This is a genomic window from Streptomyces tyrfis (assembly GCF_037034285.1).
In the GTDB taxonomy this organism is placed as follows: domain Bacteria; phylum Actinomycetota; class Actinomycetes; order Streptomycetales; family Streptomycetaceae; genus Streptomyces.
On record NZ_JBAGJZ010000001.1, the window covers coordinates 401,850 to 453,281 of the forward strand.

A 51,432-nucleotide genomic window follows, 5' to 3' on the forward strand; every position below is an offset into this window, starting at 1 on the left:
TCGATGTCGCGCCGCCAGTCGCGCTGGAGTTCGCAGGCCACGCCGAACCAGTTCATGAGCTGGGCTCCCGCGTGCGCCATGCGGATCAGGGCCGCGTCGCGCACCTGCCCGGTGAAGGTCCCGGAGGCGTCGGTCACCACGAAGACCTCGTATCCGGCTTCGAGCGCGGAGAGGACAGGGAACGTCACGCAGACGTCCGTGACGACACCGGAGACGATCAGCTGGCGGCGGCCGGTGCGTTCGACGGCCCGGACGAAGTCCTCGTTGTCCCAGGCGTTGATGTTCCCCGGCCGGGGGATGTACGCGGCGTCGGGAAGGGTCTCGCGCAGTTCCGCGACCATCGGGCCGTTGGGCCCGTCCTCGAAACTGGTGGTCAGCACCGAGGGCAGGCCGAAGTACTTGGCGCAGTCCGCGAGCGCGAGGACGTTGTTCTTGAACTGGTCCGGCCCGAAGTCCTGGACCAGTGAGATCAGTCCGGACTGGTGGTCGACGAAGAGGGCGGCGGCGTCGTCGACGGAGAGCCGTCTGTAGGTGAAGCCGTTCTGTGCCGGCACGGAACTCAACTCCCTGGAGTGGGTGGCCGTGACGCACGACCGCACAGCGCGGCACGGCCGCTCACGGTTCGAGGAGCCCGGTCCGGACCGGATCGGATCGGCCCCGGGCGTGGGCGGTCTCGCTCGACGACCAGTAGAGAATGCCGGTCGCTCCCCTGCAACCGGAGGACCGACGCCCTCGGCCTCCGCCCGCGCCCGCCGGGACCGCCCCGCGGCCCGTCCGTCCGGACGGACGGGCCGCGGACCGCCCCTGCTCCGGCTACTGCTCGCGAGCCGTGGCGGTGTTGCTCATGTCCGGGTAGCGGTCGCCCGCCACCTGTCCGGCGATCGGCTCCAGCAGCGCCAGTTCCTGGTCCGTCAGCGTGATCCGGGTGGCCGCCACGTTCTCCAGCAGACGGCTGCTCTTCCGGGTGCCGGGGATCGGGACGACGGTCAGGCCGTGCACCTGGGCCCGCTGCTGCACCCAGGCGAGGGCGATCTGCGCGGGCGTGGCCCCGTGCACCTCGGCGATCTCGCGCACGGGCGCCAGCAGCGCGGCGTTCGCCTTGGCGTTGTTGCCGGTGAACCGCGGCTGGTACCGGCGGAAGTCGCCGTCCGGCAGGTCCTTGGCCGCGTCCGTGAACGCCCCGGTGAGGAAGCCGCGGCCGAGCGGCGAGTACGGCACGAGGGCGACCCCCAGCTCGACGGCGGCGGGCACGGCGCTGCGCTCCACGTCCCGGCTGAAGAGCGACCACTCCGACTGGAGTGCGGCGATCGGATGCACGGCGTGCGCCTCGCGCAGCTCGGGCCCGGTCACCTCGCTCAGCCCGAGGTGCTTGACCTTGCCCTGCCGGACCAGCTCGGCCATCGCTCCGACGGACTCGGCCAGTGGGACGAGGGGATCGCGGCGGTGCATGTAGTAGAGGTCGATGACGTCGGTGCCGAGCCGGCGCAGACTGTCCTCGACGGCCTGCCGGATGTACGCGGGGTCGTTGCGCACGCCCCGGTAGTGCGGGTCGTCGGCCCGCCGCTCGATGGCGAACTTCGTGGCGAGGACGATCTCGTCCCGGTGCGCCGCGACGAAGGGGGCCAGGAACTTCTCGTTGGCGCCGCTCCCGTAGACGTCGGCGGTGTCGAACAGGGTCACGCCCGCCGTCAGCGCCGTCTCCAGGGTCTCCCGGGCGGCGGCCTCGTCGGTGTCCCCGTAGAACTCGCTCATCCCCATGCAGCCGAGGCCCTGCACGCCGACCCGCGGGCCGCCGTCGCCGAGCTCCACCGTGGCGATCTTGTCGTCAGTCATCAGGCACAGGGCCTTTCCGGCGCCCGTCGGGCACCCGCGTAGAAGTCGATCTTGTGGTCGAGGACGGCGAGCGTGTCCTGGAGCTCCGCGATCCGCGCCTTCACGTCGCGACGGGTCGCCTCCAGCAGCTTCTGCCGTTCCTCGAAGGTGTGCTCGCCCTCGCGCAGCAGCTCCGCGTACCGGACCATGTCGGCGACCGGCATCCCGGTCAGCCGCAGCTTGCCGACGAACGCCAGCCAGTCCAGGTCGCGGTTGCTGAACCGGCGCTGGCCCGTGTGCGAGCGGTCGACGTGCGTCATCAGCCCGATCCGCTCGTACCAGCGCAGGGTGTGGGCGGTGAGCCCGGTGAACGCGGCGACCTCGCTGATCGTGTAGCGGTCCTGCCCGTCGGGGCGGGGGTGCGCCCTGGGGGCGGCCGCGCAGACGTCCGTCCTCGTGGATGTGGTCTCGATCACCGTCATGCCCTCCACGCTAAAACCTTGGAGTGCACTCGAAGCAAGCGCGGACGCGTTCGGGTTGCGGCGCGGGTGCGGGCCTGCTCCGTGCCGCCGTGTTCCGGTACGCGCGCTCCGCTTGCGACGCCTGGTCCGGCACCGGGGGCCACGGCCGCGCGAGGCTCCGAACACCCGCCCGTTACGCTCGTAGGCATGCAGAGCCTGGCGATGATCGACAACTGGCCCGTCCCCACCGCGGCGGCCGCCGTCGTACGAGCGGACGGCACCGTCGTCGGTACGCACGGCCCGACCGCGCACCGCTTCCCGCTCGCCTCGGTCACCAAGCCGATCGCGGCGTACGCGGCGCTCGTGGCGTACGAGGAGGGCGCGGTCGAGCTGGACGAGCCGGCCGGGCCCGAGGGGTCGACCGTACGGCACCTGCTCGCGCACACCAGCGGGCTCGCGTTCGACGAGCACCGGACGATGGCCGCCCCCGGCACCCGGCGGCTCTACTCCAACGCGGGCTTCGAGGTGCTGGGCGACCACATCGCCAAGGCTGCCGACATCCCGTTCCCCCAGTACGTGCGCGAGGCGGTGCTGGAGCCGCTGGAAATGACGTCGACGACGGTGGACGGCTCGCCCGCCAAGGACGGCGTGTCGACCGTCGACGACCTCATACGGTTCGCGGCGGAGCTCCAGGCGCCCCGGCTGCTCGACCCGCGTACGGTTCTGGACGCCCAGACCGTGCAGCACCCCGGCCTGAAGGGCGTACTGCCGGGCTACGGCCACCAGAACCCCAACGACTGGGGCCTCGGCTTCGAAATCCGGGACCACAAGTCGCCTCACTGGACGGGCGGTTCGTCCTCGCCCGCGACCTTCGGCCACTTCGGCCAGTCCGGCACCTTCCTGTGGGTCGACCCGGTCGCGGGCGCGGCCTGCGTCGCCCTCACCGACCGGGCCTTCGGCCCGTGGGCGGTGGAGGTGTGGCCGGCGTTCACGGACGCGGTGCTCGCGGAGCTGCGTACGGAACGCTGAGGGACGCGGCCGCCGGGCCCCAGCCCAAAGTCTCAGCCTGAGTCTCCGATTTTCGACGACGGTGTGGGGACAGGAATTTCAACGGACCAGAAATCGGAGCGAACGTTGGGCGTGGGGACCTGCCCCAGGGGATACTCGGGGCCATTGGGCTTGGCCTCGGGATCGGAAACTTCGGACTTCTGCACGCATGGAGTGGCCACCTCGAAGGCGGCCTGTCCCTGATACCCGAAGACCAGGCTGATCCCGAAACCATCTGGGGACCGAGCGAAAATGGCTGGACGATCTTTGCTCTTCCTCACCGTTGTGATCTCGTAACCGCTTTTCTGCCAAAAGCGCTCGATCACCCCCAGGAAGTTTCCACGCCGCCGTTCGGAGATGATCGTCATGACCTTCCGACGACGGGAAACATCGCAGCTTCCGGTAGTCGTGACGTGATGAGCCCATTGAATCTCTGGCACAACAGCCTTGATTGTCGCATCCAGCATCGCATCCGCACGCTCAGCCGCTTCCTGCATGTCCATGGTCGCCGCGCTCCCTCCATTCGCCCGACCGCCTTCCAGGATTCCACACCCAGCGAGCAGCACACTTGCCAGCGCTACCGAAAGCACCACCCGAACAGTGCGCCTCATGTGCTTCACCTGTACCCGTCCCTGATCACGTCTTCGGGCCTTCCTGCGACGATCGTCGCAATGTTCTCGGCCGACACCATGTCCTTCTCCGGCGTGAAGTACTGGGAGTGGGCATCAAATCCACCCATCTCAAGGATGGGCCTGGGCCCGGGGTCGACTTTGAACCGCTGTGCCCCGAAAGCCTCACTGGCCGGGTCCTTGCCGAAATAGATGTCATCATTCCCCCGGTCGAAGGCATCGCCATATACGAGGACCCCCAGGGGGCCGGCGAAAAATGCCTCTTCCTTCGTCGGCAGGTGGGTAACCGGGTCGTTCTCCGCAGAGCCAACGAACACATGCTTCTTGCCGACACCGAGATCTTGTGCATTGTCGACACCCACTCCGGGACTACCGAGCAAGATGATGTCGTCCGCTCCCGGGATACCACCGGCCTGCTTGGCAGCGGTTCCTACCGTGAGAGATCCATAGGAGTGACCGATAGCTGTCAAGTGAGGGTCGCTGTGCTCGTTGGTGGCTTCCAGTCCGGCCATGAAGTGGTTGTAGGAAGGAGCGCCCTTCTTCGCATCGCCAGTGCCCATGACATCGACGCTCTGTGGGGCGTCGTAGCCGAGCCAGACGATCGACGCACTGGATGGATCGATATTCTGGGCACCGAGAGCCGTGTCCTGAGCACGTTTCATCGTGCCCTCAACGAAATCCTTGTTCAGTTTCGTACCCAAGCCAGGAACGTACGCTGATACGTTCCGTGACATATCAGGGTTTCCGTAGGCGATGATCGCGCGGCCGTTGCCTTCGTCACCGATACCCAGCAGGAACATCGGGGGATGGCCAGGTCTTTTCAGCTTCTCATCGATCAGTTGTAGTGCATCCAGTTTGGAGTGCGCCTCGTCGCCGTCCTGCCGTGCCAGCGAATCGATCAGCACCGGCAGATAGTTACGGTTGGCTTCATCTCGCGCTATTACCGGAACACCATCAAGGCCGCCGACCAGGTCCGGGGCGATCTCCAAGTACTCCTGTCGCTGTTCTTCACTGAGACCGTCCCACCAGACCTTGTTCTCCGCCGGAGACTTACTCTGCGGAATGCCCGAATCCAAGTACCTGTCCGCAGCCGTGCGCACCGCATCCATGTCATGCATAACGTCCTGCAACACGGCCTCCGTGACATCAAGGCCCTTGGCTGCCTTGAGCCTGTCGAGTGTTCGCGCATACCTGACGTCAATCTCGACGGCAGCACGAACAGCCCGCGCGATCTGGTCCGCGATGACCTGCGCCTTCTCGGCATTTGGATTGAGAGGCTGGAATGGTGAGGGCGCATTTCCACCCCACCCAGGCGGCTCGACCGGAAGGCGCGCACTGCCCTGCACCTTGCCACCGGAGGCTTCCCGCTGATCCCCGGTGAGCGTCTCGGTGACGACTGCCGGGTAGCTGATGGAGCCGTCCTCAAGGACGGAGAACTTCAGCGCGGCGGCATCCTCCAAGGCCTGCCTCAACTGCCTTTGAGGCTCCGCCAGTTCGGATGCCAGACCATTCAAGGTTGTGCGAACGAGGCCACACTCCGTGTGCAGGTAGTGAAAGTTACGACTCAGCCGCTTCAGACGTCCGAGCGCCGCCTCCGCCGATTCGCTCTCCTGCGTCTCGCGCAGCCTCGCCGACATTGCGCGGTCGACCTGAGTGCGACTGGCGTCCGACCTCCCGGAAACCTCATTCCACCTGTCTCCCACGTCTTCGAGCTGAGAAAGCTTCAGGTCACGCAACTGCTGCCAGGTAAGTCCAGCGGTGGTCATCGGTGCTCACCGTCCGTTCGGGCAGCCTTGAAGGCGATACCCACCTCGGCATCGGTCTCACCCATTTCCTTGGCAACCTTCAGCAAGGCGCCTTCGAGGTGGTCGCACTCGTCCCTCACGGCCACAAGACGCTCTTCCCAGGTCTTTCGAACGGATTTGAGAGAGGAAAGAGAAGCAAGTCCGGCTGCGCCCGACAAGGCGCCCTCGTGTCCAGAGCCGAGGCTGCCGCGACTCTCCTCCGTACTCGTTCGCAGTGCACCAGCGGCACCCGAAGCACTCGTCCACGGACCACCACCGTGCTTCAGAGTCCCAGCTGGGCCACTGGAAGCACCCGGAGTCGTGTCTGGCGTCTGCGAGGCCAACGAGGCAAGAGTCACCCGAGCTTCGCGCCCCTCCGATGTTCTCGATACTGGAGACTCTGCCGGGTCGACCAACTCCGGTCGGATGGACGGAGAGGACACGGGTTCCACCTCACTTGTCTTCTTCGAGCACATCTCTATGCCAACGCGCACCGTGACGTTAGCCCAACTGACCAGTCGCCAGTCACGCTCAAAGTGGATAGACACCGGAATCAACGTTCACCCCGTGCGAAGTAAGCACAGATTGCGCCAATGTTCGGCACCTGAGCGTGTCAGATACGCCTCCGGCTCCCAGGCGATCCCGACCAGACCTCCCGATCCGAAGAGGTCTGCGCCGCTTCCCCTATCACCCGATAGAAATAGAGCAGCCCCGATGGCTCAGCGGGGCCGCTGTCATCAGGACGATCACGGCCGCCACCGAGGGCTATTACGTCATTCACGGACGCAGTGCTCGCGGAGCTGCGTACGGAACGCTGAGGGACGCGGCCGCCGGGCCGTCCCCTGCCCCTGCCCCTGCCCCTCCTTCTTCGCGGGCAGGCACTCGAACCACACCGTCTTCCCCGCGCCGTCGCGGCGCGGTTCCGCGCCCCAGCGGTCCGTGACGGCGTCGACGAGGATCAGCCCGCGCCCGCCCTCGTCGAGCGTGTCGCGGGCCGTCACGCGCGGCAGTTCGGCATACCCGTCCGCGACTTCGACGCGTACGCCCCCGTCCGGGAGCCGGAAGATGAACGTCTGGCAGAGCCGGCCGGGCACGTGCCGTACGACATTGGCGATCAGCTCGGTGAGCGCCAACTCCGCGGCGTCGGCCACATCGAGGAGCCCCCAGCCGGTGAGGTACAGGTGCAGGACGCGGCGCAGATGGCGGGCGGAGTGCTCGCTCATCGCGAAGGCTGCGCGGTAGGTCGGCTCCAGCGGTTCCCCGGTTCGGGGGTCAGTTGCGTGATTCACGTCACCAGAGTGCAGTCGTGTGGCTACGGTCGGCTACGTACGGAAACGAACGCCGTGAGGCGTTGAACGCCGGAGGTGCCGCCCGCCGTGGCCAACATCCAGAAACTCGACCCCTGCGCTTCGCCGTTGGACTACTACGGCTCGGAGCTGCGCCGCCTGAGAGAGGCCAACAACCTCAAGCAGGGGCAGTTGGGCGACATCATCTTCTGCACGGGGTCGCTGATCGGCCAGATCGAGACGACGAAGAAGGTGCCCACCCGCGACTTCTCGGAACGGGTGGACGCGGCGCTCGGCACGGACGGGTTGTTCTCCCGGCTGGTAGGACTGGTCCTGCGCAGCCAACTGCCCCCTTGGTTCCAGCCGTACGCCGAGATGGAGTCGTGTGCGACGTACATCTCCACGTACCAGGCGCAGTTGGTCTACGGGCTGTTGCAGACGGGGGACTACGCGCGGGCTGTACTGGCCACCGGCATGCCGGATGACCTCGACAACCAGGTGGCGGCCAGGCTGGAGCGCCAACGCATCCTGGAGCGGAAGCGGCCGCCGCTCGCCTGGGTCGTGCTCGACGAGGCCGTGCTGCACCGGCCGATAGGAGGTCGTGAGGTGATGCGGAAGCAACTCCAGCAGCTGTTGGACCTCACCGACCACCGCTGGATGCGGATTCAGGTGCTGCCCTTCTCTGCGGGTGAACACGCAAGCCTCGCCGGATCTTTCAACCTCCTGCGCTTCGACGATGACCCCGACATCGTCTACACGGAGGACGTCATCTCCGGTCACATGACGGCCAGTCCCGACACCATCAGAGAGGCCACGCTCCGATACGCTCACTTGCAGGCCGCAGCCCTCTCCGCCGAGGATTCGGCGGCCCTGATCGCCCGCGTGATGAAGGAGCGTTATGCAGACCCGGCCTGACCTGGAGAACGCACAGTGGCGTAAGTCCAGCTACAGCGGAAACACCGGCGGCGACTGCGTGGAGGTGGCCGACGGCCTCCCCTGCGCCGTACCCGTCCGCGACAGCAAGAACCCCGAGGGGCCCGCCCTCACCATCGGAGCCGACGCCTGGCAGCGCTTCATCGACGGACTGCGCTGACCACGTCGCAAGCGCGCGGTAGAGGGGCTCGGGAATGACCACTGGTCGCCCGAGCCCCTTCCGTTTCTGGCGCACACCGCGAAGTGGTCCGTCGCGGGCTGGTTCCTGAACGACCATACGGTGCCGGAGGCGTGAAAGGACGGCCACATGGAGAATCGACAACGAGGCCTTCGGCTCGGAGAGTTATGACCGAGGCAACAGTGATCGCTCGCGTGATGGAGGAACGCTATGGGAACCGGTCATGGCCTGAGCGGAGCACGGTGGCGCAAGTCGACGTACAGCGGCACCAACGGCGGCGAATGCGTCGAATGCACCGTCATCGGCGGCGCGGCCTGGCGTAAGTCCAGCTACAGCGGAAACACCGGGGGCGAATGCGTGGAGGTGGCCGACGGCCTCCCCTGCGCCGTACCCGTGCGCGACAGCAAAAACCCCGACGGGCCCGTCCTCACCATCGGAGCCGATGCCTGGCGGCACTTCGTCGACGGGCTCCACTGACCGCGTCGCAAGCGTGCGGCGGAAGGGGGCTCAGGTGACCAGTGGTCGTCCGAGCCCCCTTTCTCACAAGGGCGGTGAGCGATGGAAGCGTTCGCCCTATTCTGGTTCAAGAGCAACCGCAAACTTCCGCATGGAGAGTTACATCCAGGGCAACACTGATCGTTCACGCGTGGAAGGATCGCCATGAGGACCAGTCACAGCCCGACCGAAGCGCAGTGGCGCAAGTCGACGTACAGCGGAAACACCGGCGGTGATTGCGTGGAGTGCACCGTCACCGGTGGTGCTTCTTGGCGGAAGTCCAGCCACAGCGGAAGCACGGGCGGCGAATGCGTGGAGGTGGCCGACGGCCTCCCCTGCGCCGTACCCGTGCGCGACAGCAAGAACCCCGACGGGCCCGTCCTCACCATCGGAGCCGATGCCTGGCGGCACTTCGTCGACGGGCTCCGCTGACCATGCCGCGAGCGCGTGGCGGAGCGGGGTTCGAGTGATCGGGGTCACCCGAGCCCCGTTTGTCGCAGTGTTGCGTGCTGGCGTGGGTGGGAGATGCCAGCGCCCACACCGGTCGGCGTGAATCGTTCCCTCGCGACCGCGGACATCAGGCCGGCTTCCGTGCCACCGCCTCGCGTACGCGCTCAAGCCTCAGCCGGTTCTCCTCCAGCCATCCGGGCGTCACATCGACAGGGATCCGTACGGCGATCTGCGTCGACGGCGAGTCGTGCACGGTCACCTCCACCGGGTCCTCGGGGATCACCGTCAGCCACGCGCTGCGGCCGCCGGGCGGCCACTCGGCCCCCTCCTCGGCTTCAAGAGCATCAAGGCAACGCTCCCATTCATCCAGGTCACCGGCTGAGACATACAGTCGCGCACTGCCATTGACGAAGTCGCTCTCCAACGCGATCTCGGCCGCGTAGTACCGCTCCTCCCCCATCACCACCGGTGCGTCGCACGCGACTCTGACGGTCACGCCCTGCTCGCGATCAGCGAACCGGAAAAGTTCCAGCGTCTGTGCGTCGTCGGTCACGGCCACCTCGTGGACGGGTGAGCGGGCAGGGTGCCCCGATCCTCTCGCACCCCGGTCCACGATGATCGGCGCCCCCCATCCGGCATGATCGCTCGGGAGCCGCGGGCCGCCGGACGCGCCGCTCAGGCCGACGGCCCCGAAGGCCCCGGCGTCTCCGACGGCCCCGGCACCCCCGGCAGTTCCCAGATCAGCACCTCGGCCGGGCCCGCCGTCGCCGTCAGGTCGAGCCCCGTCTCGCCCGTGATCCGCGCCGCGTCGCCGGAGCGCAGCACCGCGCCGCCCCCGGGCGCCTCGCCGCCGGACTCCATGCTCGACGCGCCGCCGATGCGGACCTCCCCGGCCACCACGTGGACGTACGCCCGGGGCGCGTCGGGCAGCGGCGTGCGTTCGCCGCCGGCCGGGCGGCGCACGTGCAGCACGGCGCCCGCGGCCGGGAGGGCGTACGGGGTGGCGTCGGCGAGCTCCGGGACGGTCGTGTACGCGGGCTCGCCGCCCGGTTCCAGCGGGGCCAGCCACATCTGGATGAACGTCAGTGGCCGGGAACCGTCGTTGCGTTCGACGTGGCGGACGCCCGCCGCGGCGCTCAGGTGCTGGAGGCCGCCGGGCCGTACCACCGTGGCGTGCCCCGTCGAGTCGCGGTGGGTCAGCTCGCCCTCGACGACCCAGGTGACGATCTCCGTGTGGCTGTGCGGGTGCTCGTCGAAGCCCGCGCCGGGCGCGAGCCGTTCCTCGTTGCAGGCCGTCACGGGGCCGAAGCGGAGGTTGTCGGGGTCGTAGAAGGAGCCGAACGAGAAGGCGTGCCGGGTCTCGATGCCGGCCGCCTCGTCCCCTCCCCTGAACCGGTCCTCGGACCGCTGCACGGAAATCACCCGCCCACGGTAGCCCGCCGGCCGGGGTCGCGGACCGCCCCGCGGCCCCCGCGCCGCCCCGGGACGCGCCGCCGCGGCAACCCGCCGCCGCCCCGGCCCACCGAGCACATGGCTGGATAAGGCAGTCTTGTCTGCGTGTCCCGACCCGATCCTGAGCAGCCCGCTGCGCACGACGCCCACCTGCACGCCGCGACCATGAAGCGGCTGGAGCAGTCCTCCGGCCGCCTGGCCGCCAACGCGATCGCCCGCATGGACGAGACGCTGCCGTGGTACCGGGCGATGCCCCCGGAGAACCGGTCCTGGATCGGCCTGGTCGCCCAGGCCGGGATCGCCGCGTTCACCGAGTGGTTCCGGCATCCGGAGACCCCGCAGGCGATCTCCACCGATGTGTTCGGCACCGCGCCGCGCGAGCTGACCCGGGCGATCACGCTGCGGCAGACCGTCGAGATGGTGCGTACCACGATCGAGGTCATGGAGGCCGCGATCGAGGAGGTCGCCGCGCCCGGCGACGAGGGGGCGCTGCGCGAGGCGCTGCTCGTGTATGCCCGGGAGATCGCCTTCGCGACCGCCCAGGTGTACGCGCAGGCCGCCGAGGCCCGCGGCGCCTGGGACGCCCGGCTGGAATCGCTCGTGGTGAACGCGGTGCTGTCCGGCGAGGCCGACGAGGGCGCCGTGTCACGGGCCGCCGCGCTGGGCTGGAACTCGCCCGAGCACGTCTGCGTCGTCCTCGGCACGGCCCCGGACGGCGACAGCGAACTGACCGTGGAGGCGATCCGGCGGGCCGCCCGGCACGCCAAGCTCCAGGTCCTGACCGGGGTGCTCGGCAACCGCCTGGTGGTCATCGCGGGCGGCAGCGACAACCCGTTGCACGTCGCCAAGGCGCTGATCGGCCCGTACGCGGCGGGGCCGGTCGTCGCCGGTCCGGTCGTCCCCGATCTGCTGGCGGCCACCCGGTCCGCGCAGGCGGCTGCGGCCGGGCTGAAGGCGTGCCGGGCCTGGCAGGACGCCCCCCGGCCGGTGCTCGCCGACGATCTGCTGCCGGAGCGCGCGATGGCGGGCGACCCCGCCGCGCGCGAGCAGTTGGTGGAGGAGATCTACAGACCGCTGGAGGAGGCGGGCTCCGCTCTGCTGGAGACGCTGAGTGTGTATCTGGAGCAGGCGAGCAGTCTGGAGGGCGCGGCACGGATGCTCTTCGTCCACCCCAACACCGTGCGCTACCGGCTTCGACGTGTGACTGACGTCACCGGGTGGTCGCCCTCGGATGTCCGCTCGGCGTTCACTCTGCGAATCGCCCTGATCCTGGGGCGCCTGGCCGCCGGGGATCCCCAGTCCTAGACTTTTGTCGGACGTCAACAATTCCCCCTACGGTTCTTCGTCCCTGTCCCCACGGGCGGACCGAACCGTTCACAAGAGAGAGTGTGAGGGTGCTCGTACTCGTCGCTCCCGGCCAAGGCGCTCAGACGCCCGGCTTCCTGACCCCCTGGCTCGATCTGCCCGGTGCCGCCGACCGCATCGCGGCCTGGTCCGAGGCCATCGGGCTCGACCTCGCCCACTACGGCACGAAGGCCGACGCGGAGGAGATCCGCGACACCGCGGTGGCGCAGCCGCTGCTGGTCGCCGCCGGTCTGCTGTCCGCCGCCGCGCTCGACGCGTCGCCCGACATCGTCGCGGGCCACAGCGTGGGCGAGATCACCGCGGCCGCCTTCGCCGGGGTCATCGGCGACGAGGCGGCGCTCCGGCTCGTCCGGGCCCGCGGGCTTGCCATGGCGGAGGCCGCCGCGGTCACCGAGACCGGCATGGCGGCGCTGCTCGGCGGCGACCCGGAGGTCACGGTCCCGCACCTGGAGAGGCTCGGGCTGACCCCGGCGAACGTCAACGGCGGCGGCCAGATCGTCGCCGCGGGCACCGTCGAGCAGATCGCCGCGCTGACCGAGGACAAGCCGGAGGGGGTGCGCCGGGTGGTGCCCCTCAAGGTCGCCGGCGCCTTCCACACGCACCACATGGCCCCCGCCGTCGAGCGGCTGCGCGAGGCGTCGCTGGAGCTGAAGATCAGCGACCCCGCCATGGTGTACGTCTCGAACGCCGACGGCAGGTCCGTCGCGACCGGCGAGGAGGTCGTCTCCCGGCTGGTCGGCCAGGTGGCGAACCCGGTCCGCTGGGACCTGTGCATGGAGACGTTCAAGGAGATGGGCGTCACCGCGCTCATCGAGGCGTGCCCCGGCGGCACGCTCACGGGGCTCGCCAAGCGCGCCCTGCCCGGCGTGCAGACCCTCGCGCTCAAGACCCCCGACGACCTCGAAGCGGCCCGCGCGCTCATCATCGAGCACGCGGGCGCCTAAGGAGCCCGAGAGCATGTCGAAGATCAAGCCCGCCCAGGGCTCCCCGTACGCGCGGATCCTGGGCGTCGGCGGCTACCGTCCGACTCGGGTCGTGCCCAACGAGGTCATCCTTGAGAAGATCGACTCGTCCGACGAGTGGATCCGCTCGCGCTCCGGCATCGTCACCCGTCACTGGGCGAACGACGAGGAGACCGTCTCCGCGATGTCCGTGGAGGCGGCCGGCAAGGCCATCGCCGACGCCGGGATCAGTCCCGACCAGATCGGCGCCGTGGTCGTCTCCACCGTCTCGCACTTCGCGCAGACGCCCGCGATCGCCACCGAGATCGCCGACAAGCTGGGCACCGGCAAGGCCGCCGCGTTCGACATCTCGGCGGGCTGCGCCGGCTTCGGCTACGGTCTGACGCTCGCCAAGGGCATGATCGTCGAGGGCTCGGCGGAGTACGTCGTCGTCATCGGCGTGGAGCGGCTGAGCGACCTGACCGACCTGGAGGACCGGGCGACGGCCTTCCTGTTCGGCGACGGCGCGGGCGCCGTGGTCGTCGGCCCGTCCAAGGAGCCCGCGATCGGCCCCACCGTGTGGGGTTCGGAGGGCGACAAGGCCGGTACGATCAAGCAGACCGTGCCGTGGGACGAGTTCCATGCCAAAGACGCGTCCCGGCTGCCGCTGGACTCCGAGGGCAACATCAAGTTCCCGGCCATCACGCAGGAGGGCCAGGCGGTGTTCCGCTGGGCCGTCTTCGAGATGGCGAAGGTCGCCCAGCAGGCGCTGGACGCGGCCGGGATCACCGCGGACGACCTGGACGTCTTCATTCCGCACCAGGCCAACATGCGGATCATCGACTCGATGGTGAAGACTCTCAAGCTGCCGGAGCACGTCACGGTCGCCCGTGACGTGGAGACCACCGGCAACACCTCCGCCGCCTCGATTCCGCTCGCCATGGAGCGGCTTCTGGCGACCGGTCGGGCCAGGAGCGGCGACACCGCGCTCCTCATCGGCTTCGGGGCGGGTCTCGTGTACGCCGCGACGGTGGTTACCCTCCCCTAGACACACCAGGCCATCCGGCCCGGACGTCCCAACCCTGCATACACACATTGAAGGAGCGCCAACATGGCCGCCACCCAGGAAGAGATCGTCAGCGGTCTCGCCGAGATCGTCAACGAGATCGCCGGTATCCCGGTCGAGGACGTCCAGCTGGACAAGTCCTTCACCGATGACCTGGACGTCGACTCGCTGTCCATGGTCGAGGTCGTCGTCGCCGCCGAGGAGCGCTTCGACGTCAAGATCCCCGACGAGGACGTCAAGAACCTCAAGACGGTCGGTGACGCTGCCGACTACATCCTGAAGCACCAGGGCTGACAGCCCGGCACCTGTGTCGCCACCCGGCGGTGGCGCCGCTGATTCACGACCCTCTACACGTGGAGAAGATTTTCCAGTGAGCTCGACCAATCGCACCGTGGTCGTCACCGGTATCGGCGCAACCACTCCGCTGGGTGGCGACTCGGCGTCGACCTGGGAAGGTCTGATGGCCGGTCGTTCCGGCGTCAAGCCTCTTGAGGGCGAACGTTTCGCTGACCTTCCCGTCCGGATCGCGGCCCTCGTGGCCGTGGACCCGGGCGACGTCCTGCCCCGCCCGCTCGCCCGCAAGCTGGACCGCTCGGCGCAGTTCGCGCTGATCGCGGCCCGCGAGGCGTGGGCGGACGCCGGCTTCACCGGCAAGGCCGGTGAGGAGGCCGCGGTCCGGCCCGAGCGCCTGGGCGCGGTCGTCGCCTCCGGCATCGGCGGCGTGACCACCCTGCTCGACCAGTACGACGTGCTCAAGGAGAAGGGCGTACGCCGCGTCTCCCCGCACACCGTCCCCATGCTCATGCCGAACGGCCCGGCGGCCAACGTCGGCCTGGAGGTCAACGCCCAGGCCGGCGTGCACACCCCGGTCTCCGCCTGCGCCTCCGGCGCCGAGGCGATCGGGTACGCCGTCGAGATGATCCGCACCGGCCGTGCCGACGTGGTCCTCGCGGGCGGCACCGAGGCGGCCGTCCACCCGCTGCCGATCGCCGCGTTCGCCAACATGATGGCGATGTCCAAGAACAACGACGAGCCGCAGAAGGCCTCGCGCCCGTACGACACCGGCCGTGACGGCTTCGTGCTCGGCGAGGGTGCCGGCGTGGTCGTCCTGGAGTCTGCGGAGCACGCCGCCGCGCGCGGCGCCAGGGTCTACTGCGAGGTGCTGGGCCAGGGCCTGTCCGCCGACGCCCACCACATCGCGCAGCCCGAGCCGAGCGGTCGCGGGATCGCCGCCGCGCTGCAGAACCTGCTGGACCAGACGGACCTCAAGCCGTCCGAGCTCGTGCACCTGAACGCGCACGCCACGTCGACGCCGCAGGGCGACGTCGCGGAGCTGAAGGCGCTGCGCAAGGTCCTCGGCGACGACCTCGACCACGTGGCGATCTCCGCGACGAAGTCGATGACCGGTCACCTCCTCGGCGGCGCGGGCGGCATCGAGACCGTCGCGACGGTCCTGGCGCTGCACCACCGGATGGCTCCCCCGACCATCAACGTGGAGCACCTCGACGACGAGGTGGAGGCGGACATCGTGCGCGACGAGCCGCGGCCGCTGCCCGAGGGGACCATCGCCGCGATCAACAACTCGTTCGGGTTCGGCGGCCACAACGTGGTCCTGGCGTTCCGCAGCGTCTGACCCGCTTCCGGGCGGACGCCCGTGATCCGCGCCGCGGCCCGCCTTCCCCCTGGGGAGGCGGGCCGCGGCGTTCGCGTGTCCGGCCGGGCGCCGGGACCGCCCCGCCGGCACGAGTGGGGCCCGCCTCCCCCGTCGGGAAGGCGGGCCCCACTCGTCGTACGGGTGTTCCGCGGGGAAGCGCCCCCGGCCGCCGGTCCGGTCAGCCGGCCGTTCCGGCCGGTCGGCCGGTCACACCACCTGGTGCAGCCACCGCACCGGCGCGCCCTCGCCTGCGTGCCGGAAGGACTCCAGTTCGTCGTCCCACGGCTTGCCGAGCAGCTTGGCGATCTCGTCCTGCAGGTCCGTCTCGCCCCGCATGGACCGCGCCAGCGCCGCGCGCAGCCGGTCCTCGGGCACCAGGATGTCGCCGTGCATACCGGTGACCGCGTGGAAGATGCCCAGTTCGGGGGTGGAGCTGTAGCGCTCGCCCTCCGACGTGGGGCTCGGCTCCGCCGTCACCTCGAAGCGCAGCAGATCCCAGCCGCGCAGGGCGGAGGCCAGCTTCGACGCGGTGCCCGGCCGGGCCTGCCAGGAGAACTCGGACCGCCAGGTGCCGGGCGCGGCCGGCTGTCTGATCCAGTCGAGTTGCACCCGCACACCGAGAACGCCGGCCACCGCCCATTCGACATGGGGACAGAGCGCGCGCGGTGCGGAGTGAACGTACAGAACTCCACGTGTCGTCACCGGGACCTCCAGTGTGGGACGAAGTTCGCCTTCCCCAGCGGCCTCACGCCCGTACCGTCTCTTCTCGGCCGGATCCCGAGGTTGTCATCAGTAAACAGCATCGGGGTGAATCTCCTGAAAAGGGACAGTATGTGACGTGATGTGATTTACGGAAAGCCACCCGAGTGGAGCCGGGCGAGGGAAACGCACCGCTGGTTCGACGAGGAAAAGCTACCGCGCGGCGACCCCCCAGGTGTGACGTACGGTCGGTCGGGGCACATCATTCGCCGCCGCCGTCCTGACGGAATTCCCGGCTCCGCCGGACGGTGCCATAAGGAATCGCCGGGGGCACGACCGAGGAGACCGAGGCATGCAGGATCGTCCCGTCCGCCGCCGTTCCAGGAGCGCGGCGGCCGTCCTGGCGGCGGCCGCGGTGCTGGGCTGCGCCACGTTGTCCGGCTGCGAAGCGGACGGGGACGGCGCGGCGAAGGGGGCGGGCGCCGGGCAGCGGAAGGCGGCGGCCGGGCCGGTCTGGGACCGCAGCCCGAAGTCGGTGGCCGCCGTCGGGGATTCCATCACCCGCGGGTTCGACGCCTGCTCCGTGCTGACGGACTGTCCGGAGGTCTCCTGGGCCACCGGCACGGACGGCGCGGTGCGCAGTCTCGCGGTACGGCTGCTCGGCGAGTCCGGGGCCGCCGCGCGCAGTTGGAACCATGCCGAGACGGGGGCCAGGATCGCGCAGCTGCCGGAGCAGATGGCGCTGGCGGCGGATCGGAAGCCGGGTCTGGTGACGGTGATGATCGGCGCCAACGACGCCTGCCGGGACTCGGCCCGGCAGATGACGCCGGTGGCCGATTTCCGCGCCTCCTTCGAGACGGCGATGCGGCGGCTGCGCACCGGGGCGCCCAAGGCGCAGGTGTACGTGTCGAGCGTGCCGGATCTGATGCGGCTCTGGTCGACCGGGCGGGACAACCCGCTGGGCAAGCGGATCTGGCAGCTGGGGATCTGCCGGTCGATGCTGGGCGACCCGGACGACATGGGTCCGGCGGCCGTGGCCCGGCGGGCCTCGGTGCAGGAGCGCGTGGTGGCGTACAACGCGGTGCTGCGGGACGTCTGCGCGAAGGACGCGCGCTGCCGCTACGACGGCGGGGCGGTCTTCGCGTACCCGTTCACCGGCGCGCAGCTCAGCCCCTGGGACTGGTTCCATCCGGGGCGCGACGGGCAGGCCCGGATGGCGGAGATCGCGTACCGCAACGTCACCGCGGCACGGCCCCCGGCGTAGGCCGGGCCGCGCGGGCGGGACGGGCCGCGCGGGCGGGACGGGCCGCGCGGGCGGGACGGGCCGCGCGGGCGGTGTCCCGCGGCTCCCGGCCCGCGGCTCCCGGCCCGCGGCTCCCGGCCCGCGGCTCCCGGCCCGCGGCTCCCGGCGGTCGGTCTAAGGTCTGTGATCATGAACATGGGTTCGAGCACGGTGGTACGTGCGGAGGAGTTCGGCGGCCTCGCGGACGGCGGCGTCGTGCACCGCTGGACGCTGGAGCGGGACGGCGTACGGGTGCGGGTGCTGACGTACGGCGGCATCGTGCAGTCGGTGGCGGCGCCCGGCCGGGACGGGTCCCGGGCGGAGGTGGCGCTGGGCCTGCCGGATCTCGCCGGGTACCTGGCGTTCCCCGGCCCGTACTTCGGCGCGCTGGTCGGGCGGTACGCGAACCGGATCGGCGGGGCGCGTTTCGAACTGGACGGGCGCACGCACCGGCTCACGCGCAACGAGGGGCGCAACCAGGTGCACGGCGGCGCCCGGGGCTTCGACAAGCGCGTGTGGCGGGCGCGGGAGGTCGCCGGGGGTGTGGAGCTGTCCCTGGTCTCCGAGGACGGCGAGGAGGGCTTCCCGGGGCGTCTGGCGGTCTCGGCGGCGTACACCCTGGACGAGGGCGGGGCGCTGCGGATCGCGTACCGGGCGACGACGGACGCCCCGACCGTGCTGAACCTGACGAACCACACGTACTGGAATCTGGCGGGCGTGCGCCCGGACGGGCGCGCGGACGCGGCGGACGGGCCGGGCGCGGGCCCGGCCCCGGGCGCGGGCGGCGACGCGCTGGGGCAGGTGCTGCGGATCGCGGCCGGGCGGATCACGCCGGTGGACGAGGAGTCGCTGCCGACGGGTGCGTTCCTGCCGGTGGACGGGACGCGGTTCGACTTCCGCGAGCCGAGGCCGGTCGGGCCCGGCTACGACCACAACTTCGTGCTGGACGGCTTCGGCGCGGACGGCGGCGGCACGGGAGGCGCGGACGGCGCGGCTCCGGCGGCCGAGCTGTACGACCCGGGTTCGGGGCGGGTCCTGACCGTCGCCACGACGGAACCGGGGCTCCAGCTGTACACGGCGGACCACTTCGACGGGCGGCCGTTCGGCCCGTGCGCCGGGATCGCGCTGGAGACCCAGCACTTCCCGGACTCCCCGAACCGGCCGGGATTCCCGAGCACGGTGCTGCGGCCGGGCGAGGAGTTCGCCTCGACGACGGTGTACGGGTTCGGGGTGCGCTGACCCCGGTGCGCCGGCCCGGGCACGCCGGCCGCCGGGCGCGCGAACCCCGCGCCCGGCGGCCAGGTCCGGGTGGCGGGCGCACCGCGTGCGGATCGAGGAGAGCCCCGGGGCGGGGTCGGGTGCTGTTCCGGGGCTCTCCGGCTGTCGGGGCCGCTCCGCCCGGCCGGTCCGGGGCCGCTACCGGGCGTCCTCCGGGGCCGGGACGGTCACGGTCGCGGTCAGGCGCACGTCGGCCAGGGAGTGGGCCGCCTGCACCTCGTAGTCGCCGGGGACGAGCCGCCAGGCGTACGCCTCCTCGTCCCAGATCTCGTACGCCCGCCGCTCGACCGGGATCACCGCCTCGGCGCTCTCGCCGGGGGCGGCCTCGACGCGCGCGAAGCCGGCCAGGTGGCGGGCCGGGCGTCCGGCCGCGGCGCCGCCCCGGGGGGCGAGGTAGAGCTGGACGGTCTCCGCGCCGGGGCGGGCGCCGGTGTTGCGGAGACGGACGACGGCGCCGTCGGGCCCGGCGGTCAGGCCCTCGTACGCCCAGGTGGTGTAGCCGAGGCCGTGGCCGAACGGGTACGCGGGCGCGGTCCCGGCCTTCTCCCAGGCCCGGTAGCCGACGAAGACGCCCTCGTCGTAGCGGAGTTCGCCGTCGGCGGGGGTGGTGTTCGAGACGGGGGCGTCGGCGAGCGCGGCCGGCCAGGTGGTGGGGAGGCGTCCGCCCGGCTCCCCGGCGCCCAGCAGCACGTCGGCCAGGGCGTGTCCGGCCTCCTGGCCGGGGAACCAGGCCAGGAGCACGGCGGCCACCTCGTCGCGCCACGGCAGCTCCACCGGGGAGCCGGAGTTGACGATCACGACGGTGTTGGGGTTGACCGCGGCGACGGCCGCGACCAGGTCGTCCTGGTGGCCGGGGAGCTTCAGGCAGGTGCGGTCGAAGCCCTCGGACTCGACGCGTTCGGTGGTGCCGACGACGACGATCGCGGCGTCCGCCGCGCGGGCCGACTCGACCGCCTCGGCGATCAGTTCCGCCGGGTCGCGGCGCGGGCCGAGGTGGCAGAGGGAGAACGAGACTCCGGGGATGGCCGCGTCGTCGCCCAGGGTGTCGGGGAGCTGGCGCAGCGAGACCTCGACGGGTTCGCCCGCGGTGAGGGTGATCCGGCCGCGCTCCAGCGGGTTGCCGAAGAACGCCTCGCCGGGGTCGGTGGAGCCGGTGACCCGGTGGACCTCGTCGTACAGGGTCTCGCCCGCGACGGTGAGGCGGAACGCCCCGGTGCCGCGGGTGCCGAAGACGTGTTCGCCGCTGTCGCGCGGGACGAAGACGCCGGTGACCTCGACGCTGTGCAGCGTCTGGCGGGTGACGCCCTCGGGGAGGCCGTCGCCGATCCACTGGACGGCGCCGTCGTGCAGCGGGGCCGTGCCGAGGACGGCCCCGGAGGCGTCGCGGCACACGGCCCGGAGCTCGAACCCCTTCTCGGCGGGCACGAGTTCGTCGTTCGGGTCGGCGCCGACGCGGTAGTCGAGGACGCCCCCGGGGAGGGCGGCGGCGAGGCCGTCCAGCGGGGGGACGACGTGCTGCGGGAAGACCTGGGCGGAGCCGCCGCCGAGGACCCGGGCGTCCCGGGCGAGCGCCCCGCTGAGCGCCACCGTGCGCACGGCCGCCGGGTCCAGGGGCAGCGCGGGGCGGCCGGGGCCCCCGGCGGGCTCGTTGCGGACCAGGACGAAGGAGCGGCGGGCGATCTCGCGGGCCAGCGCTTCGCCGTCGACGGGTGCGGGCAGGCCGGCCGGGGCGACGGCGGGCGGGGCGCCGTCCAGGACGCCGACCCGGGCGGCGAGCCGCAGCACATTGCGGACCGCCCCGTCGACGACGGACTCCTCGACCTCGCCGGCCCGTACGGCGTCGGCCAGCGCCTTGCCGTACACGGTCCTGGGCCCCGGCATGGCGACGTCGAGGCCGCCCTCGGCGTCGGCGACGGTGGAGCGGGCGGCCAGCCAGTCGGAGACGACGAAGCCGTCGAAGCCCCACTCGCCGCGCAGCACCGCGTTCTGGAGGTAGCGGTGCTCGGTCATGGTGGTGCCGTTGACCCGGTTGTAGGCGGACATGATGCCCCACGGACGGGCGTTCCTGACGATCCGCTCGAAGGGGGCGAGGTAGATCTCGCGCAGGGCGCGCGGCGCGACGACGTTGTCGACGGTGAAGCGGTCGGTCTCGGCGTCGTTGGCGACGAAGTGCTTGACGGTGGTGCCGACGCCGCCGTCCTGCACGCCGCGCACATAGCCGGCGCCGATCTCCCCGGTGAGGTACGGGTCCTCGCTGTACGCCTCGAAGTGCCGCCCGCCGAGCGGGGACCGGTGAAGGTTCACGGTCGGGGCGAGGAGGACGTGCACTCCCTTGCGGCGGGCCTCCTGGGCCAGCAGCCGGCCGGCCCGGCGGGCGAGGCCCGGGTCCCAGGCCGCGGCGAGCGCGGTGGGCGAGGGCAGCGCGACGGACGGGTCGTCGGCGCTCCAGGCGACCCCCCGGACCCCGATCGGGCCGTCGGACATCACCAGGGAGCGCAGGCCGATCGCGGGCAGCGCGGGCAGCGACCACATGTCCTGCCCGGCCAGCAGCCGGGCCTTGTCGTCGAGGCCGAGTGCGGCCAGCGCCGCCTCGACCACGACCTCGCGGGCCTCGTCGTCGGAATGGGCGGATGCGGATGCGGGCGCGTCGGCCACTGCCGTGCCTCCTCGTCGGTGTCCCGGGCTGTCCTGGACCTGCGGTCTCCCATGGTGACCCCCGGACCAGTGAAACAGTAGGTTTCGTTACCGTTCCGTGATATCGGGATGGCGTACGGTCCTCGGAGCGGGACGGACGGGCGCGGCAGCGAAAGGGGCCGGGGCGATGGCGCGGGCCAGAGGCACGGAACGGCGGGCGGAGATCCTCCGCGCCGCGTTCGAGGTGATCGCCGAGCGCGGCTACCGCGGCGCCTCGCTGAACGCCGTCGCCGAGCGGGTCGGCCTCAGCCAGCAGGGGCTGCTGCACTACTTCCCGACCAAGGAGGCGCTGCTCCTCGCCGTGCTGGAGGAGCGCGACCAGTGGGACACCGGCGGCGTCCGGGGCGACGGCGCCTGGCGGACCGAGCTGCTGGGCTCGCTCGTGGAGTACAACGCGATGCGGCCCGGCATCGTGCAGACGTTCTCGGCGCTGCTCGGCGAGAGCGTGACGGAGGAGCACCCGGCCCGGGAGTTCTTCACCCGCCGCTACGCGCAGGTCCGGGCGAGCATGGCGGCGACGCTGCGCGCGGAGTACGGCGAGCGGCTGCCGGGCGGCCTCAGCCCCGAGCGCGCGGCGCCGCTGCTGGTGGCGGTGATGGACGGGCTGCAGTACCAGTGGCTGCTGGACCCCCGGGCGGTGGACATGCCCGCCGCGTTCCGCGACTTCCTGGCGCTGCTGGGCGCGCCGGCGCCGACCACCGGGGAGCAGCCGCCACCCTCGACCGAGGCTTGAACTAGGCGTATTCACAAGGAAGTTGCGCCACACCTACGGGTGATTTCCGTTCGGTCTACGCGCGTTCAGGCACCTGCGGCGCCGCGCGCGGACCAGGGTGGGCGCATGACTTCCGAGCCCGCCGGATCCACCTCCGGCCCGCCCTCCCGCCGTTCCGTGATCGCGGGCGCCGCCGCCGGTGCCGCGGCACTCGCCACGACCGCGTCCGGCACCGCGACCGCCGACGCTCCCGCCGCCGACCGCTCCCCCGCGTCCGGGCCCGTGCTCGCGCCCGCGGCCGCCGGTTCGGACTGGGAGACCTGTCTGCACGTCGCCCGCGCCATTCTGGTGCGCGACGAGCACGACCGGTCGCTGGTCCCGTACTACCGGGACGTCCTGCTGTCCAAGGGCCTGCCGCGCGGCCGCAAGGCCCCCAGGAAGGTGCTGGTCGTCGGCGCGGGCCCGGCCGGGCTGACCGCCGCCCGGCTGCTCCGGGACGCCGGGCACGCCGTCACCGTGATCGAGGCGAACGGCAACCGCGTCGGCGGCCGCGTCAAGACGTTCCGCCCGGGCGGTCACGAGCGCGCGAAGGCCCCGTTCGCGGACCCGAAGCAGTACGCCGAGGCCGGCGCGATGCGCATCCCGGACAGCCACCCGCTGGTGACCGGGCTCATCGACGGCCTCGGGCTGAAGCGCCGCCGCTTCCACCTGGTCGACGTCGACGCCCAGGGCCGCCCCGCCAACCACACCTGGATCCAGGTCAACGGCGTCCGGATGCGCAAGGCGGACTACGCGGCCCGGCCGCGCGCGGTCAACCGGTCGTTCGGCGTCCCGGCGCGGTTCGAGGACAAGCCCGCCGCGAGGATCCTGCGGGAGGCGTTCGCGCCCGTGCGCGAGGAGTTCGAGGGCAAGGAGGGCCGCGCGCTCGTCGAGGGCTGGGCGCGGGTCGTCCAGCGCTACGGCCACTGGTCGATGTTCCGTTTCCTGACCGAGGCGGCCAAGCTCGACGAGCGCACCGTCGACCTCGTCGGCACGGTCGAGAACCTCACCTCGCGGCTCCATCTCTCCTTCGTGCACAGCTTCATCGGATCCGCGCTGATCAGCCCGGACACGGCCTTCTTCGAGCTGCCGGGCGGCACCGCCACGCTCGCCGACGCGATGTACGAGAAGGTCAGGGACCTGGTACGGCTGGACCGCCGGGCCACCCGGATCGACCACGGGCCGGACGGCGTCCGGGTCGAGACGGTCTCCGAGGGCCGGGACGGCAGGCCGCTGGTGCGTGAGACGTTCACCGGGGACCGGGCGATCGTCACCGTCCCGTTCTCGGGGCTGCGCCACATCCCGGTCAGCCCCCTGATGTCGTACGGGAAGCGGCGCGCGATCACCGAGATCCACTACGACGCGGCGACCAAGGTGCTGCTCGAATTCAGCCGCCGCTGGTGGGAGTTCGAGGAGAAGGACTGGAAGCGGGAGCTGGAGCGAATCAGGCCCGGTCTGTACGACGCCTACCGGCACGGCAGGGCGCCGGCCGACGGCTCGCTGCTGGGCGCCCACCCGTCGGTGCCGTCCGGCCACCTCCCGCCCAACCAGAGGGTGCACTACGCGGCGTACCGGGCCGCCGGCCGCGACCAGCCCGCGGCGGCGCACGTCATCGGCGGCGGCTCGGTCACCGACAACCCCAACCGTTTCGTCTTCCAGCCGTCCCATCCGGTCGAGGGCAGCGCGGGCGGTGTGGTCCTCGCCTCGTACAGCTGGGCCGACGACGCGCTGAAGTGGGACTCGCTGGACGACGACGAGCGCTACCCGCACGCCCTGGCCGGGGTCCAGGAGGTGTACGGGCAGCGCGTCGAGGTCTTCTACACGGGCGTCGGCGCCACCCAGTCCTGGATGCGCGACCCGTACGCGTACGGGGAGGCGTCGGTGCTGCTCCCGGGCCAGCACACCGAGCTGCTCGCCCATGTGCGGTCGGCCGAGGGGCCGCTGTACTTCGCGGGCTGCCACACCTCGGTCAAGCCCGCCTGGATCGAGGGGGCGTTGGAGTCGGCGGTCCGGGCCGCGCTGGAGGTGCACGCCGGCTGAGCCGGGCGGCCACGGGAGCGGGGGCGCGGGGCGGGCCCGGGGCCCCGGGCGGGCCCGGGGCCCCGGGCGGGCACGGGCCCCGGGCGGGAGCGGGCCCCGGGCGGGTGTGGGCGCGGGGCCGGGTCAGCCCCGGCCGGGGGCGTACGGTGCGGGGGCCGTCCCCGCGGCGTCGGCGCCCACGCCCCCGTCCGCGTCCCTCTTCCCGGCCGCGCCGCCGTCGTCGCCGCCGGGCGCCGCCAGGTCCCGCACCAGCAGGGTGGCCCCGGCGACGGCGCCGGGCATCAGGAACACCGCGACGAACGGGACGAGGAAGGCCAGCCCCAGCGGCACGCCGAAGCCGAGGACCAGCAGGCGGCGGCCGCGCAGCAGGGCGAGCCGGTCCTTCAGCGCCATGCCGCGCCGCTGGAGGGCGACGGCGGTGAGCTCCTCGGCGAGGAAGTAGCCGGTGACGCAGAAGCCGATCGCCGGGACGACGGTCTGCCCGACCACCGGCAGGAACCCGAGGGCGAACAGCAGCAGCGAGTACAGCCCCACCCGGACCAGGACCCGGACGCTGTCGACGGCCGAGATCCACAGCTCCCGCCACAGCGGAAGGCCCGACTCGGGGACGTCGCCGCCCTCCGCCCGGTCGACCTCCTCGGACAGCGACTCGTAGAAGGGCTGGCCGATCAGCAGGGTCACGGCGGTGAACGTGATCACGGCGAGGAAGAGCCCGAGGGCGAAGACCAGCACGGTCAGGGTGGTGCGGAGCAGCCCGGACCAGGGCGAGGACCAGCCGTCGGCGAACGGGGTCGCCCATGCCGCCAGGTCGTCGGCGCCGTAGCCGAGGCCGACGAGCGCCGCCGCGTACAGGATCAGGGTGATGAGGCCGGGCAGCAGCCCGAAGCCGAACCAGCGGCCGTGCCGGCCGACCCAACGCTGCCCCGCCACCAGGTAACGGAGGCCCGCCCCGAGATCACGCATGGCGTCAGCGTACTGGCGACGGGGCGGGCCCCGGACACGGCCCGGCGGCGGGCCGGCGGGCCGGCTCCGGGAACGAACCGGGGGCCGCATCCCCGCGCGCGGATGCGGCCCCCGGTTCGTTCCGTACGGCGGGTGGGCGGGGTCAGGCGACCGACAGCTCCACCTTGATGTTGCCGCGCGTGGCGTTCGAGTACGGGCACACCTGGTGGGCCTTCTCGACGAGCGAACGCGCCGTCGCCTCGTCCACGTTCGGGATGGAGGCGCTGATCGCGACCTCCAGCCCGAAGCCGCCCTCGGGGGTCTTGCCGATGGAGACCGCCGCGGTCACCGTGGAGCCGGAGACGTCGGCCTTCTCCTGCCGCGCCACGACGCCGAGCGCGCCCTGGAAGCAGGCGCTGTACCCGGCGGCGAAGAGCTGCTCCGGGTTGGTGCCCGCGCCGCTTCCGCCCATGGACTTCGGCGGGTTGACGACGACGTCGAGGTTGCCGTCGTCGGACGAGACCCGGCCGTCCCGGCCGTTCTCGGCGGTGGCGACGGCGGTGTAGAGCACATTGACGTCCGAAATGGTCATGCTGAGGATTCCTCCTGCTGTACGCCGCGACTCGCGCCCGTGATCGCGGCGGCCTGGACCGAGCCTATCGGGTGACGGGGGCGCCCGGTGCTCCCGTCAGACGAGGGAGACGATCATCTTTCCGGTGTTCTCGCCGTGCAGCAGGCCGAGGAAGGCGTCGAAGCCGTTCTCGATGCCCTCGACGAAGGTCTCGCGGTACTTCAGCTCGCCCGAGGCCAGCCAGCCGGCCACCTCCTCGACGAACCGCGGCTGGAGCTCGTCGTGATCGCGCACGAGCATGCCCTGGATGCGCAGCCGCTTGCCGATGATCAGGGCGAGGTTGCGCGGGGCCGGGGTCGGCTCGGTGGCGTTGTACTGGGCGATCATGCCGCAGGCGGTGATCCGGCCGTGCACGTGGAGCGAGGAGATCGCCGCCTCCAGATGCTCGCCGCCGACGTTGTCGAAGTAGACGTCGATGCCGTCGGGGGCGGCGTGGCGCAGCTGCTCGGCGACCGGGCCGTTCTTGTAGTTGAAGGCCGCGTCGAAGCCGTACTCGTCCAGCAGCAGCGCGACCTTCTCGTCGGAGCCGGCCGAGCCGATGACCCGCGAGGCGCCCCTGATCCTCGCCATCTGCCCGACCTGGCTGCCCACCGCCCCGGCCGCGCCGGACACGAACACGGCGTCGCCCTCCTTGAACGAGGCGACCTCGAAGAGCCCCGCGTACGCGGTGAGGCCGGGCATGCCGAGCACGCCGAGGTAGGCGGGGAGCGGGGCCAGCGAGGCGTCGACCTTCACCGCGTGCTTCGCCGGGACCTCCGCGTACTCCCGCCAGCCGAGGCCGTGCAGCACATGGTCGCCGACGGCGAGGCCCGGCGCGTTCGAGGCGACGACCTCACCGACCGCGCCGCCGTCCATCGGCCGGTCGAGCGCGAAGGGCGGGGTGTACGACTTCACGTCGTTCATCCGGCCGCGCATATAGGGATCGACCGAGAAGTACAGGTTGCGCACGAGGACGCGACCCTCGCCGGGGGCGGCGACCGGCGCCTCGCGCAGCGCGAGGTCCTCGGCCTTCGGCCAGCCGTGGGGACGGGCGACGAGGTGCCATTCGCGGCTGGTGGGGGGAAGTGCTGCGGACATGGGCTCGGAATCTCCTCAATGCCTCACGGGGTGGGGAAGCTTCGTTCCGGGGAGGGTCCGCCCCCGGGAAACGGAAATACTTCAGGACCTGAAACAACCATGCTCCTAAATATTTCAGGTTGTCAAGCAACCGGCTATCCTGGACCCCATGGCGACCCCCCGTTCAGACCCGCTGACCCTCGAAGTCGTCGAGCTCATCGGTACCGTCGTGGCGCGTTACTACGAGGAGTACGACGAGGCCGCGGCGGCCCATTCGCTCACCGGCGCCCAGGCGCGCGTCCTGGGGCTGCTCGCCCTGGAGCCGATGCCGATGCGGCGGATCGCGCAGAAGCTGAAGTGCGAGCCGTCGAACGTCACCGGCATCGTCGACCGGCTGGAGTCGCGGGGCCTGGTGGAGCGACGGCCGGATCCCGCCGACCGCCGGGTGAAGCTGGCCGCCCCGACGGAGAAGGGCGTGCGCACGGCGGAGCGGCTGCGCGCCGCGCTCACCTTCGCTCGGGAGCCGCTGGCCGAGCTCTCGGACGCGGACCGGCGGACGCTGCGGGACCTGCTGCGGCGGATGCTGGCGGAGCCGGGGGACCATTGACTCCATGAACACGCCGCCGTTCGGTCCCCGCGACTTCCAGCTCGTCCTGCTGCGCCGGATGGCCGACCACCAGCCCGGTCTGGTCGAGGAGGCGCGGCGGGAGCTGGGCGCCTCGGCGGCCGAGATGCGGGAGGCGAACCGCCGCTGGCAGGCCATGGTCCGGGCGCCCCGGGGGCGGGGCGCGCTGCGCCGTTACCGTTCGGTGCTGGGCGAGCCCGAGTCGGCGGCGGCCCGCACGGTCGGGGACCTGGAGTGCGAGGCGCTGCGGTGGCCGGTGCCGCTCTGGCCGGATCTGCGGTTCGAGGTGATGGTCGCGCCGGGCGGGGCCGTCTGGAACGAGTGGCTGGTCAGGGCGGCGGGCGCGCCCGGCCCCGAACTGCGGGCCGTCGAGGAGCTGCGCCCCTGGTCGGCGACGGTGGACGAGGTGGCCCGGGCCTTCCCGCCGGCCCGCCCGATGGAGGGCGGGGCGCCGACCCGGTGGGCGCTGGAGATCACCGCGCCCGGCACCGGGGAGCAGCGCGTCGCGGAGTTCTCCTGGGGGCTGTTCCAGCGACTGCTGCCCGGGTGAGCCCGGCCGCCGCGCGCCGCGCCGTCACTCCATCGGTCCCGTACCCCCTACGGCTCACCACGACGCGCGGCATGACTCCGAACGGCGCACGATGCGAGAGAGCCGGTGGCCGCCGGCGTACGTCCGCGCTCCCGGGAGAACCCGCCGTGACCGTCAGCCTTGAGCAGTTGCGCCGTTGCCATGTCGCCGTCGACCTCGGGGCCGCCCGGACCCGCGTGTACGTGAAGGGGCTGGGGCTGGTCGTCGACGAGCCGAGTGTCGCCGCCGTGAACACCCGTACCGGTTCGCTGATCGCGGTCGGCGGGCTCGCGGAGCAGATGACGGGCCGCACCCCCGACTACATCCGGGTGACCCGTCCGGTCAGCGGCGGGACCGTCATCGACATCGAGATGGCCCAGCGGATGCTGCGTCAGCTGCTGGGCGAGAAACTGCGCCGCCAGTTGCGCCGCAAGCCCCGGCTGCGCGCCGCCGCCTGCACTCCGCACGACAGCGATCCGCTCGCCCAGCGGGCCACCGTGGAGACCCTGGTCGGGCTGGGGGCGCGGCGGGTGGAGCTGGTCGACACCCTGATCGCGGCGGCCGTGGGCTGCGGGCTTCCCGTCGAGCAGCCGACCGCCAGCATGATCATGGTGTGCGGGGCGGCGACCACTCAGATCGCGGTGCTGTCGCTGGGGTCGATCGTGACCGCCGTACGGGTGCCGGTGGGCGGCGACGCCATCGATCACGCGGTGATCCAGCATCTGCGGCAGCACCACGAGCTGATGCTGCCGAGCCAGTCCGTGCGCCCGCTCCAACTGGCGCTCAGCGAGACCGGCCTGACGGAACGCGGGCCCGAGGTGACCGAGATCCACGGCCGGGACGTGGCGACCGGGCTGGCGCGCTCGGTGCGGGTGGACACGGCCTCGATCCGGGGGGCGATCCACGCCCCACTGACCTCGGTGCTCGACGGCCTGGGCAAGGTGCTGCGCGAGTGCCCGCCCGACCTGGTGGCCGATCTCACCGAGTGCGGGATCGTGATGGTCGGCGGCAGCGCGCTGCTGCCGGGTCTGGACCAGATGCTGCGGGAGGCGACCGGTGTGCCCGTGCACATCGCGGAGCGGCCGGACGTGTGCTCGGTACTGGGGCTGGGTGCGATGCTGGACGGGAAGATCGAGCCGCTGGTTCTCGACCCGCTCGCCTGCTGAGCACCACGGGGGGTGTGCGCATGACCGAGGAGACGTCGAAGCCCGGCGCGGCGGAGCCGGGCGGGGAGGCGCGGAGCGGGGAGCCCGCGCCGCCGGAACCGGGCACGACCCCGTCGCCCCCGGGCACGACCCCGTCGCCCCCGGGCGGGACCCCGTCGTCCCCGGGCGGGAGCGCGCGGCCGGAAGGAGGCGCGGGCGCGGAAGCCGGCGCAGACGTGCAAGCGGGCGTGGGCGCGGAAGCCGGCGCAGACGTGGAAGCCGGCGCGGACCCGGAAGCCGACGCAGACGCGGAAACCGGCGCAGGCGCGGAAACCGGCGCAGGCGTGGAAGCCGGCGCGGGCGTGGAAGCCGGCGCGGGCGTGGAAGCCGGCGCGGGCGTGGAAGCCGGCGCGGGCCGGGACGCCTCGTCGTCCCCGCTGCCGGCGCTGCTGGAGGCCGTGCTGGGCGTCGGGAACGACCTCGGGCTGCGGGCCACCCTCCAGCAGATCGTGGACACCGCGACCGGCCTGACCGGGGCCCGGTACGGCGCGCTCGGCGTGCTCGACCCGGAACACGGCGCCATCTCCGAGCTGTTCACCTCCGGCATCGACGACGCCGGGCGCCGCCGCATCGGTGATCTGCCCAGCGGGCACACGGGGATGCTCGGCGTCCTCATCGACGAGCCGTGGCCGCTGCGCTCCGACGACCTGGCCGCCGACCCCCGCTCCAGCGGAGTGCCGCCCGGCCATCCGGTGATGCGTTCCTTCCTCGGGACCCCGATCCGGGTCCAGGACCAGGTGTTCGGCAACCTCTACCTCGCCGAGAAGCGCGTGGGCCGGTTCACCGACACCGACATGGCGCTGCTGCGGGTGCTGGCCTCCCGGGCCGGGACCGCGATCGGCAACGCGCGGCTGTACGAGGAGGCCCGGCAGCGGGAGCGCTGGATCGAGGGGGCGGCCGCCGTCACCACCGCCCTGCTGACCGGCGGGAACGCGGCCGACGCGCTGATGACCGTGGCCGAGGCGGCCCGGGTGCTCGCCGGCGCCGACGCCGGGGTGATCCTCCAGCCGACCGAGGAGGGCGGCATGGAGATCGTCACCGCGTCCACCCGCGACGACCCGGCCGGGATCGTCGGGGCCACCATCGAGCCGGGTTCCCCGGTGCTGGTCCAACTGCTGGGCGGGGAGCCGGTGTTCATCGACGACTCGGCGTCCGACCCGCGGATGACGACGCATGTGCGGTCCAGGTTCGGTCCCAGCATGATGCTGCCGTTGCAGAGCGGCGGACGCCTGATCGGCACCCTCGCCCTGCCCCGGCGGCGCGGCGGCCCCCCGTACACGGCCCTGGACCGGCAGCTGGCCTCGCAGTTCGCCTCGCAGGCCGCGCTCGCCCTGGTCCTGGCGGACGCGCAGCACGACCGGGAGCAGCTCGCGGTGTACGAGGACCGGGACCGGATCGCCCGCGACCTGCACGATCTCGTCGTCCAGCGGCTGTTCGCCACCGAGATGATGCTGGAGTCGACCCGGCGCAGGGCCCCGTCGCCGGAGACGGACGAGCTGCTCGACCGGGCCGTGGACGAGCTGGACTCCACCATCCAGGAGGTGCGGACGGCGATCTTCGCCCTTCAGCAGCCGCCGGCGGAGGTCCCCTCGGGCTTCCGCGGCCGGGTGCTGCGGGAGACCGGGGGCGCCGCCGCCGTCCTCGGCTTCCCGCCGTCGGTGCACTTCACCGGGGCGGTCGACGCGCTGGTGCGGGAGCCCGTGGAAGGGGAGCTGCTCGCCGCGCTGCGGGGCGCGCTCGCCGCCGCGCACCGGCGGTCCGGGGTGTCCGCGATCGAGGTGGAGGTGGACGCGACGGCCGCACGACCGGACGGGCGGCCCGCGGTGCGGCTGGCGGTGGCCGACGACGGCCGCGAGGAGGACGGCTCGCGCTCGTCGACCTTCATCTGGCAGGCGCCGCTCTGAGCGCCACCCGGGTGTTGGAGTGCGCGACCCCGGCCTCCCGCTTCAGCCTGCGCAGCAGACCGTCCAGGGCGGCGGTGTCCGCGACGGTGGCCCGTACGAGGTAGTCGTGGCCGCCGGTCACGTGCACCACCTCGGTGATGCCGGGGAGCGCGAGCACGGCCCGCTCGAACGTCTCGTTCGCCGTGTCGATCCGCAGCGTCACGTCGATGAAGACGACGAGGCCCGTACGGGTGTCGGCGGCCGGGTCGATGATCACGGTGAAGCCGCGGATCACACCGTCGCGCCGCAGCCGGCGCACCCGGTCCGCGGCGGCGTTGGCGCTGAGCCCGACCCGTGCGCCCAGGTCGCGGTACGAGATCCGGGCGTCCTCCTGGAGGAGGCCGAGGATCTCCCTGTCCAGACGGTCCATGTATGAATTGTCCCAGTTTCGCAGCATTTGCGGCTGCGGGAACGGCCCGGGGCCGCGTCGGCCGGAACCTGTCCGGGCGCGGGGCCGCGTCGACCGGAACCCCGCCTGGGCGCGGGGTCCGCGGCCCCGGGTACGCGTCCGGCGGGGCAGCGGCCCCGGAACGGCCCGGCGGCAGCCCTTAGGGTCGGGCAGATGACGCCTCTTCTGCCTCAGCCGGCCGACGCCTCCGTACGGGAGGCCGTCCGATTCGGCGCACACTCGTTGACGTACGAACGGCTGGACACCGCGTCGGCCGCGCTCGCCGCGCGTCTCGCCGACGCCGGGCGGGTCGCCGTCTGGGCCACGCCCACCGCGCGGACCGTGGTCGCCGTCGTGGCGGCGCTGCGCGCCGGGGTGCCCGCGGTGCCGCTCAACCCGAGGACCGGGACGCGCGAGCTCGGGCACATCGTGGCCGACAGCGAGCCCGGCGTGGTGCTGGCGGGGGCGGACGACGCGCTCCCGCCGGAGCTGGCCGCCCTGGTCCGCCTGGACGTCGACACCGACGCCGTCGTCCCGGGCGGCGAGGGCGACGGCGTCCTGCCGCCACCGCCCGAGCCGTCCCCCGAGTCCCCCGAGTCCCCCGCGCTGATCGTCTACACCTCCGGCACCACGGGCCCGCCCAAGGGCGCGGTGCTGCCCCGGCGGGCGATCGCCGCGTCGCTGGACGCGCTGGCGGACGCCTGGCGGTGGACCGGCGACGACGTGCTCGTCCACGCCCTGCCGCTGTTCCATGTGCACGGGCTGATCCTGGGCGTGCTCGGGCCGCTGCGCCGGGGCGGATCGGTGCGGCATCTGGGCCGGTTCTCCGCCGACGGGGTGGCCCGGGAGCTGTCGTCCGGCGGCACCATGCTCTTCGGCGTGCCGACGATGTACCACCGGCTGGCCGAGGCCCTGGACGGCTCCGGCCCCGAGGCGGCCGGACTGGCGAAGGCGCTGGCCGGGGCCCGGCTGCTGGTGTCGGGTTCGGCGGCGCTGCCGGTCCACGACCACGAGCGGATCGCGGCCGCCACCGGGTGCCGGGTGATCGAGCGCTACGGCATGACGGAGACCCTGATGAACACCGGGATCCGGGTCGACGGCGCTCCGCGCCCCGGCACGGTCGGCGCACCCCTGGCCGGGGTCGAGCTGCGGCTGGTCGAGGAGGACGGGGCCGTCCTGGCCGGGACGGGCCCGGACGTCATCGGGGAGATCCAGGTACGCGGCCCGAACCTCTTCACCGGCTACCTCAACCGGCCCGACGCCACGGCCGCAGCGCTCACCCCGGACGGCTGGTTCCGTACCGGCGACATGGCGACCCGGGACGCCGACGGCTATGTGCGGATCGTCGGACGCAAGGCCACCGACCTGATCAAGAGCGGCGGCTACAAGATCGGCGCGGGCGAGATCGAGAACGCGCTCCTCGACCACCCGGGCGTCCGCGAGGCCGCCGTCACCGGGGAGCCGGACCCGGATCTGGGCGAACGGATCGTCGCCTGGGTGGTGCCGTCCGATCCCGCCGCGCCTCCGGCCGAGGGCGAGCTCGCGGACCATGTGGCCGCCCAGCTGTCCCCGCACAAGCGGCCGCGCGTGGTCCGGTATCTGGAGGCGCTGCCCCGCAACGACCTCGGGAAGATCATGAAGCGGTCGCTGCGTCCCTGACCTCCGGCGGGCCCGGGCGGTGCGGCGGCGTCCCGCCCCGCGCCGCCGCGTACGCCCCGGGCCCCAGCCGTACCGCTGTGCCCCCATCGTGCCGACGCGTACGCCCGGGTCCGCCCCCCTGGCCCGGGCCCCCGCCGCACCACCGCACCCCGCCGCCCCGCCCCGCCCCGCCCCGCCCCCCGCCCCGCGGACGCTCCCGTACTCCCCGGGGCCTCACGGCTGCGGGTTCTTCGCGTCGTAGCGGGCGAACCCGCGCCACCGCAGCGCCAGCAGCGACACGGCGAGAACGCAGGCGATCCCTCCCCCGGTGACCGCCGCGCCCGGCGAGACCAGGTCGGAGACCGACCCGGCCAGGAAGTCGCCCAGCCTCGGGCCGCCCGCGACGACGACGATGAACACGCCCTGGAGCCGGCCGCGCATCTCGTCCGGGACCGCCGCCTGGAGCATCGTGCTCCGGAAGACCATCGAGATGGTGTCCGCGCATCCGGCGAGGCCCAGGAAGAGCAGTCCGAGCCAGAGCTGACGGGTCAGGCCGAAGACCGCGATGGCGAGGCCCCAGGAGGCGACGGCGCAGAGCACGGCGAGGCCGTGCCGGCGGACGCGCCCCAGCCAGCCGGAGAACACCCCGCCCAGCAGCGCGCCCAGTGCCGGGGCGGCGACCAGCAGGCCGGTGGTCCTCGCGTCGCCGCCGTACCAGGCCACGGCGACGACCGGGAACAGCGCCCGGGGGTGGGCCAGCACCATGGCGCACAGGTCGGTGAGGAACGTCATCCGCAGATTGGGCCGGGCCCCCAGGAAGCGCAGCCCGTCCGCGACGGACGGCCGGCCGGTGGCCGCGTCCTTGCCCCGTTCCGGCAGCATCGAGGGCAGCCGCCACATCGCGTACAGCGAGGCGGTGAAGGTGACGGCGTCGATGGTGTACGCCGCCTGGTACCCCCACCAGCCGACGACGAGACCGCCGACCATCGGCCCGACCAGGGTGCCGGTGGTGCTGGTCATGGAGCTGAGCGCGTTGGCGGCCGGCAGCTGCTCGGCCGGCAGCAGCCTGGCGATCATCGAGCTGCGGGCCGGCGAGTTGACCGCGAAGCAGGCCGCCTGGAGGACGACGACCGCGTACAGCAGCCCCACCCGCTCCACTCCCGCGACGGCGGCGACGAGCAGCACGAGGGAGAGGACGAACGATCCTGCGGCGCTGACCAGCCCCAGCTTGCGCCGGTCGACGACGTCGGCGACGGCTCCGCCGTACAGCCCGAAGACCACCAGCGGGAGGAACGAGCAGAACCCGATGAGCCCGACCGAGAAGGCGGACCCCGTGATGTCGTAGACCTGGAGCGATACGGCGAGCGCCGTCATCCCCTGCCCGATCCAGGAGACCGTGTTGCCGAACCAGAGCCGTCGGTAGTCGGGGGAGGTGCGAAGGGGCGTCAGGTCGGCGAGTATGCGGTCGCGGCGAGCGGGCTCCTCCGCCGCCGTTCCGTCTGTCGAGGCTGTTTCGGTCACAGCGGATGGTAACGACCGCCGGGCACGGCGCGGCCGGAATCCCCACTGACCGTGCTCCGTTTCCGGCCGGCCCGCAGGTCCGTGCGACCGCCCCCGCCGCGTCGTTCCGCCGGATTACGACCGCCCCGCCCGACGTCCGGTCGCGTCGTCGGGCGTTCCGCCGCCCCGCCGGGCGTCCGGTCGCGCCGTCAGGCGTCGGGCCCACGCCCCGAATCCCCACACCCCAAGTCCCCGGCCCCCGAATCTCCGGGAGCCGGCCCCCGGGAACCGGAGCGCGAACCGGCGTCGGGAGAGCCTCCGCGAAAAAGCGAGACCGACCCGCGCCGGAGCACGAGCCCGTCTCTGATCGGGAATGAGTCAGGGTTTCGGATCAACGCCAGTAGCCGTGGCCCCGTCCGTGGCCGTGACCTCGTCCGTAACCGCGGCCATGCCCGCGGCCACGTCCGTGACCGTGTCCCCTGCCCCTGTGGTCGAAGATGTCGCGGACCTTCATCTCCTCCTCCTTCCCGGAGGGTTCGACGCGCCGCTCCTTGCTTCTTCAGCGGCACTACCGACACTACGACGCCCTCTCATGACCAACAACCCATGAAGGCCCCTAAAACGCCTATGAAGTAATAAATACCGCAATTTATCGGAGAGTTGCCGGGGGTGACTCTCCGCAGACCCCTCCCCGGGGCACATCCGCTCACGACCTCGCCACCCGCGACCGCCCCCGCCGCCACTGACCCGCCGCACCAACCGGGCACACCCGCAGGCCCACTGACGGCACGGGATGTCACACCGTCAGGCACGGAGTCCCCCGCCGGCTCCCCGGGGGCGCGCCCATGACCCCCGCCCGACCCCATGACCCCCGCCCGGCCCCGCAGCCCCCACCCAGCCCCGGACCCCCGGCCCGGCCCTACGAACCCGCACCCGGGCCGCGCCGGGCCCCCTGGCGCCCCGGATACCCCCTCCCCGTACCATGGAACGGAACCGGCGACCGGCGACCGGCGGCACCCAGAAGCGGAGTCGCGGACCCAACGGCCGGTCCGGGCCGCGTCGGGCCGATCCCGGCGGAGAGCGGAGAACGGAGGGCGAGGTGACCGTGCGCCGAAGGCCCGTGCCCCGGCCGAGCCGCTGCCTGCTCGCCGTCGCGCTGCTCTTCGGCATCGTGCTGATGCACGGACTCGGCCACCCCGGCGAACACGCGGTTCCGGAACTGTCGGGCGGCCACGCCGCCATGGCGCCCCACGCCTCCGACGCGCCGATGGAGCAGCCGGTCACGGCCGAACCGCCCCACCGCACGGCACCCCCCGCACCCGCGCACGGGGCGGGGGTCACCACCCTGTGCCTCGCCGTGCTGGGCGCGGGCATCGGTCTGCTGCTGGCCGTGCGCGCCGGTCCCGGCCGTTCCGCCCGCGCCGGCGCGCCACCACCGGCGGCGAGCCGGCTCACGTACGCTCTGCGGCCGAACCCGCCGCCCGCCGCCCCCGGATCCCTCCTGACCCGGCTGTCCTCGCTGCGCATATAGGAAGCCCGGCCGCTCCTCGGCATGAGCGGAACGCTTTCTTCCTTTTTCGCGACGACCACCCCAAGGGGTTCCACAGCCATGACTGGATTCACCCGTCGTACCGTTCTCGGCGCCGGACTCGCCGCGGCCGGCGCCGGCCTGCTGACCGCCTGCTCGGACTCGATGAGCGGCATGGACCACTCCTCCGGCGGCCACGGCACGCCGTCCACCGCCGGCTACCTGACGCCCGACGGCGCGGAGGTCGCGGCGGCCGAGGCCCGCCGCCGTCCCGGACCGGAGCGGAAGGTGAGGCTCACCGCCGTCGAGACCCCGCTCGACCTCGGCGGCGGCCGCACGGTCCGCTCCTGGGCGTACGGGGACGACCTCCCCGGCAAGGAGGTCAGGGTCACCGCCGGGGACACCCTCGCGCTGACCCTCGCCAACCATCTGCCCCGGGCCACGAGCCTCCACTGGCACGGGCTCGCCCTCCGCAACGACATGGACGGGGTGCCGGGCCTCACTCAGCGCGAGATCGCGCCGGGCGCCTCCTTCGACTACCGCTTCGCCGTCGCCCACCCCGGTACGTACTGGTTCCACCCGCACTCCGGCGTCCAGCAGGACCGCGGTCTGTACGCCCCGCTCGTCGTCGAGGACCCCAAGGAGCCCCTGGCCTACGACAAGGAGTGGGTGATCGTCCTCGACGACTGGGTCGACGGCGTCGACGGCTCAACCCCGGAGGGCGTGCTCGCCGAGCTCGGCAGGGGCATGGGCGGCATGGACCACGGATCCGGCGGTTCCGGAGGCATGGACCATGGATCCGACGGCATGGATCACGGCTCGGACGGCTCCGGCGGCATGGAGGGCCACGACATGTCCCGCATGTCGCACACCTCGACGACGGCGAGGAAGGCGAAGGCGACGCCGCCCGCCGAGCCGTCCGGCCCCTCCCGGATGCTGATGGGCGCGAGCAGCGACCTGCTGGGCGGCGACGCCGGGGACGTCGGCTACCCGCACTACCTGATCAACGGGCGCAGGCCGGAGGCCCCGCAGACCTTCACCGCGAAGCCCGGCGACCGGATCAGGCTGCGGATCATCAACGCCGGCGGCGACACCGCCTTCCGGATCGCGCTCGGCGGGCACCGGTTCACCGTCACGCACACCGACGGCTTCCCCGTCCGGCAGGCGGAGGCCGACGCCCTGCTGCTCGGCATGGGCGAACGGATCGACGCCCTGGTCACCGCCGGGGACGGGGCCTTCCCGCTCACCGCGCTCGCCGAGGGCAAGAACCGCACGGCCCTGGCCGTCCTGCGCACCGGAGGCGGCGCCGCGCCCGCCGCCTCCGTCCGCCCCCGGGAGCTGAAGGGCGAGGTCCTGCACGGCGGCCGGCTGAAGGCGGACGATTCCGTGCGGCTCGACGCGAAGCGCCCGGACCGGACGATCAAGCTCAGGCTCACCGGTTCGATGGCGAAGTACGACTGGGCCATCAACGGCAAGGCGTACGACCCGGCCCGGCGCCACCCGGTCCGCGCCGGCGAGCGCGTGCGGCTGTCGTTCGTGAACACCACGACGATGTGGCACCCCATGCATCTGCACGGCCACACCTTCGCGCTCGCCGACGGCGGCGCGCGCAAGGACACCTCGATCGTGCTGCCGGGCCGGCGGCTCGACGTCGACTTCGACGCCGACAACCCCGGGCTGTGGATGGTCCACTGCCACAACGTCTACCACTCGGAATCCGGAATGATGACCGTCCTCGGCTACCTGAGGAAGTAGGCCCCGGCCGAGGCGGAGGGACGGGCGCCGCACGGTGCGCCCGCCCCTCCGCCGTGTCGTGGGACGCTCCGGGAACCGGCGTGCGCCCCACGGACCGCAAAGAAAACGTGCGCCCCACGGACCGCAAAGAAAATACGCGACCAATCCCGGCAGTGGTTTGGGATTTCTCCGCACAAACCCCTCGACGACCATCCCCCTCGTCCGGATAGAACCGCACATGCCCAAAATATTTCCCCTGGTTATGTCATGGGCATGAAATTAAGATCAGTTGCCGGACGTCGGGGGGCCAGAGGCGTCCACCGCCCCTCGGGGCGGCCACGGGAGGGGGGAGGCGATGTGCGGTGCGCCATGCCGGACCACCACGCGCCTGCCGAAGACAGCGGACCCGCGCGGCCACGGCAGGCGAATTCCGCGCCGTGCCGGCGGGTCGGCCGAATTCCGCTACGGCTGGTCCACCGCCCCCGGCCCGGAACCCGCCGTCGCGGGCACGGGGCCGGCCCATCTTGAGGAGAAGTACATGAAATCCGCAGCGATCCGTGTCGCCACCGTCTCCGCGGCCACCATGGTGCTGGGCCTCATCCCGCTGGCGGGCACCTCGTACGCGGCCAGTTGCAGCGGCACCGGCTGCGACAACCTGGGGCCCAGAGGAACGGCGTGCGAGACGGCCGATGTGGCCACCCAGCGCACGATCAACAACAACGAACGCAAGGCCGAGCTGCGCTGGTCGTTCGGCTGCCAGGCCGCATGGGTCCGAGTCACCGACAACTCCAGCAACTCGATCTACAACTCGACCGGCTACATCGAGAAGTACGACTCGTCCGACAAGCTGATCCGCTCCCTGAGCGTCGCCATCCCGCACAACGGCAGCGACTGGTCCAACATGCTCGGCGGCAGCGGCTACTACTACCGGGTCTGCATCAAGTTCCAGGGCAACGAGTACCCGATGACCTGCAGCACGAAGTTCTGACCCCGGGCCCCGGGCCGCTGCCCCGGGGCCCGGGTCCACTGAGCCCGGAAAGCCGCCGGCGGGCGTCACGCCCGCGACGGAACGCGGCCCCGACCGGCGCGGGGCGCACGGTCCCCCCGTACGACGGGGCGCGGCCGCAGGGGAACTCCCACGGCCGCGCCCCTCCGCCGGGCCGTCGGCCCGGAACCGGGTCAGACCGTCGCCGGCCGGGCGGCGGCTGCGGTCGGCGGGGCGGCGAGGCGGCCCGTCCGGTGCAGTCGGCGCAGAGCGGCGGCGCAGGCCAGGCCGAGCACGGTGAGCGCCGCCCAGGGCAGCGCCGGCATTCCCGCCTCGCGGGCGGCGTCGAGCGCGGCCCCGGTCAGGAGGTTGCCGAGGGTGATGCCGACTCCGCAGACCGTGTTGTAGAGGCCGTAGTGCGTGGCGACGAGGCGGTCGCCCGAGAGCCGGACGACGGTGTCCATCTCGAAGGGGTAGGCGATCATCGTGCCGACGGCGAGGAGCAGCGCGGACAGGACCGGCGGCGCGGCGGCCAGCAGCCACCGTCCGGCCCCGCCGTCCGGTACGGGCACGGCCGTGGCGGCGAGCGGCGGCAGGAAGGCGGCGCCCATCGTGAGCAGGCCCCGGGTGAGCGCGCGGCCCGGATCCAGGCGCGCCCGGCACCACGCGGTCACCCGCGTCTGGTACAGGATCGTGCCGAGTCCGGAGACGACGAACAGGGCGGCCACGGCGGCCGTGCCGAACGGGCCTTCGCCGCCGAGCCGCCGCACCTCCAGCGGCAGCGACAGATAGATCTGGAACGACAGGACGTACGAGCCGGTCATGGCCGCGGAGAACAGCAGGAACGGGCGGTTGGCGAGGATGCCGCGCCATTCGGCGAGGACGCCCCGCCCGTTCCCCTCCGCCGTCTCCGTCGCCCGACGGGCCGGCAGGGCGCGGATCTGCACCGCCCCCAGCGCGGCGAAGACGCCCGCCGCGACGAGGCACGTGGCCCGGAAGCCGACGCCGGTCAGCACCATGCCCACCAGCGGGCCGAGCAGGATTCCCGCCTGGTAGAAGACGTTGAACAGGGCGAACGCCTCCACCCGGCGTTCGCCCGAGTCGAGGGCGAGACAGGCACGGGTGGCCGGGTTGAACAGGGCGCCGGCCAGTCCCGTCGCCGCGGAGGCCGCGATCAGCGCGGGCACGGAGCCCGCCAGCCCCAGGGTCGCGAACCCGACCGTGCGCAGCACGAGACCGGCGATGATCACCGGCTTGTAGCCGAACCGGTCCGCGAGCGTGCCGCCGACGAGGAACATGCCCTGCTGGCTGAAGTTGCGGACGCCGAGGATGAGCCCGACCAGCCAGCCCGCGAGCCCGAGGGGCCCGGCGAGATGGGACGCGAGGTAGGGCATCAGCATGTAGAAGCCGAGGTTGATGGTGAACTGATTCACCATCAACAGCCGTACGCCTCGTTCGTACGAGCGGAACTGCGCGAGCGTCGTCCTCATCGGCCCCGCCCCTCGGACCCGCCCGCGCGAGCGGCGGTCCGGGCGGCCGGTTCGTCGCCGGTGAGCGTGAGCGGGTCGACCACGGCGGTGCACCGGGTCCAGCGGGTGACCTCCTTCTCGCCCAGCCGGCCGATGACGTCCGGTTCGGATGCGGGCGGGGCGGCGAGGAGGCCGTGGGCGGCGCAGTAGTCGTCGTCGTACACCGTGCCGAGGTAGCGCTGCGGGCCGTCCGGGAAGACGGCCGCGATCCGGGTGCCCTCGGGGAGCGTGCGGGCGAGCCAGCCCGCGACCAGGGCGACGGCGCCGACGCTCCAGCCGCCGGTGGCGTAGTGAGAGGCGGCGAGCCTGCGACAGGCCCACACGGCCTCGCCGGGGGCCACCCAGTGCACCTCGCCGAACTGGTTGTACGCGACGTTGCGGGGGTAGATGCTCGATCCGAGCCCGCGCATGAGACGGGTCCGGGCGGGCTGGCCGAAGATCGTCGAGCCGATGGTGTCGACGCCGACCAGGGTCAGGTCGGGGTACAGGCGGCGCAGGATCCGGGAGACGCCCGCCGAGTGCCCGCCGGTGCCCACGCTGCACACCAGGATGTCGATGTGCCCGAGCTCGGTGGCGAGTTCGAGGGCGAGCGGGGTGTACGCGGTGGTGTTGTCCGGGTTGTTGTACTGGTCCGGGCACCAGGAACCGGGGTACCGGTCGAGGAGGTGCGCGACGCGGTCGCGGCGGGCCTGCTGCCAGCCGCCGGCCGGGTGCGGTTCGGCGACGACGTCGACCCGGGCCCCGTACGCGGACAGCAGCCGCGTCATGGACGGTTCCAGTCCGGGGTCGGTGACCAGGGTGACGGGGTGGCCGTACACCAGGCCGGCGAGGGCCAGGCCCAGACCGAGCGTGCCGCTGGTGGACTCGATGACGCGGGCGCCGGGGCGCAGCTCGCCGCGGGCGCGGGCCCGTTCGACCATGTGGAGACCGGGGCGGTCCTTGATGCCGCCGGGGTTGAAGCCTTCCAGCTTGGCCCAGAAGCCGCGGCCCGCCGGGGCGAGCGGCTCCGAGACCCGGAGCAGCGGGGTGTTGCCCACCAGCCCGGACAGCGCGGACCGGGTGGACAGGGTGGACGGGGCCGGCCGCCCCGGCCGGGCGGCGCCGGTGAGGGGGACGGCGTCGGTGAAGGGGTCGGCGTCGGTGAGGGGGATGGCGTCGGTGATCGAGGAGTGCATGTTCCGCTCTCGTTTCGGTGATGCGCGTCTGAGGGTCGTCCGTCGGGCAGCCGGGAAACGCACGGCTGCGAGCGGGACGGCCTAGATGCGCCACCGGCAGACCTTGGTCCGCGTCGAGCGGCCGGAAGCGGTTATGTCCCCATGGGCCTCGGACGGGACGGGAAGCCGCAGCACGGCGTACGGGGCCGGGGCCTCGCCGCAGGACACGGCCGACGCGGCGGGGTCGGCCGCCTGCCGGGCCGAGAGGTCGAGTTCGGGGCCGAGACGGGGCCCGGTGCACCCGGCCCGGTGCTCGTGGTGGGAGTGGCGGGGCGTCTGGTCCTCGGCGTGATCGGGGCCGGTCGTCAGGGCCGCCGCGGCCGCTGGGACGCCTCCGGCGACGCGCCGGTGCGCGGTGTCGCCCAGCGGCGGGAAGCAGTGGGCCACCGCCAGCAGGACGACGCCGACGACGGCGACGAGTAAGCGGCTGCGGGAGTGGCGGGGCACCGGTCCTCCGGGCGGGCTGTCCTTTTTCGGCCTCTCGGGGGCCCGGGGACGGAGCGCGCCCCCTCGCCCGCCCCGGGAAGCGTGCCGACCGGCCGTTCTCCCGTGGAAAGGCGATGACGCGGGCGTGACCGGGCCGTGATCACGCCATCATCTTAGGCGCGCATACGCGAAGGACCGGAATTGCGCGCGGCACACGGCGTGAACAAATCGCGCAGAAAATCGATCAGTTGTCCGGCCCAAATGTTCGACCACCTGTCCGCGCCGAGCAGACAGAGGAGGGATCCACCGTCTGACCAGGCCTCGACCGCCGAGCGACAGGAGAATTCGCGCCTGCTCGAATTCCCCGTCCCGGCAGACGCGGGCCCATGCATACGGAAATTCACGGGGAGTCGGGGAAAGGACGGCCGAATGCGACGCCCCCTTCTCGCGCGCGGGCGAGTTTCACACCGGTTCTCGTGCCCGGGGTCGGAGCCCCTGGACGCAGCGAGCCCCGCCGTGCGCGACCACCGGACCGACAGGGCCAGCCGCGTGCGCGCCCGACCGGGCGGACTCCGCTCGCGGCTTCCCGCCGCGGCCGCGACCTCCTCCCTGCCGGCTCATGACGTACCCCACACAAGAAAAGTCCAATTTTCAACATATTTCCAGGTACCGTCTCCCTCATCCCTTGCGGACCGATATAGCCGGACTGTCGCCTCTCCGGACCGTCGCCTCTCCGGACCGTCGCCTCGCAGGCCCGACCGGCCGTGGCACGAGGCCGGTCGGAGAGCAGGACCACGCACGGACGGAGGCGCGCCGACGGCCGGTCCCCCGGGGGACGCATCACCGTTGTGGATCAAGCAGGAGCCGAGCATGACAGCACATGTCCTCGCGCGGGGCCAGGCCGTCGCCGTGCGCTGGCGGGACGCGGGCCTGGCCTGGTGGCCGCCGCACGCCCTCCGGTCGGCACGGCCTGCGGCGGTACGCGCCGCCAAGGCCCTGCTCGCCGCCCTCCTGGCCTGGCAGACCGCCTCCTGGTGGTTTCCGGGCGAACAGCGCTACCTCACCGTGGCCACCGCGCTGGCCATGGTCGGCGCGCCCACCGTCTACCGGTCGGTGACGCAGGCGCTGCGCAGTGTGGTCGTCCGGGCGGCCGGGCTGTCGGTGGCCGTGGCCGTCGTGTGGCTGCTGGGCCCGGCTGCGGGAAGCGCCGCCGCCATCCCGGCGGTCGCGTTGGTCGTCGCGGGCCGACGGGGCTCCGACAGCCGTCTGCAGATCGCCTCGACGGCGGTACTGGCCCTGGCCGCGGCGACGGCCGTGCCCGTGAGCCATGCGGTCACCCTGACCCTGGCGACGCTGACGGGTGCGGCGGTGGGAATCACCGTGAACGCCCTCGTGCTGCCGCCCCTCCATCTGAACGCCTCCGGCTCCTCGGTGCGCGGCCTGGCCGCCGCCATGGGGGAACTGCTCGTCGACATGGGCCGCGGCCTGCGGGAACGGCGGCACGCCGACCGCGCGCGCACCTGGCTGGAAAAGGGCAGACGCCTGGAGGACCTGGCGGTCCGGGCGTACGAGGACGTCCGCGAGAGCCAGGAGAGCCTGCGCTGGAACACGCGCTGCGTCGTCGTCCGGGGCCGCCGCGAACCGACGGGCCACGACGAGGCGCTGCGCGCTCTGCACCGGATCACCTTCCAGGTCCGCGGCATCGCCCGGACGCTGGCCGACACCGTCGACGACGGCCGCACCGGACGCCGGCTGGGCCAGACGTTCCTCGACCGGTACGCGGCGACCCTGGAGGCGGCGGGCGGGGTAGTGGCGTGCTTCGCCTCCCCCGGCCCCGCCGACGGCTCCGCACGGGACGACGCCCGCGAGCGACTGCGCCGGGCCATCGACGACGCCGCCGCGTGGCACGCCCTGATGACCGGCGAGATCGAGCGGGGCACGCTGAGGGAGCCGGGCTCCTGGCACGTGTACGGATCCCTGATGACCGACGCCGAACGCCTGCTGGCCGACCTCGACCGTGCAGCCCGCCCCGCCACACCCCCGCAGACGCCCCGCCCGTAGCGGAGGACGCCCCACGGGACGTTTCGCGGAACGTTTCGCGGAACCTTTCGTGCCGAAGGCCTCGCGCCGAGGACCGCCCTTCCCAGCCCGGGCGACCCGCGTGTCGCCCGGTTTAGCCTCGGCCTTTCACGAGCCAGCCTCTCCGGGGCTTGATCGAGCGGATGGGTAGCGGCTCCGACCTGCAACGATGGGGCTTGCCTGAGTCCTGTCGGCTGCCAGGAAGGAGGCACTCTCCAGGTGAAGAAGCGCGGGCGGGCGTGCCCGTCTGTCCGCTGTAAAAGCGCTGGTCGCGGGTGCGGGCTGTGCGGGACCCTGGGTACATGCCTCGACGCCTCATGTTCGTGCAGCTGAAGTCTGGTTATGACACCGACCGTGGACCCTCGTGGATCGGGTGGGTGGACTTCTCGAAGACTTGGAGCACTGCGTATTTTCAGGGAAGGACATTGCGCCGGGCAGGCGGGATGTTCGACGCGAACTTCTACGACACGCAGACCAATGAGGAGTTCTGGGTCTCCGGACCGAAGCGGGACCGCTGCGACACCCGCTATGGCCCGTCCAACCCGGAAGTCGAGCCGGATGCCGTTGAGACCTATCACGCGTTCCTGGATGGCGCGGCCCTGCCAGGGCGGGAGAAGGGCTGACCCGAGCTCCCCGCGAGTGAGCTTGTCCGGGTCTTGGTCAATCAAACGGAGAGTGCCTCTGACCTGCGACGATAGGGCTTGTCTAAGGGCTGTCCCGTAATCCCTGGCGGGCGCGCGACGACGGCTGCGGCACCTCGCCGCTTTGCCGGAACGCCCACATACATCCCGTATGCGGGCACCCCTCCGCCTTGCGATGCACCACACCCGACGCCGCGCGCTGATCCACCACGGATTACGGGACAGCCCTTAGGGTCCAGTCGCCGCAGGGAAGAAGCACTCTCCAGGTGAAGAAGCGTAGTGGGCTCTATCCGCGCGTCCGTGTCCGGGGCGGTGGGGCTGGTGCTGTCTCGCAGGCCGGTGGGGTGCTGCTGGTGGAGACCGTCCGCCGGATTGGCCCGGACACAGCATTGTCGACGGCGCTGGATCCGTGGCGCAGGCCGCGGGCGGTGCACGACCCCGGGAAGGTCCTGCTGGACCTCGCACTGGCGGTCGCGCTGGGCGGGGACTGTTTGTCCGAAGTGGCCATGCTGCGGGCCGAGCCCGACTTGTTCGGCCTGGTCGCCTCCGATCCCACCGTCTCCCGTCTGGTCGACACGCTTGCCGCGGCCGGCCCCCGGGCCCTGGCCGCCGTGCGGCAGGCCCGTGCCGAAGTCCGCGAGCGAGTCTGGAGCTTGGCCGGTGACGCGGCGCCGAATACGGCCGATGAGGTGGTCGTGGACATCGACGGCGTGCTGGTCCAGGCCCACTCAGAGAAGCAGGACGCCGCCGCCACGTGGAAGAAGACCTTCGGCCACCACCCGCTGTTCGCGTTTGTCGACCACGGCCCAGGTGGCTCCGGCGAACCGGTCGCGGGCCTGCTGCGACCGGGCAACGTGGGCAGCAACACCGCGAGCGACCACATCGCCGTCGCCCAGCAGGCGCTGGCCCAGCTTCCGAAGAAGTACCGGCGTGGACGGCGGACCCTGATCCGCACCAACTCCGCCGGTGGCACCCACGACTTCCTGAACTGGCTCACGCAGCGGGGACGGCGGCTGTCCTACTCGGTCGGGATGGTCATCACCGATGCCATCCATCACGCCGTCCTGCTCGTCCCCGCGTCCGCCTGGACGCCCGCGACCGAACCCGACGGCAACATACGCGACGGCGCGTGGGTCGCCGAACTCGCCGGCGATGTCCTCAAGGGCTGGCCGAAGGGCATGCGGCTGATCGTCCGAACGGAACGGCCGCACCCCGGCGCCCAGTGCGCATCACCGACGCCGACGGCATGCGGATCACCTGCTTCGCCACCAACGCCACCGGTGCCCCGACCCCGGCCCTGGAGCTGCGGCACCGCCAACGCGCACGCGCCGAGGACCGCATCCGAGCTGCCCGCGACACCGGGCTGCGGAACCTGCCCCTGCACGACGCCTCCCAGAACCGCGTCTGGCTGGAGATCGTGTAACTCGCCCTGGACCTGCTGGCCTGGATGCCGATGCTCGCCCTCACCGGCGAGGCGCGGCGCTGGGAGCCCAAGCGCCTGCGACTGCGGCTGTTCTCCACCGCCGCCCAGCTCGTCACCACCGGCCGCCGCCTCTGGCTCCGCCTGGCCCGCCACTGGCCCTGGACCCAGGTGATCACCGCCGCATTCGCGCGACTGCAAGCACTTGCGGTCCCCGGCTGACCAGCAACGATGTCCTACCCCGACAACCCCCGCCGGAGCCGTGAAACCCGGCGCCCACCCGACGCGACAGCCGGGCCGTCAGCCTGCCCACAACCGCTCCGACAAGCCGAAACGGCCCGCCAGGCAAACCGACGGACCGTCGCGAAAGATCGAGGTTAGTAAATGCCGCGGATCACCGGCGAATACGCGACGACATCTCAAGACGCGAGCCCACCAGCCTCGCCCCCTCCATATCCCGCATACCCCGCGAGTTCGCCGTCGGCAGTAGCCGCCCTGCACCATGAGGCGCCCGCCGCACCTGTCCCTCACCCCTTCTCGCAGGGCCGGGTACAGGCACCTCCCGATCGGCCACTCAGAAGAAAACAGCCGACGGGGCCGCAGAGGCCGGCGCCCGCGACCTCAGCACTCGCCCCTTTTTCCCGGCCGACCGGCCGACCACCATGACCTCGAATACATCGCTCTTCAGCTGACGGCGTTGAATTCCGCGAACCGGTTGTTCCTCAGACGCGATTATTCGCCCGATTGGCGCACTGAGGGCTGTCCAGTAATCCATGACGGATCGATACAGGGGGCGACGCACGGCGTCAGACGCAGCGCACCACAAGGCGGAATGGCGTCCGCATACGGGACGTACGCGGACGTTCCGACAACGCGGCAAGCTGCCGCAGCCGTCGTCGGGCACCCGCCGGGGACGGCGGTACAGCTCTCGATCGCCGGGAGGCCTCGGCAGCCGGGGGAAGAATTCCTCCCGCACCCGCGCCCCAATACTCAATGCGTGCCGAAGAATGTAGCGTGCTGCCCGGTCCCGACCCGGGTCCCAGTCGCGAGGAGCCAGAAATGATCAAGGGGTTCAAGAACTTCCTGATGCGCGGCGACATCGTCGTCGTAGCCGTAGGCCTCATTGTCGCATTGGCCTTCAGTACTTTGATCAAGGCGTTCACCGATTCCGTGATCAACCCCATCATCGCGCGCGCCCAGGGGGGCCGTTCAGTCGGATTGGGGTGGCAACTCGGCCAAGCGGGCAACAAGTCCACGTACCTCGATATCGGCTCCTTCATCTCGGCGGTCATTTACTTCATCATCTTCATGGCCGTCGTCTACTTCCTCATCGTCGTACCGTACAAGCGCTATTCGGTGCGGCACGGCGTGCCGGCCTTCGAAGAGCCGGGGCCCGTCAAGACGTGTCCGGCCTGCCTGTCCGAGGACCTGCCGGCCGCCGCCGTCAAATGTCGGCACTGCGGCATCGAGCAACCGCCGACGACCGGACCATCACGCCCCTGATCGGCTGGTGAGACCACGGCCGTTGGAGCACCGAGCGCATCAGCGGCCCGTCCGGCGGTCGCATCGGCCGGCGGTCACGTCGGCCGACATCCGGACCGCCCGGAACACCCCAGCCCGATCCACCACGCGCTGACACCGACAGGTGAGGGCGAGCATGTCCGGGCTCGCTCCCGCCGCGGCTCGCCGTTCTACGCGACGGGCCGCGCCGCCCCTGATGGGGCGCCCGTTCCGGGGATCGAGAATCCACGTCCTGCGAAAAGCCGCGGTCTTCTTCGCGAAGGAGAGCGATCGATGAACGAGATATACGCGTTCATCGAGGCGGAGAAGACCACCCATGGCGTCGCTTTCCCATGCCGGCTGCTGAAGGTGGACCGCTCTTCCTTCTACGCCTGGCTCACCGCGGCGAAAGCCCGGACTGTCCGCAAGGCGGCCGACGAGGCCCTGGCCCACGAGATCACCGTCATCCACGTCGCCTCCCGGGGCACCTGCGGTGTCCCGCGCGTCCACGCCGAACTGCGGCGTCCGGGACGGCGCGTGAACCGCGAACGGGTCGCCCGCCTGATGCGCGACCACGGCATCCAGGGCGCCCACCGCCGCGGACGCCGGTCGCTGACCCGGCCGGACAAGAAGGCGAGGCTGGCCCCGGACCTGATCGGCCGCGACTTCCACGCCGAGACACCCGGCACGAAGCTGGTCGGGGACATCACCTACCTGCCCACCGGCGAGGGCCGGCTCTACCTCGCCTGCCGGCTGGACCTGGCCACCCGGGAGGTCGTCGGCTACGCCATGGCCGACCACCACCGCGCCTCCCTGGTCGTCGACGCGCTGAAGACGGCCCACGGCCGGGGCTCTCTACAACCTGGATGCATCGCACACTCAGATCGCGGCAGCGAGTACACATCCACTGAAGTCCGACGCGAGATACGCGAGTCGGGGCTGCGGCAGAGCTGCGGACGCACCGGGTCTTGCTTCGACAACACCGCCGCGGAGAGTTTCTGGGCCCTGCTCAAAGAGGAGATCGGCAATCGCGTCCGGCCCGACCGGGCCACCGCCCGCGCCGAGGTCTTCGCCTTCATCGAGACCTTCTACAACCGCCGCCGTCTGCACAAGCACAAGCACAAGCACAAGCACAAGGTCTACGGCTACCTCACCCCGGCCGAGACCAGGCAACAGCATCAAGACGCCCTCGCGGCATAACGAACACGCGTCCAACATCACGGGGAAACTTCAGACCAACGGCTAAACCTACAGCAACAACAACCCGGTCGCCCTCTCCGACCCCACAGGCCTGTGTCCCCGAGATCTCTGCCCGGACGGCGGCCAGAACACCAACAAAGAGTATCCGGGCGCCATCGGCGGCTCGAAATCGGTATCCGGGAAAAGTGGCAAACCGTCCGGCGGCCAGGGAGGGGCCGGGAGGACCAGTAGCTCCGGAAAAAAACGGTGATGGCTGCGACAAAACTTGCCGACGAGGATTGAAAGCCCTCGTCAAGAACGAGAAGCCCGGCCTTCACAAAGAGCTCGCCATTCAGCTGCGAAAATACATACTGGCCACCGCAGGAAACACGCGCCCTTGCGTTTCGGGAGCCTCAGTCAAAAGCGGGGAGGCCGCCGCATGCAATTACCTCACCGGTAATTCTCCGCAGCTTAGCTGGAGGGATATTCTGCTCTTGTGGGCCGACGGGAAAGGAGATGTGAACAACATCTCCTTCGATGACGGAAGTCCACTGACTCAGCAACTCATGGATGACGAACCTCACAATGAGATAATGAGAGAGCTGGCCGAGAAGGTCGTCGCGGCCGACTTCAATGCCCCAGTCGATAAGCTCGGAGGCAATAGAGACCATGTGGACGCGAAGTCGAATGTCGGGAAGGACCTCCTCGGCATGCTGACGAACGGTAGGGCTGGAAATGAAACTCCTACAGCCTTTCTGGGTAGCTACAACATGGAATACCAGGTGATCGCACAATCGAAGAAGCGTCGTAACTTCACGATCGCCTTCGCCTCTTACAACAAGACAGGGGTGGGCTCGCTGACGCATCTCCCCGGGGTAGGGGACATCCCTTCCGGCCACGCTTTCTCCAGCATTGCGCAGGAGTTCTACGGTACGGTGACAGTTCATGTCCGATGATTCAGTCATAGCCCAGCCGATCAGGTCCACGAAATCGCTGACCACGATGGCACGGCTCGCCTCTCTGCTGCTCTTGATCGTGTCGTATGCAGCGTATGTGTGCCAGGCGTTCCCGATTCCGAGTACGCAGGAAGACCTCGTAGGGGCACTCCGGTCGGACAGGCCACCGGCAGTTGAGATCGGGTACGACGATCGTGGGGTGAATCTGCTCTGGGAGACGGCTCCGCTGATCTACCGCGAACTGCACATGCATGTACCGGGTGCGCTCCACGGCAGCAATGATGTGGCCGCTGCGGAGAAAGCGATCGCTGCCAAGGCGGGCGTGCGCGTCAAGGATCTCCCCTTCCGGGACCGGCAGCCGCAATATGAGCCAGGTGGCCTGGCCGTTCTTCTGCCCGTGACCTATCCGCTCTTTCTTCGGTCCACCGTCCTGTGTTGGGCTGTGGTCGTCGTGGGCCTGGCCGTGTTGACCGCGACTTACGCGCTGCCGCGCAGGTACGTGCGGGTGAAGAACCGTGGCGTATGGTTCACCGCCTGTCTGACCACTGGGTTCGGATTCTTCGCTTGCCTGTGGCTCGAACGCTGTGTGGCCCCCGACTCCGGAGAGCCGCCTGAGCTCAAGCCGCGATACGCGTGGGGAGCGTCGCTTGCGACCAGTGTGATCCTGGCGGCGTGCGGATGGGGTTTGGCCCATTTGATGCGGTGGATGCTGGCTTGACCTTCTCATCGGGTCTGCACGGACTTCGAGTTCGTAGCACCCAAGTCTTGGCAGCGTCGGGGACTGGCACGGTTGCGAATGCTCCCTTTCCAGTCCCCACCGCTTCAAACCGTGCGGGCGGTCGGGCCCCGATCCCGGAACTTGGACATCCGAGACACTCGCATTTTGAGTTCAGGAAAACGGGTGTCCCCGGTCACGAAACGCTATCCACCGGAGTTCGCGGCGGACGCGGTCGCGTTGTACAAGTCGCGGCCGGAAACGACGATCAGAGCCGTCACCACCGATCTGGAGATGAGCCCGGGGAGGCTGTGGAACCGGGCCGGCGCAGCCGGAGCGAGCCGACCGGGCTCACCCAGACGGAAGTACAAAGCGGCCGTACGCCACCCTCCGCCTCGCCCGCCCCAGCCTCTGCCACCGGCACCGCGCCGCCGCGGACAGGCCACTCGCCAAGCAGCCGAGACCCGGCTCACCACCCGGACACGGGCTGTCCACCGCGATTCGGACGGCGTTCTACAACGTCGCCCAAGGGCGCCGTCGAGCACCGCAGGACAGGCGAACGCATCAACCGACAAGCGAGGCGCGCATCAGGCGGAGCATCGACCTGGCGGGCGCGAAGCCCGCCTCGACGCGTTCCGCTGGTTGCACCGCTACGACACCCGACGCCGTCATTCTCGCCTCGGACACCGCAGTCTGATCGCCTGCGAGCAACAACCGAAGCAACTTCAACTAA

46 protein-coding genes and 1 pseudogene (1 of these 47 cut by a window edge) are annotated in these 51,432 nt (G+C 71.6%); 29 read left to right on the top strand and 18 right to left on the bottom strand.

Annotation, left to right across the window (positions count from 1 at the left end; genetic code table 11):
- The 3 genes from ycaC to WA762_RS01755 form a co-directional block, all read right to left on the bottom strand.
- Positions 1-554, bottom strand: the 5' portion of a protein-coding gene (gene ycaC, locus WA762_RS01745; RefSeq protein ID WP_335932170.1) for an isochorismate family cysteine hydrolase YcaC. It extends 85 nt beyond the left edge of the window; 554 of the gene's 639 nt are visible here — the first part of the coding sequence; its start codon is at positions 552-554; its stop codon lies off the left edge, out of view.
- Between the two features lie 259 nt (positions 555-813).
- A complete protein-coding gene (locus tag WA762_RS01750) occupies positions 814-1,833 on the bottom strand; it encodes an aldo/keto reductase (protein WP_335932173.1) in 1,020 nt (339 codons plus the stop codon).
- Entirely contained in the window at positions 1,833-2,294 is a 462-nt protein-coding gene (locus WA762_RS01755) for a MerR family transcriptional regulator (RefSeq protein ID WP_335932175.1), read from the bottom strand. Before WA762_RS01755 ends, WA762_RS01750 begins: the two co-directional genes overlap by 1 nt.
- 186 nt (positions 2,295-2,480) lie before the next feature.
- Between WA762_RS01755 and WA762_RS01760 the strand changes: the two genes are divergently transcribed.
- A complete protein-coding gene (locus WA762_RS01760) occupies positions 2,481-3,302 on the top strand; it encodes a serine hydrolase domain-containing protein (RefSeq protein WP_335932177.1) in 822 nt (273 codons plus the stop codon).
- A 32-nt stretch (positions 3,303-3,334) separates the two neighbouring features.
- Here the strand turns inward: WA762_RS01760 and WA762_RS01765 are convergent, their stop codons facing one another.
- From WA762_RS01765 to WA762_RS01775, 3 genes are all read right to left on the bottom strand, one after another.
- Positions 3,335-3,823, bottom strand: a complete 489-nt coding sequence (locus WA762_RS01765) for a hypothetical protein (RefSeq protein ID WP_335932179.1) — start codon at positions 3,821-3,823, stop codon at positions 3,335-3,337.
- 113 nt (positions 3,824-3,936) lie between these two features.
- Entirely contained in the window at positions 3,937-5,715 is a 1,779-nt protein-coding gene (locus WA762_RS01770) for an alpha/beta hydrolase (RefSeq protein ID WP_335932181.1), read from the bottom strand.
- Between the two features lie 791 nt (positions 5,716-6,506).
- Positions 6,507-7,022 carry an ATP-binding protein gene (locus WA762_RS01775; RefSeq protein ID WP_335932183.1) on the bottom strand — a complete coding sequence of 172 codons (516 nt, stop codon included), beginning with the start codon at positions 7,020-7,022 and terminating at the stop codon, positions 6,507-6,509.
- 87 nt (positions 7,023-7,109) lie between these two features.
- Here WA762_RS01775 and WA762_RS01780 point away from each other — a divergent pair, with 87 nt between their 5' ends.
- The 4 genes from WA762_RS01780 (at position 7,110) to WA762_RS01795 (ending at position 9,057) form a co-directional block, all read left to right on the top strand.
- On the top strand, positions 7,110-7,934 hold the full coding sequence (locus tag WA762_RS01780) for a helix-turn-helix domain-containing protein (RefSeq protein ID WP_335932185.1): 825 nt from the start codon (positions 7,110-7,112) through the stop codon (positions 7,932-7,934).
- On the top strand, positions 7,918-8,112 hold the full coding sequence (locus WA762_RS01785) for a DUF397 domain-containing protein (RefSeq protein ID WP_335932187.1): 195 nt from the start codon (positions 7,918-7,920) through the stop codon (positions 8,110-8,112). The genes WA762_RS01780 and WA762_RS01785 overlap by 17 nt, the downstream gene beginning before the upstream one ends.
- Before the next feature lie 228 nt (positions 8,113-8,340).
- Entirely contained in the window at positions 8,341-8,607 is a 267-nt protein-coding gene (locus WA762_RS01790; RefSeq protein ID WP_335932189.1) for a DUF397 domain-containing protein, read from the top strand.
- A gap of 183 nt (positions 8,608-8,790) precedes the next feature.
- Positions 8,791-9,057: a DUF397 domain-containing protein gene (locus WA762_RS01795; protein ID WP_335932191.1), complete on the top strand. Its 267-nt coding sequence runs from the start codon at positions 8,791-8,793 to the stop codon at positions 9,055-9,057.
- Positions 9,058-9,202: 145 nt separating this feature from the next.
- Here WA762_RS01795 and WA762_RS01800 read toward each other — a convergent pair whose 3' ends face one another.
- Positions 9,203-9,628, bottom strand: coding sequence for a DUF5959 family protein (locus tag WA762_RS01800; RefSeq protein ID WP_335932193.1), 426 nt, complete (start codon positions 9,626-9,628; stop codon positions 9,203-9,205).
- A 122-nt stretch (positions 9,629-9,750) separates the two neighbouring features.
- The gene (locus tag WA762_RS01805; protein WP_335932195.1) at positions 9,751-10,497 is read right to left on the bottom strand and encodes a pirin family protein; all 747 of its coding nucleotides are present in this window, start codon (positions 10,495-10,497) and stop codon (positions 9,751-9,753) included.
- Positions 10,498-10,692: 195 nt separating this feature from the next.
- Between WA762_RS01805 and WA762_RS01810 the strand changes: the two genes are divergently transcribed.
- The 5 genes from WA762_RS01810 to fabF all read left to right on the top strand — a co-directional run bounded on the left by WA762_RS01810 (position 10,693) and on the right by fabF (position 15,532).
- Positions 10,693-11,832 (top strand): PucR family transcriptional regulator, encoded by a 1,140-nt coding sequence (locus WA762_RS01810; protein ID WP_335932301.1) that lies wholly within the window; start codon positions 10,693-10,695, stop codon positions 11,830-11,832.
- A gap of 89 nt (positions 11,833-11,921) precedes the next feature.
- A complete protein-coding gene (locus tag WA762_RS01815) occupies positions 11,922-12,836 on the top strand; it encodes an ACP S-malonyltransferase (protein WP_335932303.1) in 915 nt (304 codons plus the stop codon).
- A gap of 13 nt (positions 12,837-12,849) precedes the next feature.
- Positions 12,850-13,881: a ketoacyl-ACP synthase III gene (locus WA762_RS01820; protein ID WP_335932197.1), complete on the top strand. Its 1,032-nt coding sequence runs from the start codon at positions 12,850-12,852 to the stop codon at positions 13,879-13,881.
- 63 nt (positions 13,882-13,944) lie between these two features.
- Positions 13,945-14,193: an acyl carrier protein gene (locus WA762_RS01825; RefSeq protein ID WP_084745743.1), complete on the top strand. Its 249-nt coding sequence runs from the start codon at positions 13,945-13,947 to the stop codon at positions 14,191-14,193.
- A gap of 76 nt (positions 14,194-14,269) precedes the next feature.
- Positions 14,270-15,532, top strand: coding sequence for a beta-ketoacyl-ACP synthase II (gene fabF, locus WA762_RS01830; RefSeq protein ID WP_335932202.1), 1,263 nt, complete (start codon positions 14,270-14,272; stop codon positions 15,530-15,532).
- A gap of 228 nt (positions 15,533-15,760) precedes the next feature.
- Here fabF and WA762_RS01835 read toward each other — a convergent pair whose 3' ends face one another.
- Positions 15,761-16,255: a DUF3145 domain-containing protein gene (locus WA762_RS01835; RefSeq protein ID WP_335932204.1), complete on the bottom strand. Its 495-nt coding sequence runs from the start codon at positions 16,253-16,255 to the stop codon at positions 15,761-15,763.
- Between the two features lie 349 nt (positions 16,256-16,604).
- Between WA762_RS01835 and WA762_RS01840 the strand changes: the two genes are divergently transcribed.
- Complete coding sequence (locus tag WA762_RS01840) at positions 16,605-17,516, top strand: SGNH/GDSL hydrolase family protein (RefSeq protein ID WP_335932206.1); 912 nt, start codon at positions 16,605-16,607, stop codon at positions 17,514-17,516.
- A 168-nt stretch (positions 17,517-17,684) separates the two neighbouring features.
- Positions 17,685-18,773 (top strand): aldose epimerase family protein, encoded by a 1,089-nt coding sequence (locus WA762_RS01845; protein ID WP_335932208.1) that lies wholly within the window; start codon positions 17,685-17,687, stop codon positions 18,771-18,773.
- A 177-nt stretch (positions 18,774-18,950) separates the two neighbouring features.
- On the opposite strand, the gene WA762_RS01850 is transcribed toward WA762_RS01845, so the two are convergent.
- Positions 18,951-21,467: a beta-glucosidase family protein gene (locus tag WA762_RS01850; protein WP_335932210.1), complete on the bottom strand. Its 2,517-nt coding sequence runs from the start codon at positions 21,465-21,467 to the stop codon at positions 18,951-18,953.
- A gap of 166 nt (positions 21,468-21,633) precedes the next feature.
- Between WA762_RS01850 and WA762_RS01855 the strand changes: the two genes are divergently transcribed.
- A complete protein-coding gene (locus tag WA762_RS01855; protein WP_335932212.1) occupies positions 21,634-22,239 on the top strand; it encodes a TetR/AcrR family transcriptional regulator in 606 nt (201 codons plus the stop codon).
- Between the two features lie 105 nt (positions 22,240-22,344).
- A complete protein-coding gene (locus tag WA762_RS01860) occupies positions 22,345-24,297 on the top strand; it encodes a flavin monoamine oxidase family protein (protein WP_335932214.1) in 1,953 nt (650 codons plus the stop codon).
- 123 nt (positions 24,298-24,420) lie between these two features.
- On the opposite strand, the gene WA762_RS01865 is transcribed toward WA762_RS01860, so the two are convergent.
- The 3 genes from WA762_RS01865 to WA762_RS01875 all read right to left on the bottom strand — a co-directional run bounded on the left by WA762_RS01865 (position 24,421) and on the right by WA762_RS01875 (position 26,947).
- Positions 24,421-25,260 carry an EI24 domain-containing protein gene (locus WA762_RS01865; RefSeq protein ID WP_335932216.1) on the bottom strand — a complete coding sequence of 280 codons (840 nt, stop codon included), beginning with the start codon at positions 25,258-25,260 and terminating at the stop codon, positions 24,421-24,423.
- 142 nt (positions 25,261-25,402) lie between these two features.
- On the bottom strand, positions 25,403-25,831 hold the full coding sequence (locus WA762_RS01870) for an organic hydroperoxide resistance protein (RefSeq protein WP_335932218.1): 429 nt from the start codon (positions 25,829-25,831) through the stop codon (positions 25,403-25,405).
- A gap of 96 nt (positions 25,832-25,927) precedes the next feature.
- On the bottom strand, positions 25,928-26,947 hold the full coding sequence (locus WA762_RS01875) for an NADP-dependent oxidoreductase (protein ID WP_335932220.1): 1,020 nt from the start codon (positions 26,945-26,947) through the stop codon (positions 25,928-25,930).
- Between the two features lie 148 nt (positions 26,948-27,095).
- Here WA762_RS01875 and WA762_RS01880 point away from each other — a divergent pair, with 148 nt between their 5' ends.
- The 4 genes from WA762_RS01880 to WA762_RS01895 all read left to right on the top strand — a co-directional run bounded on the left by WA762_RS01880 (position 27,096) and on the right by WA762_RS01895 (position 31,228).
- Positions 27,096-27,533 carry a MarR family winged helix-turn-helix transcriptional regulator gene (locus tag WA762_RS01880; protein ID WP_335932221.1) on the top strand — a complete coding sequence of 146 codons (438 nt, stop codon included), beginning with the start codon at positions 27,096-27,098 and terminating at the stop codon, positions 27,531-27,533.
- A gap of 4 nt (positions 27,534-27,537) precedes the next feature.
- Positions 27,538-28,101, top strand: a complete 564-nt coding sequence (locus WA762_RS01885; RefSeq protein ID WP_335932224.1) for a hypothetical protein — start codon at positions 27,538-27,540, stop codon at positions 28,099-28,101.
- Between the two features lie 146 nt (positions 28,102-28,247).
- Positions 28,248-29,285 (top strand): rod shape-determining protein, encoded by a 1,038-nt coding sequence (locus WA762_RS01890; protein WP_335932226.1) that lies wholly within the window; start codon positions 28,248-28,250, stop codon positions 29,283-29,285.
- Positions 29,286-29,644: 359 nt separating this feature from the next.
- The gene (locus WA762_RS01895; RefSeq protein WP_443080491.1) at positions 29,645-31,228 is read left to right on the top strand and encodes a sensor histidine kinase; all 1,584 of its coding nucleotides are present in this window, start codon (positions 29,645-29,647) and stop codon (positions 31,226-31,228) included.
- On the opposite strand, the gene WA762_RS01900 is transcribed toward WA762_RS01895, so the two are convergent.
- Positions 31,206-31,637, bottom strand: a complete 432-nt coding sequence (locus WA762_RS01900) for an Lrp/AsnC family transcriptional regulator (RefSeq protein WP_335932228.1) — start codon at positions 31,635-31,637, stop codon at positions 31,206-31,208. The two genes, WA762_RS01895 and WA762_RS01900, sit on opposite strands and share 23 nt — an antisense overlap.
- A gap of 192 nt (positions 31,638-31,829) precedes the next feature.
- Between WA762_RS01900 and WA762_RS01905 the strand changes: the two genes are divergently transcribed.
- A complete protein-coding gene (locus WA762_RS01905) occupies positions 31,830-33,314 on the top strand; it encodes an AMP-binding protein (protein ID WP_335932230.1) in 1,485 nt (494 codons plus the stop codon).
- Positions 33,315-33,527: 213 nt separating this feature from the next.
- Here the strand turns inward: WA762_RS01905 and WA762_RS01910 are convergent, their stop codons facing one another.
- Positions 33,528-34,814: an MFS transporter gene (locus WA762_RS01910; RefSeq protein ID WP_335932232.1), complete on the bottom strand. Its 1,287-nt coding sequence runs from the start codon at positions 34,812-34,814 to the stop codon at positions 33,528-33,530.
- 1,078 nt (positions 34,815-35,892) lie between these two features.
- Here WA762_RS01910 and WA762_RS01915 point away from each other — a divergent pair.
- The 3 genes from WA762_RS01915 to WA762_RS01925 all read left to right on the top strand — a co-directional run bounded on the left by WA762_RS01915 (position 35,893) and on the right by WA762_RS01925 (position 39,043).
- Entirely contained in the window at positions 35,893-36,324 is a 432-nt protein-coding gene (locus WA762_RS01915; RefSeq protein WP_335932234.1) for a hypothetical protein, read from the top strand.
- Positions 36,325-36,402: 78 nt separating this feature from the next.
- Positions 36,403-38,076 (top strand): multicopper oxidase family protein, encoded by a 1,674-nt coding sequence (locus tag WA762_RS01920; RefSeq protein ID WP_335932236.1) that lies wholly within the window; start codon positions 36,403-36,405, stop codon positions 38,074-38,076.
- 517 nt (positions 38,077-38,593) lie between these two features.
- Positions 38,594-39,043, top strand: coding sequence for a DUF2690 domain-containing protein (locus tag WA762_RS01925; RefSeq protein WP_335932238.1), 450 nt, complete (start codon positions 38,594-38,596; stop codon positions 39,041-39,043).
- 191 nt (positions 39,044-39,234) lie between these two features.
- Here WA762_RS01925 and WA762_RS01930 read toward each other — a convergent pair whose 3' ends face one another.
- From WA762_RS01930 to WA762_RS01940, 3 genes are all read right to left on the bottom strand, one after another.
- Entirely contained in the window at positions 39,235-40,530 is a 1,296-nt protein-coding gene (locus tag WA762_RS01930; RefSeq protein ID WP_335932239.1) for an MFS transporter, read from the bottom strand.
- Positions 40,527-41,744 carry a PLP-dependent cysteine synthase family protein gene (locus WA762_RS01935; RefSeq protein WP_335932240.1) on the bottom strand — a complete coding sequence of 406 codons (1,218 nt, stop codon included), beginning with the start codon at positions 41,742-41,744 and terminating at the stop codon, positions 40,527-40,529. Before WA762_RS01935 ends, WA762_RS01930 begins: the two co-directional genes overlap by 4 nt.
- A gap of 81 nt (positions 41,745-41,825) precedes the next feature.
- Entirely contained in the window at positions 41,826-42,230 is a 405-nt protein-coding gene (locus tag WA762_RS01940) for a hypothetical protein (RefSeq protein WP_335932242.1), read from the bottom strand.
- Positions 42,231-43,079: 849 nt separating this feature from the next.
- Here WA762_RS01940 and WA762_RS01945 point away from each other — a divergent pair.
- From WA762_RS01945 to WA762_RS01975, 7 genes and pseudogenes are all read left to right on the top strand, one after another.
- On the top strand, positions 43,080-44,270 hold the full coding sequence (locus WA762_RS01945) for an aromatic acid exporter family protein (RefSeq protein WP_335932244.1): 1,191 nt from the start codon (positions 43,080-43,082) through the stop codon (positions 44,268-44,270).
- A gap of 395 nt (positions 44,271-44,665) precedes the next feature.
- The gene (locus WA762_RS01950) at positions 44,666-44,911 is read left to right on the top strand and encodes a hypothetical protein (protein ID WP_335932246.1); all 246 of its coding nucleotides are present in this window, start codon (positions 44,666-44,668) and stop codon (positions 44,909-44,911) included.
- Positions 44,912-45,195: 284 nt separating this feature from the next.
- Positions 45,196-46,571: pseudogene (locus WA762_RS01955) on the top strand (IS1380 family transposase).
- 837 nt (positions 46,572-47,408) lie between these two features.
- On the top strand, positions 47,409-47,852 hold the full coding sequence (locus WA762_RS01960) for a large conductance mechanosensitive channel protein MscL (RefSeq protein WP_335932248.1): 444 nt from the start codon (positions 47,409-47,411) through the stop codon (positions 47,850-47,852).
- A 234-nt stretch (positions 47,853-48,086) separates the two neighbouring features.
- Entirely contained in the window at positions 48,087-49,049 is a 963-nt protein-coding gene (locus WA762_RS01965; RefSeq protein WP_335932307.1) for an IS3 family transposase, read from the top strand.
- A 185-nt stretch (positions 49,050-49,234) separates the two neighbouring features.
- Positions 49,235-49,984: a hypothetical protein gene (locus tag WA762_RS01970; RefSeq protein WP_335932250.1), complete on the top strand. Its 750-nt coding sequence runs from the start codon at positions 49,235-49,237 to the stop codon at positions 49,982-49,984.
- Positions 49,974-50,702: a hypothetical protein gene (locus WA762_RS01975; RefSeq protein ID WP_335932252.1), complete on the top strand. Its 729-nt coding sequence runs from the start codon at positions 49,974-49,976 to the stop codon at positions 50,700-50,702. Before WA762_RS01970 ends, WA762_RS01975 begins: the two co-directional genes overlap by 11 nt.
- Positions 50,703-51,432 lie beyond the last annotated feature (730 nt).

Coding starts and splice junctions, on each gene's coding strand:
- WA762_RS01750 (WP_335932173.1), bottom strand. CDS start 1,833: ATGACTGACGACAAGATCGCCACGGTGGAGCTCGGCGACGGCGGCCCG.
- WA762_RS01755 (WP_335932175.1), bottom strand. CDS start 2,294: ATGACGGTGATCGAGACCACATCCACGAGGACGGACGTCTGCGCGGCC.
- WA762_RS01760 (WP_335932177.1), top strand. CDS start 2,481: ATGCAGAGCCTGGCGATGATCGACAACTGGCCCGTCCCCACCGCGGCG.
- WA762_RS01765 (WP_335932179.1), bottom strand. CDS start 3,823: ATGGACATGCAGGAAGCGGCTGAGCGTGCGGATGCGATGCTGGATGCG.
- WA762_RS01770 (WP_335932181.1), bottom strand. CDS start 5,715: ATGACCACCGCTGGACTTACCTGGCAGCAGTTGCGTGACCTGAAGCTT.
- WA762_RS01785 (WP_335932187.1), top strand. CDS start 7,918: ATGCAGACCCGGCCTGACCTGGAGAACGCACAGTGGCGTAAGTCCAGC.
- WA762_RS01790 (WP_335932189.1), top strand. CDS start 8,341: ATGGGAACCGGTCATGGCCTGAGCGGAGCACGGTGGCGCAAGTCGACG.
- WA762_RS01795 (WP_335932191.1), top strand. CDS start 8,791: ATGAGGACCAGTCACAGCCCGACCGAAGCGCAGTGGCGCAAGTCGACG.
- WA762_RS01810 (WP_335932301.1), top strand. CDS start 10,693: ATGAAGCGGCTGGAGCAGTCCTCCGGCCGCCTGGCCGCCAACGCGATC.
- WA762_RS01820 (WP_335932197.1), top strand. CDS start 12,850: ATGTCGAAGATCAAGCCCGCCCAGGGCTCCCCGTACGCGCGGATCCTG.
- WA762_RS01825 (WP_084745743.1), top strand. CDS start 13,945: ATGGCCGCCACCCAGGAAGAGATCGTCAGCGGTCTCGCCGAGATCGTC.
- WA762_RS01840 (WP_335932206.1), top strand. CDS start 16,605: ATGCAGGATCGTCCCGTCCGCCGCCGTTCCAGGAGCGCGGCGGCCGTC.
- WA762_RS01845 (WP_335932208.1), top strand. CDS start 17,685: ATGAACATGGGTTCGAGCACGGTGGTACGTGCGGAGGAGTTCGGCGGC.
- WA762_RS01855 (WP_335932212.1), top strand. CDS start 21,634: ATGGCGCGGGCCAGAGGCACGGAACGGCGGGCGGAGATCCTCCGCGCC.
- WA762_RS01860 (WP_335932214.1), top strand. CDS start 22,345: ATGACTTCCGAGCCCGCCGGATCCACCTCCGGCCCGCCCTCCCGCCGT.
- WA762_RS01865 (WP_335932216.1), bottom strand. CDS start 25,260: ATGCGTGATCTCGGGGCGGGCCTCCGTTACCTGGTGGCGGGGCAGCGT.
- WA762_RS01870 (WP_335932218.1), bottom strand. CDS start 25,831: ATGACCATTTCGGACGTCAATGTGCTCTACACCGCCGTCGCCACCGCC.
- WA762_RS01875 (WP_335932220.1), bottom strand. CDS start 26,947: ATGTCCGCAGCACTTCCCCCCACCAGCCGCGAATGGCACCTCGTCGCC.
- WA762_RS01880 (WP_335932221.1), top strand. CDS start 27,096: ATGGCGACCCCCCGTTCAGACCCGCTGACCCTCGAAGTCGTCGAGCTC.
- WA762_RS01885 (WP_335932224.1), top strand. CDS start 27,538: ATGAACACGCCGCCGTTCGGTCCCCGCGACTTCCAGCTCGTCCTGCTG.
- WA762_RS01900 (WP_335932228.1), bottom strand. CDS start 31,637: ATGGACCGTCTGGACAGGGAGATCCTCGGCCTCCTCCAGGAGGACGCC.
- WA762_RS01905 (WP_335932230.1), top strand. CDS start 31,830: ATGACGCCTCTTCTGCCTCAGCCGGCCGACGCCTCCGTACGGGAGGCC.
- WA762_RS01920 (WP_335932236.1), top strand. CDS start 36,403: ATGACTGGATTCACCCGTCGTACCGTTCTCGGCGCCGGACTCGCCGCG.
- WA762_RS01925 (WP_335932238.1), top strand. CDS start 38,594: ATGAAATCCGCAGCGATCCGTGTCGCCACCGTCTCCGCGGCCACCATG.
- WA762_RS01930 (WP_335932239.1), bottom strand. CDS start 40,530: ATGAGGACGACGCTCGCGCAGTTCCGCTCGTACGAACGAGGCGTACGG.
- WA762_RS01935 (WP_335932240.1), bottom strand. CDS start 41,744: ATGCACTCCTCGATCACCGACGCCATCCCCCTCACCGACGCCGACCCC.
- WA762_RS01945 (WP_335932244.1), top strand. CDS start 43,080: ATGACAGCACATGTCCTCGCGCGGGGCCAGGCCGTCGCCGTGCGCTGG.
- WA762_RS01960 (WP_335932248.1), top strand. CDS start 47,409: ATGATCAAGGGGTTCAAGAACTTCCTGATGCGCGGCGACATCGTCGTC.
- WA762_RS01975 (WP_335932252.1), top strand. CDS start 49,974: ATGTCCGATGATTCAGTCATAGCCCAGCCGATCAGGTCCACGAAATCG.